This window comes from Micromonospora sp. NPDC005203 (assembly GCF_042872705.1).
Taxonomy (GTDB): Bacteria; Actinomycetota; Actinomycetes; order Mycobacteriales; family Micromonosporaceae; genus Micromonospora.
The window spans coordinates 238,496-295,153 of the sequence record NZ_JBIAKV010000007.1; the positions used below are offsets into that span (position 1 = coordinate 238,496).

General features: G+C 70.9%; 52 protein-coding genes, 1 tRNA gene and 1 pseudogene (2 of these 54 only partly in view). 31 read left to right on the top strand and 23 right to left on the bottom strand.

Translation table 11 applies throughout. The features are described from left to right. Both ACFYPM_RS18300 and ACFYPM_RS18305 read left to right on the top strand, forming a co-directional pair. Positions 1–827 carry the final stretch of an FtsK/SpoIIIE domain-containing protein gene (locus ACFYPM_RS18300; RefSeq protein ID WP_387197888.1) on the top strand. 1,867 nt of this gene lie to the left of the window's left edge, so 827 of the gene's 2,694 nt are visible here — the last part of the coding sequence; its start codon lies off the left edge, out of view; its stop codon occupies positions 825–827. After that, positions 824–1,750, top strand: coding sequence for a hypothetical protein (locus tag ACFYPM_RS18305; RefSeq protein ID WP_387197890.1), 927 nt, complete (start codon positions 824–826; stop codon positions 1,748–1,750). Before ACFYPM_RS18300 ends, ACFYPM_RS18305 begins: the two co-directional genes overlap by 4 nt. 80 nt (positions 1,751–1,830) lie before the next feature. Here ACFYPM_RS18305 and ACFYPM_RS18310 read toward each other — a convergent pair whose 3' ends face one another. The 3 genes from ACFYPM_RS18310 to ACFYPM_RS18320 are packed head-to-tail and all read right to left on the bottom strand — an operon-like array spanning position 1,831 to position 3,118. Then, a complete protein-coding gene (locus ACFYPM_RS18310; protein ID WP_387197893.1) occupies positions 1,831–2,340 on the bottom strand; it encodes a hypothetical protein in 510 nt (169 codons plus the stop codon). After that, positions 2,334–2,966, bottom strand: coding sequence for a hypothetical protein (locus tag ACFYPM_RS18315; RefSeq protein WP_387197896.1), 633 nt, complete (start codon positions 2,964–2,966; stop codon positions 2,334–2,336). The genes ACFYPM_RS18310 and ACFYPM_RS18315 overlap by 7 nt, the downstream gene beginning before the upstream one ends. After that, the gene (locus tag ACFYPM_RS18320; protein WP_357374398.1) at positions 2,963–3,118 is read right to left on the bottom strand and encodes a hypothetical protein; all 156 of its coding nucleotides are present in this window, start codon (positions 3,116–3,118) and stop codon (positions 2,963–2,965) included. The genes ACFYPM_RS18315 and ACFYPM_RS18320 overlap by 4 nt, the downstream gene beginning before the upstream one ends. Before the next feature lie 342 nt (positions 3,119–3,460). On the opposite strand from ACFYPM_RS18320, the gene ACFYPM_RS18325 reads away from it, so the two are divergent. The 3 genes from ACFYPM_RS18325 to ACFYPM_RS18335 all read left to right on the top strand — a co-directional run bounded on the left by ACFYPM_RS18325 (position 3,461) and on the right by ACFYPM_RS18335 (position 4,899). Beyond that, a complete protein-coding gene (locus tag ACFYPM_RS18325; protein ID WP_387197899.1) occupies positions 3,461–3,679 on the top strand; it encodes a winged helix-turn-helix domain-containing protein in 219 nt (72 codons plus the stop codon). A gap of 146 nt (positions 3,680–3,825) precedes the next feature. Continuing rightward, the gene (locus ACFYPM_RS18330) at positions 3,826–4,113 is read left to right on the top strand and encodes a DUF6244 family protein (RefSeq protein ID WP_387198061.1); all 288 of its coding nucleotides are present in this window, start codon (positions 3,826–3,828) and stop codon (positions 4,111–4,113) included. A gap of 324 nt (positions 4,114–4,437) precedes the next feature. Beyond that, positions 4,438–4,899 carry a hypothetical protein gene (locus ACFYPM_RS18335; protein WP_387197902.1) on the top strand — a complete coding sequence of 154 codons (462 nt, stop codon included), beginning with the start codon at positions 4,438–4,440 and terminating at the stop codon, positions 4,897–4,899. A gap of 476 nt (positions 4,900–5,375) precedes the next feature. Here ACFYPM_RS18335 and ACFYPM_RS18340 read toward each other — a convergent pair whose 3' ends face one another. Both ACFYPM_RS18340 and ACFYPM_RS18345 read right to left on the bottom strand, forming a co-directional pair. Further along, entirely contained in the window at positions 5,376–5,831 is a 456-nt protein-coding gene (locus ACFYPM_RS18340) for a Fic/DOC family protein (RefSeq protein WP_387197904.1), read from the bottom strand. Between the two features lie 118 nt (positions 5,832–5,949). Continuing rightward, entirely contained in the window at positions 5,950–6,540 is a 591-nt protein-coding gene (locus ACFYPM_RS18345; protein ID WP_387197907.1) for a type II toxin-antitoxin system antitoxin SocA domain-containing protein, read from the bottom strand. A 241-nt stretch (positions 6,541–6,781) separates the two neighbouring features. On the opposite strand from ACFYPM_RS18345, the gene ACFYPM_RS18350 reads away from it, so the two are divergent. Further along, a complete protein-coding gene (locus ACFYPM_RS18350) occupies positions 6,782–8,182 on the top strand; it encodes a DUF4145 domain-containing protein (RefSeq protein WP_387197910.1) in 1,401 nt (466 codons plus the stop codon). Between the two features lie 9 nt (positions 8,183–8,191). On the opposite strand, the gene ACFYPM_RS18355 is transcribed toward ACFYPM_RS18350, so the two are convergent. Next, positions 8,192–8,638, bottom strand: a complete 447-nt coding sequence (locus tag ACFYPM_RS18355; RefSeq protein WP_387197913.1) for a nitroreductase family deazaflavin-dependent oxidoreductase — start codon at positions 8,636–8,638, stop codon at positions 8,192–8,194. A 58-nt stretch (positions 8,639–8,696) separates the two neighbouring features. Continuing rightward, positions 8,697–9,518, bottom strand: a complete 822-nt coding sequence (gene map / locus ACFYPM_RS18360) for a type I methionyl aminopeptidase (protein WP_387197916.1) — start codon at positions 9,516–9,518, stop codon at positions 8,697–8,699. Between the two features lie 100 nt (positions 9,519–9,618). Between map and ACFYPM_RS18365 the strand changes: the two genes are divergently transcribed. Then, entirely contained in the window at positions 9,619–9,885 is a 267-nt protein-coding gene (locus tag ACFYPM_RS18365) for a helix-turn-helix transcriptional regulator (RefSeq protein ID WP_357374410.1), read from the top strand. Positions 9,886–9,943: 58 nt separating this feature from the next. Here the strand turns inward: ACFYPM_RS18365 and ACFYPM_RS18370 are convergent, their stop codons facing one another. Next, on the bottom strand, positions 9,944–10,930 hold the full coding sequence (locus tag ACFYPM_RS18370; protein ID WP_387197919.1) for an SEC-C domain-containing protein: 987 nt from the start codon (positions 10,928–10,930) through the stop codon (positions 9,944–9,946). Between the two features lie 198 nt (positions 10,931–11,128). Beyond that, positions 11,129–12,595: an MFS transporter gene (locus ACFYPM_RS18375; protein WP_387197922.1), complete on the bottom strand. Its 1,467-nt coding sequence runs from the start codon at positions 12,593–12,595 to the stop codon at positions 11,129–11,131. Between the two features lie 208 nt (positions 12,596–12,803). Here ACFYPM_RS18375 and ACFYPM_RS18380 point away from each other — a divergent pair, with 208 nt between their 5' ends. Further along, positions 12,804–13,379 carry a TetR/AcrR family transcriptional regulator gene (locus ACFYPM_RS18380; RefSeq protein ID WP_387197925.1) on the top strand — a complete coding sequence of 192 codons (576 nt, stop codon included), beginning with the start codon at positions 12,804–12,806 and terminating at the stop codon, positions 13,377–13,379. Between the two features lie 7 nt (positions 13,380–13,386). Here the strand turns inward: ACFYPM_RS18380 and ACFYPM_RS18385 are convergent, their stop codons facing one another. Beyond that, positions 13,387–14,745 carry a pentapeptide repeat-containing protein gene (locus ACFYPM_RS18385; RefSeq protein WP_387197928.1) on the bottom strand — a complete coding sequence of 453 codons (1,359 nt, stop codon included), beginning with the start codon at positions 14,743–14,745 and terminating at the stop codon, positions 13,387–13,389. A 161-nt stretch (positions 14,746–14,906) separates the two neighbouring features. Between ACFYPM_RS18385 and ACFYPM_RS18390 the strand changes: the two genes are divergently transcribed. Then, on the top strand, positions 14,907–17,114 hold the full coding sequence (locus tag ACFYPM_RS18390; protein WP_387197931.1) for a M48 family metalloprotease: 2,208 nt from the start codon (positions 14,907–14,909) through the stop codon (positions 17,112–17,114). A gap of 12 nt (positions 17,115–17,126) precedes the next feature. Next, on the top strand, positions 17,127–17,519 hold the full coding sequence (locus ACFYPM_RS18395) for a hypothetical protein (protein ID WP_387197934.1): 393 nt from the start codon (positions 17,127–17,129) through the stop codon (positions 17,517–17,519). Between the two features lie 25 nt (positions 17,520–17,544). Here ACFYPM_RS18395 and ACFYPM_RS18400 read toward each other — a convergent pair whose 3' ends face one another. Beyond that, positions 17,545–18,417 (bottom strand): aldo/keto reductase, encoded by an 873-nt coding sequence (locus tag ACFYPM_RS18400; RefSeq protein ID WP_387197937.1) that lies wholly within the window; start codon positions 18,415–18,417, stop codon positions 17,545–17,547. Between the two features lie 176 nt (positions 18,418–18,593). Here ACFYPM_RS18400 and ACFYPM_RS18405 point away from each other — a divergent pair, with 176 nt between their 5' ends. From ACFYPM_RS18405 to ACFYPM_RS18420, 4 genes are all read left to right on the top strand, one after another. Then, positions 18,594–18,959 carry a YciI family protein gene (locus ACFYPM_RS18405; protein ID WP_088949307.1) on the top strand — a complete coding sequence of 122 codons (366 nt, stop codon included), beginning with the start codon at positions 18,594–18,596 and terminating at the stop codon, positions 18,957–18,959. Between the two features lie 133 nt (positions 18,960–19,092). After that, positions 19,093–20,469 (top strand): FAD-binding oxidoreductase, encoded by a 1,377-nt coding sequence (locus tag ACFYPM_RS18410; RefSeq protein ID WP_387197940.1) that lies wholly within the window; start codon positions 19,093–19,095, stop codon positions 20,467–20,469. Positions 20,470–20,674: 205 nt separating this feature from the next. After that, positions 20,675–22,123, top strand: a complete 1,449-nt coding sequence (gene pyk, locus ACFYPM_RS18415; RefSeq protein ID WP_387197943.1) for a pyruvate kinase — start codon at positions 20,675–20,677, stop codon at positions 22,121–22,123. Beyond that, on the top strand, positions 22,120–23,004 hold the full coding sequence (locus ACFYPM_RS18420; RefSeq protein WP_387197946.1) for an acyl-CoA thioesterase: 885 nt from the start codon (positions 22,120–22,122) through the stop codon (positions 23,002–23,004). The genes pyk and ACFYPM_RS18420 overlap by 4 nt, the downstream gene beginning before the upstream one ends. Positions 23,005–23,051: 47 nt before the next feature. Here the strand turns inward: ACFYPM_RS18420 and ACFYPM_RS18425 are convergent, their stop codons facing one another. Beyond that, entirely contained in the window at positions 23,052–23,720 is a 669-nt protein-coding gene (locus ACFYPM_RS18425; protein ID WP_357374430.1) for a YceI family protein, read from the bottom strand. Between the two features lie 256 nt (positions 23,721–23,976). On the opposite strand from ACFYPM_RS18425, the gene ACFYPM_RS18430 reads away from it, so the two are divergent. After that, positions 23,977–24,441, top strand: coding sequence for an Rrf2 family transcriptional regulator (locus tag ACFYPM_RS18430; RefSeq protein ID WP_357410768.1), 465 nt, complete (start codon positions 23,977–23,979; stop codon positions 24,439–24,441). A 375-nt stretch (positions 24,442–24,816) separates the two neighbouring features. Further along, positions 24,817–25,839 (top strand): sulfite exporter TauE/SafE family protein, encoded by a 1,023-nt coding sequence (locus ACFYPM_RS18435; protein WP_387197950.1) that lies wholly within the window; start codon positions 24,817–24,819, stop codon positions 25,837–25,839. A 297-nt stretch (positions 25,840–26,136) separates the two neighbouring features. On the opposite strand, the gene ACFYPM_RS18440 is transcribed toward ACFYPM_RS18435, so the two are convergent. Continuing rightward, a complete protein-coding gene (locus ACFYPM_RS18440; RefSeq protein WP_387197953.1) occupies positions 26,137–27,576 on the bottom strand; it encodes a pyridoxal-dependent decarboxylase in 1,440 nt (479 codons plus the stop codon). Between the two features lie 252 nt (positions 27,577–27,828). On the opposite strand from ACFYPM_RS18440, the gene ACFYPM_RS18445 reads away from it, so the two are divergent. Then, positions 27,829–30,129 (top strand): cellulose binding domain-containing protein, encoded by a 2,301-nt coding sequence (locus ACFYPM_RS18445; protein ID WP_387197956.1) that lies wholly within the window; start codon positions 27,829–27,831, stop codon positions 30,127–30,129. A gap of 200 nt (positions 30,130–30,329) precedes the next feature. Here the strand turns inward: ACFYPM_RS18445 and ACFYPM_RS18450 are convergent, their stop codons facing one another. Next, entirely contained in the window at positions 30,330–31,352 is a 1,023-nt protein-coding gene (locus tag ACFYPM_RS18450) for an LLM class flavin-dependent oxidoreductase (RefSeq protein ID WP_357251254.1), read from the bottom strand. A 60-nt stretch (positions 31,353–31,412) separates the two neighbouring features. Further along, positions 31,413–31,892, bottom strand: a complete 480-nt coding sequence (locus ACFYPM_RS18455) for an Lrp/AsnC family transcriptional regulator (protein ID WP_124815755.1) — start codon at positions 31,890–31,892, stop codon at positions 31,413–31,415. 102 nt (positions 31,893–31,994) lie between these two features. On the opposite strand from ACFYPM_RS18455, the gene ACFYPM_RS18460 reads away from it, so the two are divergent. Beyond that, positions 31,995–33,155 carry a trans-sulfuration enzyme family protein gene (locus tag ACFYPM_RS18460; protein WP_387197960.1) on the top strand — a complete coding sequence of 387 codons (1,161 nt, stop codon included), beginning with the start codon at positions 31,995–31,997 and terminating at the stop codon, positions 33,153–33,155. An 11-nt stretch (positions 33,156–33,166) separates the two neighbouring features. Here ACFYPM_RS18460 and ACFYPM_RS18465 read toward each other — a convergent pair whose 3' ends face one another. From ACFYPM_RS18465 to ACFYPM_RS18475, 3 genes are all read right to left on the bottom strand, one after another. Further along, entirely contained in the window at positions 33,167–33,817 is a 651-nt protein-coding gene (locus tag ACFYPM_RS18465; protein WP_387197963.1) for an NAD-dependent epimerase/dehydratase family protein, read from the bottom strand. A gap of 81 nt (positions 33,818–33,898) precedes the next feature. After that, positions 33,899–34,564 carry a transcriptional regulator gene (locus ACFYPM_RS18470; protein WP_387197966.1) on the bottom strand — a complete coding sequence of 222 codons (666 nt, stop codon included), beginning with the start codon at positions 34,562–34,564 and terminating at the stop codon, positions 33,899–33,901. A 116-nt stretch (positions 34,565–34,680) separates the two neighbouring features. Next, positions 34,681–34,763: transfer RNA gene (locus tag ACFYPM_RS18475), tRNA-Leu, on the bottom strand. 83 nt (positions 34,764–34,846) lie between these two features. On the opposite strand from ACFYPM_RS18475, the gene ACFYPM_RS18480 reads away from it, so the two are divergent. The 8 genes from ACFYPM_RS18480 (at position 34,847) to polA (ending at position 44,779) form a co-directional block, all read left to right on the top strand. Next, positions 34,847–35,470: an ANTAR domain-containing response regulator gene (locus ACFYPM_RS18480; protein ID WP_088991522.1), complete on the top strand. Its 624-nt coding sequence runs from the start codon at positions 34,847–34,849 to the stop codon at positions 35,468–35,470. A 50-nt stretch (positions 35,471–35,520) separates the two neighbouring features. After that, a complete protein-coding gene (locus ACFYPM_RS18485; protein WP_387197969.1) occupies positions 35,521–36,714 on the top strand; it encodes a hypothetical protein in 1,194 nt (397 codons plus the stop codon). Positions 36,715–36,922: 208 nt separating this feature from the next. Next, on the top strand, positions 36,923–38,089 hold the full coding sequence (locus ACFYPM_RS18490; protein ID WP_387197972.1) for a branched-chain amino acid ABC transporter substrate-binding protein: 1,167 nt from the start codon (positions 36,923–36,925) through the stop codon (positions 38,087–38,089). 110 nt (positions 38,090–38,199) lie between these two features. Beyond that, positions 38,200–39,150 carry a branched-chain amino acid ABC transporter permease gene (locus ACFYPM_RS18495; protein ID WP_357251269.1) on the top strand — a complete coding sequence of 317 codons (951 nt, stop codon included), beginning with the start codon at positions 38,200–38,202 and terminating at the stop codon, positions 39,148–39,150. Then, entirely contained in the window at positions 39,147–40,337 is a 1,191-nt protein-coding gene (locus tag ACFYPM_RS18500) for a branched-chain amino acid ABC transporter permease (protein ID WP_357374450.1), read from the top strand. Before ACFYPM_RS18495 ends, ACFYPM_RS18500 begins: the two co-directional genes overlap by 4 nt. Before the next feature lie 7 nt (positions 40,338–40,344). Then, positions 40,345–41,247 (top strand): ABC transporter ATP-binding protein, encoded by a 903-nt coding sequence (locus tag ACFYPM_RS18505; RefSeq protein WP_387197975.1) that lies wholly within the window; start codon positions 40,345–40,347, stop codon positions 41,245–41,247. Continuing rightward, positions 41,237–41,947 (top strand): ABC transporter ATP-binding protein, encoded by a 711-nt coding sequence (locus ACFYPM_RS18510; protein WP_357251275.1) that lies wholly within the window; start codon positions 41,237–41,239, stop codon positions 41,945–41,947. The genes ACFYPM_RS18505 and ACFYPM_RS18510 overlap by 11 nt, the downstream gene beginning before the upstream one ends. Positions 41,948–42,079: 132 nt before the next feature. After that, entirely contained in the window at positions 42,080–44,779 is a 2,700-nt protein-coding gene (gene polA, locus ACFYPM_RS18515; protein ID WP_387197978.1) for a DNA polymerase I, read from the top strand. A gap of 164 nt (positions 44,780–44,943) precedes the next feature. Here polA and ACFYPM_RS18520 read toward each other — a convergent pair. The 4 genes and pseudogenes from ACFYPM_RS18520 to ACFYPM_RS18535 all read right to left on the bottom strand — a co-directional run. Next, positions 44,944–45,291: pseudogene (locus ACFYPM_RS18520) on the bottom strand (DUF3140 domain-containing protein); the annotation flags it as partial. Further along, the gene (locus tag ACFYPM_RS18525) at positions 45,284–45,496 is read right to left on the bottom strand and encodes a DUF2945 domain-containing protein (RefSeq protein WP_387197981.1); all 213 of its coding nucleotides are present in this window, start codon (positions 45,494–45,496) and stop codon (positions 45,284–45,286) included. The pseudogene ACFYPM_RS18520 and the gene ACFYPM_RS18525, both read right to left, overlap by 8 nt. A gap of 52 nt (positions 45,497–45,548) precedes the next feature. Next, complete coding sequence (locus ACFYPM_RS18530; RefSeq protein ID WP_387197984.1) at positions 45,549–46,151, bottom strand: Uma2 family endonuclease; 603 nt, start codon at positions 46,149–46,151, stop codon at positions 45,549–45,551. A 56-nt stretch (positions 46,152–46,207) separates the two neighbouring features. Next, positions 46,208–47,014 (bottom strand): class I SAM-dependent methyltransferase, encoded by an 807-nt coding sequence (locus ACFYPM_RS18535; RefSeq protein ID WP_387197986.1) that lies wholly within the window; start codon positions 47,012–47,014, stop codon positions 46,208–46,210. Positions 47,015–47,492: 478 nt separating this feature from the next. Between ACFYPM_RS18535 and rpsA the strand changes: the two genes are divergently transcribed. Together rpsA and coaE are read left to right on the top strand one after the other, a co-directional pair. Then, positions 47,493–49,004, top strand: a complete 1,512-nt coding sequence (gene rpsA, locus ACFYPM_RS18540) for a 30S ribosomal protein S1 (protein ID WP_387197988.1) — start codon at positions 47,493–47,495, stop codon at positions 49,002–49,004. Between the two features lie 330 nt (positions 49,005–49,334). Then, positions 49,335–50,516 carry a dephospho-CoA kinase gene (gene coaE / locus ACFYPM_RS18545; RefSeq protein ID WP_387198064.1) on the top strand — a complete coding sequence of 394 codons (1,182 nt, stop codon included), beginning with the start codon at positions 49,335–49,337 and terminating at the stop codon, positions 50,514–50,516. Positions 50,517–50,518: 2 nt separating this feature from the next. On the opposite strand, the gene ACFYPM_RS18550 is transcribed toward coaE, so the two are convergent. Further along, a complete protein-coding gene (locus ACFYPM_RS18550) occupies positions 50,519–52,708 on the bottom strand; it encodes a hypothetical protein (protein WP_387197991.1) in 2,190 nt (729 codons plus the stop codon). A gap of 299 nt (positions 52,709–53,007) precedes the next feature. Between ACFYPM_RS18550 and uvrB the strand changes: the two genes are divergently transcribed. From uvrB to ACFYPM_RS18565, 3 genes are all read left to right on the top strand, one after another. Then, positions 53,008–55,116 (top strand): excinuclease ABC subunit UvrB, encoded by a 2,109-nt coding sequence (gene uvrB, locus ACFYPM_RS18555; RefSeq protein ID WP_387197993.1) that lies wholly within the window; start codon positions 53,008–53,010, stop codon positions 55,114–55,116. 75 nt (positions 55,117–55,191) lie between these two features. After that, positions 55,192–56,145: a helix-turn-helix domain-containing protein gene (locus ACFYPM_RS18560; protein ID WP_387197996.1), complete on the top strand. Its 954-nt coding sequence runs from the start codon at positions 55,192–55,194 to the stop codon at positions 56,143–56,145. A gap of 453 nt (positions 56,146–56,598) precedes the next feature. Then, positions 56,599–56,658: the 5' portion of a VOC family protein gene (locus ACFYPM_RS18565; protein WP_387197999.1), read on the top strand. Its footprint extends 309 nt past the window's final position; 60 of the gene's 369 nt are visible here — the first part of the coding sequence; its start codon is at positions 56,599–56,601; its stop codon lies off the right edge, out of view.

A 56,658-nucleotide genomic window follows, 5' to 3' on the forward strand; every position in this document is an offset into this window, starting at 1 on the left:
GCACCACCGCGCTGTTCCTGATGGACGCCACCCCCGGCCGGCACCTCGCCGTGGTGGGCACCGCACCGGCCGGCGCGGACGTGCTGCGCGCCGCGACACTCAGCCTGGCCCGCCAGCACAACCCCGGCGACGTCCGGTTCCAGGTGGCCTCGCTGGTCAGCTCCGCCGCCGGACTCGCCGACGACACCGAAACCGCCCTCCGGGCCGCCGGCCACGCGGTGCGGCGGCTCGACGCGGCCGGGCTGCGCGACCGGATCGCCACGCTGGCCGCCGAGCCAGCCGGCCGGGAGTACCTGGTGGTGTTCGGGATGGACGCCGCCGCGCCGATCCTCGGGGCCACCGACCCGGGCACCTTCCGCTCCGGCCTGGACGACCTGCGTACCCTCCTGCGCCAGGGCCCCGGGCAGGGGGTGCACCTGCTCGGTTGGTGGCGTGGGCTGCGCCGGCTCGCCGACGACCTCGGCGGCACCCAGAACCGCGACGACGTCGCCTGCCTGGTGGCGCTCAACGTGCCCGGGAGCGAGTTGGCCCTGCACCTCGGGACACACGACCTGGCCTACACACCCCGCGCCGACCGGGCGCTGCTGATCGACCGGCACGACCAGCGCACCCGGCTGATCGTCCCGTTCGCCGGCGGGGCAGACGAGCCGGACTTCGCCGGCGGGGCGGACGGGCCGGACTTCGCCGGCGGGGCGGACGAGCCGGACTTCGCCGGCGGGGCGGACGGGCCGGACTTCGCCGGCGGGGCGGACGGGCCGGACTTCGCCGGCGGGGCGGACGGGCCGGACTTCGCCGGCCAGGCGGACGGGCCGGACGGAGAGCGGTGACAGTGTCCTTCGAGGAGTACGCGGCGCTGGCCCGACAGCTCGCCGAGCAGCACCGAGCCGGGGAGCAGCACGCCGCCGCCGAGTCCGCGCGCCGCCGTGACCTGCACGCCGCCGTCGACTACCTGCACCAGCGGCTGACCGCCCAAGGGCAGCGCCTCGACCAGCTCGGCCAGGCGATCGGCGTCGACCAGCCACCCGCCGGCCCGGCGCCGGGTCCGGCTCCGGGTCGTCCGAGCGAGACCGCCGGCTGGCCCGGCCCGCCGTCCAGCTCCGACCCCGCTGCCGGGTTCGGCCCTGGCTCCGCTGCCGGGTCCGGCCTGACGGCCGGCTCCGGCACCTTCACCGCGGCCGGAACCGGGGACGGGGCATCCGACGGCGCAGCCGGCGCGCCGGGGCGGGCGGGTGTCGGGGCGTACCCCCAGGTGCCGGCGGGGGAGGCGCGGCTGGCGCTGCCGACGGCGGCGAGCCCGACGGGCGCCGGGGTGCCGGCGCAGCGGGCGGCGGCCGTCGACCCGGTGGTGGAGCTGGAGTTGGCCCGGCGGATGGCCGACGAGGCCGACCGGCACGGGCAGCAGGCGGAGTTGCTGGCCCAGCGGCCGGCGCTGCTGCCGACGTGGTCGCCGCTGGCGCGGGCGGTCGCCGTCTACGTCGGGTGCGCGGCCGTCGCCGGGGTGGTCATGCTGGCCCTGGTGTTGGCCTCCGGGGTCGGGATGGTCGACGGGTTCACCCTCGGCGCGTGGACCTGTGCGGGGTTGCCGGCGGTGGCGTTCTTCGGGGGGTACCTGGTGCTGGGCCGGTGGGGGCGGCCCGCCATGGTCGCCGGCACCCCGCCGAGATATCTGCCGCTCGGGTTCCTGATCTGTTTCCTGCTGGTGCCGATGGCCTACTGCGCCTACCTGCTGCTGGTCCGTGGCCTGCGCTGAGCCCGGCCGGGCTCGTTCCGGTAATGATCCACTCGGTATGCCTGAAGTCGGGGTGTCCGTGCCAGCGGAATACCCCGACTTCAGCTATCCCGTGTCGATCTTTCGCCCGGATGCGCTCCCTGTTGGTCGCACTCGACTGGCGCGCCTACCCGTTGGCGATCCGCGTCCTGCGTCGACTCGTCCGCCGCGTGTGCGGCGGCCACGAGAATCCCGTCGAGGTCGCGGTCGGTGAGACCCTCGTCTTCGAGCAGCCCGAGCAGCAGCACCGTCCGCGCGACGATCGCCGCCGCGTCGTGGGGCACCGGCGGACGCTCACCGAGCGCCGCCCACACCAGCGCCTCGGCCAGCACCGGGTCGACGTCGCGCCCGGTCGCGTCGTAGCGTTCCCGGGCGGACGCCACGAACCGGATCACCGGCGCGCGATCCTGCCCCGCGACGAACCGCCGCCGTACCGCCACCAACAGCGCACCGGCGAGCAGGTCCGCGTACCGCCGCCAGTCCGACTCGGCGAACCGGCCGAGCCTGCGTTCGTGGCCGCGCAGCCGCCCACTCAGCAGGCCGCGTAGCGCCGCGTGCGAGTCGGTCACCATCGTCGCTCCCTGATCATCGTGAGTGCGCTCCGGGGTGGGCTTGGTCTGGTCAGGCGATGTCGCCTGGTCACCAGCGCGCTCGCCGCCCGGCAACCGCGGGCGATCACGGCGGCGCTGTCGGCGTCGCCGGCCCGGTCGGTGTCGTCGTGGTTCTTGGGCGGGGTGGGAGGTGCCGCCGGCTCTCCGGTCAGCGCCGCCACCGAACGCCCGATCCGGCAACTGCCGACCGCGAGCCGAGCAACGACCAGGTCCAACCGGGTGATCGCCGCCGCGAGGTGCCGGGCCGCGACCACGTCCGCCACGTCCCGGGTACGCCGCAGCCGGTCCTCGGTCGCACCCAACCGCCAGCGGACACGCGCGGCCAGCGCGGCGGCCCGGTCCGCGTCGACCCGAGCGGTGTGCAGACCCGCGAGCAGGTCCCCGACCGAGCCTCCCGGTGACTCCCGGTCGGCGGCCAAGCCGGCGTAGACCAGGCTCAGCGCCCGCCAGCACTCCGTCACTGCGTCCTGCCAGGGCAGTCGCCGGCCGGGCGGCCCCGCCCCGTGCAACTGCGCGCCGGCCCGGTCGGCGGCGGAGATGGCGGCCAGCCAGGCGGCACGTAGGTCGTCCAGAGTGTCCGCGCTCATTCGCCCGCCTCGGCACTGGACTTGACCAGCAGGGCGAAGCGCACATCGGTACAGGGGTAGTCGACACCGCACTCGCAGAGCCAGCGACGCACCACCCGGGGCGGGTGAGCGAAGAGGACGTCGTCGGCGTCCTCGACGTCCTGATCGGACACGAGCCGTGGGGGTTTCGCGGGCGGGGCTGGGGCTGGTGGGTCGGTGGGGGATTCGTCGGGTCGATCGGGCATCGGGGCTCCCGTCGGGTGGTCTCCTAGGTTGCTATGGCTTCCGCGTCGGGGCGGCGTGCGGGCACGCCCCGGGACGCCCGGCCGAACGGGGGGACCGACCGACCGGGCGCTTCCTGCGCGGTGGGAACGACCAGCTCCGGGTTTGCAGACCAGGGAGCCGGTTGAGGCCAACTTTGTCACACTAGTCTGTACAAGTCAACGACAGGCTAGTCCGTTCTTGTACTGACTAGTTGGGTGTGATCAAATGGCGGTGCAGACCAGGGAGACGACATGCCCGCCAAGCCCAAATGGGCGCAGCTCGCGGACCATATCCGAGAGCAAATCGCGTCCGGTGAACTCGCCCCAGGTGACAAGCTGCCATCCACCTCCCAGCTCCGTGTTGAGCACGGCGTATCGGCTGGTGTCGTGCGGCAGGCGATGCTCGTCCTACAAACCCAAGGCCTCGTCGAAGGCGTTCACGGGCTGGGTGTCTTCGTCGCTGACAACTGAGCTCTGAGCAGTTGCGGTCTCCAACGTCACTTGAGTTTGAGGGATCTGGCGCTTTCGTCGTGACGAGAGAGCGATCAGGCGGTCGCGCTAAGTGCGCGGATCTCGTACGCTCCCATGTGGTCTCCGCCGGTGCGGTGGTGGAGGCGATGGTCGAGCAGGGGGAGGTGCGCGTGAGCGCAGCACAGATCATCGCGAGGTTGGCGGCGGCGTCGCAGAAGCTGGACGAGGCGAAGGCCAAGACCGCAGCGGCAGCACAGGACGCAGCCGAGGCGCGGGCGCTCGTCGCCGGTGCGCTGGAGGGCGTGGCTGCTGGTCCGCTGGTCGGGATGATCGACTCGTACCGTCAGGCGCTCGCGCAGGCATCTCAGGGTGGCGATCCTGCCAAGCAGCACGTGCAGGAGACGATTGCCAAGGTCCGAGCGCTGGGAAATTGACCACGGGTGGTGGCAGCGCAGTCCGCCAACCACCCGCGACAACCAGCGTCACCTTGCGGCCTGCGATCCCACGGTCAGGGTCGGCGCTGCCGGACCGCGACGGACGACGTGAGGCGCGGAGCCGAGAGAGTCGGGAGGCGCCGCAGCCCACAAGACGCAAGAGTGTCGGCCCAGAAGCAATTGCTGTTGGCGGGTCAGCGGCGGCGACAGCATGGGCGACGGTTTCAGAGTTCTTGCCGGCCCTGCCGAAGGCGGTAGCCGGCGTCGTCCTCGGGGCCGTGGCAACCTGGGGATCCCTCAAGGCTTACAAAGCGAGATCGCAGGATGGCGGAGGTTCCGTTGAAGATCGATGAGCGAGTTGAGCAACTCGTCCGTGACACGTTGCACTGGGCCGTCAAGCGGCAGCCGGTTGAGTTCGACGAAGCGCTCAAGGCGTTTTCTGACGGATCCACACGGCAGTCCGCCCTAGAGTTGTTGGCTGCCATCGCGGCCTTAGTCAGCGCTGACATTTGCCAAGGCAGGCCGACTCCCGAACAGGTTAGGCAGTTGGCAGAGGAGGTTGCCGAGGCGGAAGCCTGGAGCTCGGCTACCTCGCCCGAGGTCGAAGTCTTCCTCAAGTCTGTGGTGACCGGTCGACCGTTGTCGGATGTGCTGCCAGCCGGCAGCGCAGTCGTCCTCGCCTTCGTTGTGACCGCAAGTCTCCTGTCTCTACGCCCAAAAAGTGAGGGGGAGTGGTGGTTCAACTACCTGGACAACTTGGAGGCAGCCATCGAGGCGGCGGGTTGACCGGCGTGCCTGAGACGGTCGTCCCGCGACGGTGGCGAAGTGGACGGCCTCCGCATCGGCTTTCTGCCGCCGGACGTCGGTGACCTGGTCTCGGACTTCGCCCCTGAGTGGGAGGACGTCACTCTCGCCACCCGGATCCGGGAGCGTCGAGTCGAGGACGGCCACCCTGTGGACCTGCGGGTGCACGTGCTCCGGAGCGATCGGCTGGGCACCCTCGCCGAGCTACGCGAGTTCTTGGCCGAATATTACGAGCGCGATCCCGCTGACTGTGCCCTGAGCGAGTTCGAGCACGTTGAGGGCTTCGGAATGATCGGTGCCTTCGAGGCGTTCAGGCTGGCCGCACCCGGTGTGGCCCGTGATCGTGTTGACGGACCCGGAGGGCTTGCCGCAGGAAACCTGCGGGCAGTCGCGCAAGAAATCACTGCAACTGCACTGGCACGAGAGTGCGAAGAACGCCTTCCACCACCGGCGGGGCGTCAGCTTAAGCGGCGGACGACCGGACGCAGGACCGTGACAAGCAAGCTCGTGTCGGTGCTGGTCAAGTGGTCGCGGCACGCGGCGATGTTGTCAGCCTCGCTGAGCTCCGACCAATCGAGCAGAAAGCCTGCGGCGGCACCGAGTTGTCGGAGGAAGGATCGGATCGCTCGGCCGTTGCCCTCACGGAAGGGGTGACAGACGTTCAACTCGCCGTAGTAGTGGGCAAGGGTCTCGACGAACGCTTCGTGCTTCAGTCCGAGAAGAAAGCCGTCCTTGCTGAGTCCGCTGAGGATCGTGCTCACTTGGTCGTCGATGTATCGCCAGTGGCAGAAGCGTGCGCCTGGCTTACTGATGTCGACGGTCCTGGTCTGCCCAGCCCAGTCGTAGAGATCGCCGAACAACCTGCGATGGAACGCCTGTAGGTGATCAAGGCCGTAGCTGCCTGGGATCATCATTCGGGATGCTTGAACCTCCCGAATCGAAGTCAAGCGAAACTCCGCCTCCCGAAGGATGACGGGATCCGTGATTCCTAACTTGTTCTTGAGGCAGGCGGTCCCTGGCCAGCAGTACGGATCATCCACCCTTGAGGCGAGCAATCTCTTGAGCGACCAACTCGTCCGCGCTGATCACACCTGATGCCACATCGCGGAGCTTGTCCTGCCAATCCTGGTCGAACTCTTCGCCTTCCAGGGCGGCGTTCGCAGTGGCCAGACCGACAGCGGTCTCCGTATTGGCGATCTGCCGCGCATAGTACGTCCGCATGAGGTCGGTGCTTATCCTCGCCGACGAACTAGCCGACTCGGGTAGCGCACCCCGGGCGGCCCTCCAGGGCAGCTCGTTGTGCGTCATGAGGGACAGTTGGCTCGCCGAGAACGTGCCGTACTCATCAGTGACCCACTGGACGGTCCTGTGTTGGTCCGGCGTCAGGTGCGCGGCATCCCCGTGTGGCCACTCCGACACGGTGAGCTGCCTACGGTGGTGTCGGTAGAGCGGTGGGACGACAGGGCCCTCCCGCCAAGCTTCGATCGGCTCGGCGAACAACAAGGCTCCCTCGCGTGCCAGGTGCCACCCCTGGCAGTAGTACACGAGTTTTTCCAGCTTCATCGCGGTGACGCTGCCGAGTTTGCTGAGCACTGCCGCGGCGACATCGTGAGCGGTAGCCATCTGGTACACCCCCTACCCCGGCCTGGTTTCGAGACTAACGATCGGTCGGAGACTTCGCTGACTCTGGGCTGGTGTCGAGTCGACTTCGATCCTATCGGCCCACGTGGGCCAGGTGATAGAACACTTGTTCGAACTGGCTGACCGCTGTCGGAAAGCCGTCACCGCGCGTGGTGCGGGCTGTGCAGAGCGGTGATCGTCCCTATCCTGACGTGTTCACCGCAGGCTAGCCACGTGGAGTGTCGTGGATCCTCGACAGGTACGACGTCTGGCAGAGCAGTCCGCCAACTTCGGGTTCCTCAAGGAACACCCGCTACTGGTCTGGTACGGCGCGGGCGCTGAGTCGCTCGTCTATGTCGATGCCCAGTCGGCGATGTTCAAGATCCGTGCGTTTGGCGACGAGATGGCCAAGGATCTGGTCCGCCGCACCGGTGTGAGGCCGCAGCAGAACAACTTCTACCGCCGGGTTGAGGCGCTCTACGCCGACGGCACCCTCGTTCCGGAGATCTACCAGGCTTTCGACCGCCTCCGCGACCAGGGCAACAAGGCCGTACACGATCACCTGGGCGAGGTACGCGCGGCGCTGGACATGCTGCGTACCGGGTTTGAGCTGGGGGTCTGGTTTCATCGTGCCTTGACCGGCGACAGGACTCCGCTCGGTTTCGTGCCGCCCACCCCGCCGTCCCGGCACGTGTCGCAGAGCATCGCCGACGGTCTCCAGGCGGAAATCCAGCGCTACAAGGTCGAGCTGGCCCAGACCAAGCTCCTGCTGGAGGGCAAGCCGTCGCTGGCGCAGGCTCAGGCGGACGCAACGATCGCCGCTGAACGGGCAGTCCGCGAAGCCGACGCCCGTCGGGATGAGGCCGCCGAGCTGGTGGCGAGCCTGGAGTCCGCGGCCGAGGCGGAGCAGGCGGCGCTGGACAGCAAGGCGACGGCCAAGGTCTCGGCCGCCCGGCGCGAGGAGTTCATCGCCCGCGCCCGTCGTGCGTCGCACGAACCGCTCAACGAGATGCAGACCCGGGTCGAGATCGACCGGCAGTTGGGCGCGGCCGGCTGGATCGTCCAGGACGAGAGCCAGATCAACCTGTACGCGGGCATTGGTGTCGCCGTCCGCGAGGTGACCCTGGCGGTGGGCCGGGCCGACTACCTCCTCTACGTCAACCAGCGGCTGGTCGGCGTGGTCGAAGCCAAGCGGGAGGGGACCGCGCCGCGCGGTGTCGAGGCGCAGCTTGACCGCTATCTCAACGGGCTCACCGCTGCGCAGAAGCTCGCCGCGTGGCACCGGGACGATCCGCTGCCCTTCGGCTACGTCGCCACGGGCACCGAGACCGCCTTCGTCAACCGGCTCGACCCGTTCCCGCGTACCCGCGAGGTCTTTGCCTTTCACCGGCCGGAGACGTTCGCGCGGTGGATGCGGGAGGCCGACGACGACCCGGCGGCACCGACGTTGCGTGCCCGGCTGCGGCGGATGCCCGTGTTGGACCGGCTCGGCCTGCGGCCCGCCCAGGTGGACGCGATCGACGGGCTGGAACGCTCCCTCGCCGAGGACCATCCGCGTGCGCTGGTCCAGATGGCCACCGGGACCAGCGAGGTCAAGGCGTACGGCGACGGCGGTGACCTGCCGGTCATCCGCCTTGCTGGCTAGAGCGCCCGGCTAGGGCGCCCGCTCGATCACGACGACGGGGATCTCGCGGTCGGTGCCCTTCTGGTAGCGGACGTACGTCGGGAAGACCTTCGTCATGACGGGCCACAACCGAGCCCGCTCCTCGCCCGTCGCCGTCCGCGCCCGCCCGGCGAACCGTTCCGCGCCGACCTGCACCTCGACCGTCGGGTCGGCGCTCAGGTTCAGATACCAGGCCGGGTGCGTGCTGGCGCCTCCGTTGGACGCCACCAGCAGGTGGTTGTCGCCGTCGCGGCCGTACATCAGTGCGGTGCGGCGGAGTTTGCCCGTTCGGCGTCCGCGCGTGGTGAGCAGCAGCGACGGTACGCCGTAGAAGGTGTCGCCGTCGGCGCCGTCGGTCTTCACGTAGCGCCGGATGTGCTCGGCGACCCAGCCGACCGGGCTGTCCTCGATCGTCTCGTGCTGCTCCTGTGCCGTCACGGCATCGTCTCCTTCGGGGGGCCGGTTCGGGGATGAGGCCGGCTCGGGGGTGGGCTGGTCAGGACGTCGCGGTGGACTGTCCACTGCGGCCGGTCGGCCGGGTGCCGACGTGGCCGGGGCGGGTGGTCAGCACCTGGGGGCCGGCCTCGGTGATCGCGACGGTGTGCTCGGAGTGGGCGGTGCGGGAGCCGTCCGCGGACCGGATCGTCCACCCGTCCTCATCAAATCTGATCTTGTCGGTGCTGCGGCAGAACCACGGCTCGATCGCGATCGTCAGACCGGGCTTGAGCGTCATGCCCCGGCCGGGGCGGCCCTTGTTGGCGACGTGCGGGGCCTCGTGCATGGTACGGCCGATGCCGTGCCCGCCGAACTCGTTGTTGACCTGGTAGCCGTAGCGGTGGGCGACCTCGCCGATGGCGGCGGAGACGTCACCGAGTTGGTGGCCCGGCTGTGCGGCGTCGATCGCGGCGGCCAGCGCGACCTCGGTGGCCTCGATCAGCTTGAGGTCCTCCGGGGTGGGGGTGCCGACGATGACGGACAGCGCGGAGTCGGCGACCCAGCCGTCGATCCCGACCGCCATGTCGATGCTCAGCAGGTCACCGTCGCGCAGGACGTAGTCGTGCGGCAGGCCGTGCAGCACGGCGTCGTTGACCGAGAGGCACAGGACGTTGCGGAACGGGCCGCGGCCGAACGACGGCGCGTAGTCCCAGTAGCACGACTCGGCGCCCCGCTCCTTGATCCGACGGCGGGCGTGGCGCTCGAGGTCCATCAGGTTGACCCCGACGTCGGCGACCTCCCGCAGCTCCGCCAGCAACTCGCCGACGAACTGGCCGGTCACGGCCATCCGTTGGATTTCCTCGGGGGACTTAAGCTCGATCACGACCAACCCTCCCTGTCCGTAGCGGTATATTTATACCACGCCGCGGCGCGTCCACCCGGATGGCGTTGCTGGTCCGCGACGGCAGATCTATCCTGCTCACATGGTTCGCCCACCGCTCACCCCCGCGCAGATCGCCGCGGGTCAACGTCTCGGTGCGGCGCTTCGGGTCGCGCGAGGTGGCCGTCCCCTCGTCGAGGTGGCCCTGGCGGCCGGCATCTCGCCGGAGACGCTTCGCAAGATCGAGGTGGGTCGGCTCCCGGCACCCGCGTTCGGCACGGTTGTCTGCCTCAGTGAGGTCCTCGGCGTCCAGCTCAGTGACCTGGCCGAGGTGTGGCTGGCCGACCTGCGCGTGCGCGAAGCGTCCTGAGGGCCGGCCGCGCGAGCACGACAGGCACCGGCCGACCACGCGAGCGGCAGGCACACCGTCAGCCGCGCGAGCGCGGCAGGCAGCACTTCTTGTACTTGGTGCCCGATCCGCACCAGCACGCGTCGTTGCGGCCGGGCGGCCAGGCCCGCAGGTCGGAACCGGTGAGCGAGTCGGCGTACTCGTCCTGGGTTTCCTCGTCGGTGGGGTCGCTGCCCTCGCTGTCCGCGAAGGCCGCCAGGTCGGCGACCGTGCCGACGGCCACACCCAGGTCCGCGCCGCCCATCCTGGACGCGTCGACGAGGGCGCGTTCGATCTGGGCGCGGTGCTCGTCCCAGGTGGCGGGGTAGCTGTCTGCGAGCGTCGGCCAGCGCAGCAGCAGCGCGGTGAACTCCGTCTGCGGCCAGAACAGCAGCGTCGCCGGGCCGTCGTCGAGGGCGTCGAGGGCGTGGTCGCTCGCGGCGCGCAGGCGGTCGGCGAGGTTGTCGTACTCGTCGTGCGGTAGGCCCATCTCCTCGCGCAGGTTGTGCCGCCGCTGGGCCAGGCCGTAGATCATGGCGGCGGCCTCGTCCTGGGCGTCCTCGGATTCGTGCTGCTGGTTGCGGGTGCGTGCCAGGATCGCGTCCAGCGCCTCGGTCAGCCACCCCATCGCCAGCTCGGCGTGGCCGGCGTCGGCCAGCTCGTCGACCAGGTAGGTGGCGTTGGGGTTGGTCTCCAACAGGGGGCGCAGGGCGGTCAGCTCGGCCATGCCCTCGTCGGAGCGGCCGAGGCGTAGCAGCAGACCGCCGCGCACCGACCGGGCGTACGCGTCCTCGTCGGGCTGTTCGGCGATGGCGCGGGTGGCCAGCGTGAGCGCGTCGGCCAGGTCGCCCGCCTGCTCGAGGATGTCCGCGGCGACCAGCAGGGCGTACCCGGTGTCCGCGGGGTCGGCGACGCGCCCCTCGTCGACGGCACCTACCAGTTCGGCGATCAGCGGCGCCGGATCCGGGCTGTTGACGCCCAGCGAGCCGATCTCTTCGATCCGGTCGGCGGTCAGCAGTTCGGGCATGGCGGCATCCTGAAGCAGGGGACGGTGGGTGGGGGAGCGGCCAGCGTACTCCCGCAGGCCCTGGATGCTCGTGAGCCCGGGGCGCAACGCGCCCCGGGCTCGTCGCGGCACTTTCCCAAAGTGCTGCCTGCCCGCGCGTCGAGGCAGCAACGTCAGTGACGTTGCTGCCTCGATCGTGACCGCCGCCGCCGGATGGGGTCAGCGGGTCGCGGGCATGGTGGCGAACTCGCCGGCTAGCTCCGACTCGACGATCGTCGTGGCGGACGGCCGGCGACCGGCCGACGCCCGCCGGGCGGACGGGACGGCGAGGGCCGCGAGCGCGGCGGCCAGGGCGATGGCCGTGAGGACGAGAAACCCGGTCGTGAAGCCGGCCTCCCGGGGCAGGCCGTTGGCCTGCGGGTGCGCGGTGATCACGCCGCTGACCACGGCGGCGCCGATCGCGCCTCCGATGGTGCGGATGTTGGCGTTCATGCCGGTTGCCACGCCGGTCTGGCTGGCCGGCACACTGCCGACGATCAGGTTGGCCATCGACGCGAAGGCCAGACCGATGCCGAGGCCGACCAGGCCGCCGGCGACGGCGACCTCCCAGCGGGTGTCGTGCGCGGCGGCGAGCATCGCCGAGGCGGCCACGTTGAACGCGGCACCGGTGGCGAGCTGCGCCTTGGCGCTGAAGACGGCCTGGAGTCGGCCGGCGACGAGGCCGGCGACGAACATCGCGACGAGCATCGGCAGCATGAGCAGACCGGCCTGGCTGATGCTCGCCCCGAAGCCGTAACCGGCGGCGGTGGGGGTCTGCACGAACTGCGGCAGGAACGCGTAGACGGAGAACATCGACGCGCCGTAGAGCAGGGCGACCAGGTTGGTGGTCCAGACTCCGGGCAGACGCATCATCCGCATGTCGATCAGCGGGCTCTTCGAGCGCAGTTCGACGACCAGCCAGCCGACCAGCAGCACCACGGCGAGCGCCAGCAGACCGAGCACCCGGGTGGAGGTCCAGCCCCAGGTCGCGCCCTGGCTGATCGGCAGCAGCAGTGCCACCAGCCAGCCGGAGAGCAGCAGGGTGGCGCGCCAGTCGATACGCCCGGGGGTCCGGACCGGCGACTCGGGGACGAACAGGTAGGCGGCCACGGCGGTCAGCCCGACGACGACCATCGGGATCCAGAACAGCCAGCGGTAGTCCAGCGTGGTGACGATCGGGCCGGCCAGCACGATGCCCAGGCCACCGCCGACGGCGACGATCGCCGAGATGGAGGCCACGGCCGTGGAGACCCGGGCGGCCGGGAACTCGTCGCGGATGATGCCGAACGACAGCGGGAAGACCGCTCCGCCGATGCCCTGCACGACCCGGGCGAGGATGAGCACGCCGATATTCGGCGCGATGGCGGCCAGGAGGCAGCCGAGCGCGAGCGCGGCGAGCGAGACGACGAGCATCCGCTCCTTGCCGACCATGTCGCCGACCCGTCCGAGGATCGGCGTGAAGATCGACGCGGAGAGCAGGTAGGCGGTCAGGACCCAGGTCACGGTGTTCTGGGAGGTGTGCAGATCCTGCTGGATGGTCGGTAGCACCGGGGTGATCAGCGACTGGAGCATCGCGAAGAACCCGGTACCGGCCGCGAGCACGGTGAAAGTGAGCCGGCGCGAGTTGCGCCGGGAGGTTGCTGCCACGAGAGAAAACTCCCTGAGTACGTACTGAGGCCCGTCATCTGCGACGGGCAGGGCTGTCGGGTCCGGGCGATCGGGTGGCCAGGCGGCGATCGGGCGGACCCCGAGGTAAGCTAACCGGAGGCAGGCCTCCGGGGTTTCCGGAGGGGTGCCTCCACTAAGTTAGCGGAGGGTTGCCTCCGGATGCAACCAGGGTGAGGTGACGCACGTCATGACCAGCGCGGGGCAGGCGCCCGAGGTCTTCGCCCAGCGGCCCAAGCGGGCCGATGCGCGGCGTAACTACGACGCCCTGATCGTGGCGGCGCGCGAGGCGTTCGCCGAGCACGGCGCTGCCGCCTCCCTGGAGGACGTGGCCCGGCGGGCCGGGGTGGGCATCGGCACGCTCTACCGCAACTTCCCCAGCCGACGGCACCTCTTCGAGGCCGTCTACGTCGAGGAGGTCCGGGCGCTGAGCCGCTCGGCCGAGGACCTCGGCGAGCTGCCCCCGTGGGACGCGCTCGTCGCCTGGCTGCACCGGTTCGTCGCGTACGTCGCCACCAAGCGGGCGCTCGCCGAACAGCTGTTGCACGACTCGGAGATCTTCACCAGCTGCCGGACGGAGATCTACGCCGCCGGTGAGCCGCTGATGCGCCGCGCCCAGGATGCCGGCGTGGTCCGTGCCGACGTCGGCTTCGATGACGTGGTGCGCCTGATCAGCGGCCTCACCATGGCCCAGTTCCCGTCACCCGAGCAGCGCGACCGGGTGCTCGGCGTGGCCCTGGACGGGCTGCGCGCCACCGTGCGCTGACCCGACGTCAGCGGTCGACCAGCAGCAGCCACTCGTCGTCGAGGCGTTCCACCACCGTGCCCGCCGGCCAGCGGTGACCCGGGTCGACAACCGCCCTGGCCTGGTCGACCTGCGGGGGCCGGCTGAACTCCGCGTCGCGGAAGCTGGTCATGCGGTGGAACCGGGACCGGCCGAAGTTCGCGGCGTCGGTGAAGCGGGCCCGGTCGAACAACGCCTCCGCGCCGAACAGCGTCCAGCGGAACAACGCCATGCCCCGGAAGCGGACGGAGTGGAAGGTGGCCGACCGGCCGAACTCGGTGTGCTCCATCGACAGGGCAGCGTCGAAGACGGCCTCCTGAAACGTGGCGGCGTCCTCGAAACGGGTCGCGTCGAAGCTGGTCGGCTGACCGAAGGTCGTCCGGCGGAATGAGGTCAGGTCGGCGAAGGTGGACCGCCGACAGGACAGGCCACCGGTGAACGCGGCCCCGTCGAAGCTGGCCACACCGCCGACGCGCGCGCCGTCCAGCAGGACCTCACCGTCGGCCGCGAGCCCGTCGAAGGTCACGTCAGCGAAGGTCGTCGCCCCGAGCAGGAGACGCCCGCGGGCCGTCGCGCCCGCGAAGGTGGTCGTGCCGGTGAACGCCGCCGCCGTGAAGGTCGCGTCGGCGAGCGTGCAGCCCGTCGCGTCGAAGTCGACGAGCGCGGCGCCGGTCAGGTCCAGCACCACCTCCGGCCAGTGGGCCGCGTCGTCCGCGCGCAGGTGCCGGGTGAGCACGCTCTGCGCGGTGCGCCGGACCTCCGACTCGCGCGGCTCGCCGTGCGGCGCCGGCATCCGCAGGTACGCGCAGAGCACCGCCGTGATCGTCGGGCGTTGCCCCGGATTGTCCTGACCGAGGCGCTCCAGCGCGTGCAGGCCGCCGAGGCGTACCGCCGCGCTGTCGTTGCCGAGCAGCTCGACGGCCCGCGTGTAGAGCTCGGTCAGCCGGCGCTCGGCCGCGTCGTGCTCGGCCGCACCGGAGTGCCGGTCCTGCTGGCGTTGCGCCGCCTCGGCCACCGCCTCGGCGTGCGCCTGCACCCGGTCCCGGTGTGCCTGGTCGCGGGCGGCGACGCTCTCCTGGTGCCGTTGCGCGCGTTCGGCGATCCACTGGCGACGGGCGGCCAGCAGCAGGGCCAACCCTCCGCCGGTGCCGGCGACCACGGTCAGGCCGGTGCGGATCGCGTCGATGCGCAGCGTGGCGCGGGTGTCCGGCTGGCCGGCCCGGTCGGCCTCGGTGAGCAGCAGGTCGAGCACCAGCCAGCCCAGGGCGGCGGCGACCAGCAGACCGACCAACACGAGCCACCACGGCATCACCCGTAACTGGCGCTCGGGAGGTTCGTCGGCGACCACGGCCACAGCATGCCATTCGCGCTCACCACCCGGGGTGCGCGACGGTGGATGTCGGGTGGGCGACGATCCTGGGAAAGGGGGTGCCGCAGATCAGAGGTGCTCGATAGCCTGCTGCCGCTGTCCAGTTGGGACAGACGCGACGTCCCAGAGGAGCAGCGCGCATGACCGAGCCGCACACCGTGCCGCCGGAGGGCACCCCGCCGACCGTGCCGCAGCTCGACGTCCGGGCGGCCGAGCCACCGACCGCCGCCGCCCCACCACCCACCGGTGGGTTCGCCGACCGGCCACCCGGCTATCCGAGTGCGCTGGTCTGGCTGCGCGCCGGGATCCTGCGGGACTGGCGGGGCGTGCTCGGCGCGTTCGTCGCCACCTGGTTCTACCTACCGCTCGCGCTGCTCCTGGCGTTCTGGGGCGGCCTCACCTTCGCCGTCACCGGGCTCTTCGTCGGCGGGTTGGGCGCCGATGACCAGGTGCCCCAGGTGCTGCGCGACGCCCCGCTGATCGGCCCCCTGCTGGAGGCGTTCCTGACCCGCTCCGGCGGGGTGCTCGGCGGCGTGACCGGCTTCGTCGCCGGGTTCCTGATCGGCTTCCTCGCCGTGCTCGTGGCGCCCTGGCTGGGTGCCGAAGACGGGGCGCTCACGGTGGTCACCGGTCTGGTCGGCACGGTGGCCGCGGCGGCGCTGATCGGGGTGCTCTACACGCTCTACCGGGTGCTGCTGGAACCGCGTCTGCTGGTGGTCTCCGGCGCCCGCCAGCCCAGCCGCCGGGAGTACGCGCGGCTGAGCCCCGTGCTGGACGAGTGCGCCCGGCGGCTCGGCCTGGACAGCGTGCCCCGGCTACTGATGGAGGACGACCCGGTCCTGAGCAACGCCCGTACGTACGCGCGGCACGTGGTGATCACCACCGCGGTGCTGACCGAGCCGGACGAGGAGGTCGCCGCGCTGTTCAGCCACGAGTTGGTGCACTGGCGCACCGGCGACGAGATCACCAGCGCCTTCGTCCGCGGTGTCGGCCTGCCGCTGACCCTCGCGCACGCCCTGCCGACCTGGCTGATGCGGACGTTCCCGCACCCGGGCACCAACTTTGTGGTCTTCCTGTTCTTCTGGCCGGTGCTGCTCACCATGCGCTACGTGGTGCTGCCGCTGCACGCCCGCGACGTGCGGGCGGCCGAGTACCGGGCCGACCTCGGCACCGTGCTCACCGGGCACGTCGACGGGCTGCGGCGCGTCCTGGAGCGACGGCTGTCCTTCGAGACCGGCCGCAGCGGCTGGGACGAGGCGGTCTGCGCCACCCACCCGCCGCACGAGCTCCGGCTCGACGCGCTGGAGCGGGCGTCGGCGCCCGGGGTGTCCGCCGTGGCGGATGAGCCCGTCACCGTCGAGCGGCTGTTCGGCCACTCCGGCCCGGTGGGCACCCGCCGTACCTGGCTGTTGGTCGCCGCCCTGGTGCTGGCGGCCTGCGTCGGCACCGGCGGGCTCGGCGTGGTGCAGTGGGTGTTCTTCCGGCCGCAGGCGACTGTCGACGGATACTTCGCCGCGCTCGCCGACCGGGACAGCGACGCCGCGCTCGGCTTACTCAGCGACCACAGTGGTGTCACCGACCGCAAGCTGCTCGCCCAACTGCTGCGAGGCAAGGGCTACCAACCACCGACCGACGTCGAGATCACCAAGGTGGACCGGGACGGCGACAGCGCCACCGCCACCGTGGCGTACCGGTTGGCCGGCGAGCGGCGCACCACCGAGGTCGCCCTGCGCCGCGACGACGAGGCCACCCTCGGGCTCTTTCACGGTTGGCAGGTGAGCGGTGGGCTGACCCCACTCGACACCCCGATCGCCGGCCCCGGGGTGCAGCTCAACGGGGTGGCGCTGCCGGAGGCCGCCGAGGGTCCCGCACTGGTGCTGCTGCCGGGTGAGTACACCGCGACCGGCCCGGCCAGCGCGATCAGTGAGACGCCGAGCGAGACCGTGGCGGTCGCCCCGGGGCAGAGCGCGGCGGCCCTCCAACTGACCCCGGTGCTCAAGCCGGCGGCCGGCGAGGCCGTCGAGGCCCAGGTACGCGCCTGGTTGGACGAGTGCGCCACGCAGACGGTCAGCGCGCCCCCGGGCTGCCCGTTCAGCTACTACGGCGGCTCCGCGCAGAAGGTCACCTGGAAGATCCTGGAGTACCCGAAGATCGCCGTCGAACTGACCGGCCCGGCCAGCGCACAGGTCACCACTCCGACCGAGACCCGGGGCAGGGTGCAGGCCAGCGGCACCAGCACCTCGTACCTCGGCACCAACACACCGTTCACGGACGAGGACACGTTCACGGTCACGGGCGTCGCCACCGCCGACGGGGACACCATCGCCTTCCGCCCCGCCACCAACTGACCGGGAGAGACCGTGACCGACAGCGACACCGCCGCGCGACAACCCGTCCGGTTGACCATCAGTGCGCGGCACCGGCAGCCGCCGCCGGTCGCCCTGCTCGACTGGATCCAACGCAACCCGCGGTACCGGCCGGTGGTCCGCCAGGCCGGCGGCGGCGGAGGACGGCCGGGCTTCACCGACGCGGTGATCATCGCGGTGCTGGCGCAGGGGCTGCTCCCGGGCCTGTTCAACCTGTTGCAGTCCTGGGTCGACCAGCAGCGCACCGAGGCCAGCGTCCGGATCCAGGCCGGGGACACCGAGGTGGAACTACAGGTGAGTGGGCGCACCGATTCGGCTCGCCTGCTGGCCCAGGCGACCGAGGCGCTGCGGGCTGCCCGGGAGCCCGGTCCGGACGCCGCCGACTGACACCGGCGGCGTCCGCACCAGCGGGTCAGCTCGCCTTGGCCAACGACTCGAACTCGTCGTCGGTGAGCCGTACGTCGGCCGCGCCCACGTTCTCCTCCAGGTGCGCCACCGAGGACGTACCGGGGATCGGCAGCATCACCGGTGAGCGGCGCAGCAGCCAGGCCAGCGCGAGCTGTGCGGGCGACGCGCCGTGCGCGGTGGAGATGGCGTCCAGCGGGCCGCCGGGGCGGGCCAGCTCACCGGTGGCGATCGGGAACCACGGGATGAACGCGAGGTCGTTGCGTTCGCAGTACTCGAGCACGTCCTCGGCGCTGCGGTTGGCGAGGTTGTACAGGTTCTGCACAGAGGTGATCGTGGTGATCGCGCGTGACTGCTCGATCTGCGCCACGCTCACCTCGGACAGTCCGATGTGTCGGATCTTGCCCTCCTGCTGCAACAGCGCCAGTTCGCCCAATTGATCGGCGAGCGGCACCTTCGGGTCGATCCGGTGCAACTGGTAGAGCGGGATCGTGTCCAGGCCGAGGTGGCGCAGGCTCAGCTCACACTGCTGGCGCAGATACTCCGGGCGGCCCACCGGACGCCAGTCGCCCGGGCCGGCGCGCGTCAAGCCCGCCTTGGTCGCGATGACCAGGTCGTCGGCGTACGGGTGCAGAGCCTCGCGGATCAGCATCTCCGAGACGAACGGCCCGTACGAGTCGGCGGTGTCGATGAACGTCACGCCCAACTCGACGGCCCGGCGCAGGACCCGGCCCGCCTCCGCCGGGTCCTTCGGGTCACCCCAGACACCCGGGCCGGTGATCTGCATCGCCCCGTAACCGAGCCGGTTGACGGTGACGTCTCCGCCGATCCGGTACGTGCCGGACGCCTTAGCGGGCTGCGTACTGATGTTTGTCGCCATGGGTAGATCATCCCCCGCACGTCGACAGGCATGCCGCCCGTTGGCCGACTGTGTGCGTGGACACGCCGGGTGTGCGGGTCGAGGGGGATTGCCGGCAAGCGCCCGGTACGACCGGGGCGTCCATGCGACGCTGGCGGGGCCCGTGCCGTTCGGCGCGGCGGCGGAGGGGAGCACCCATGGCGGGAGTGCCGCAGGTCAACTTCGCGCTCGACACCTACGAGTGCATCGTGATCTATCCCGGCGCGGCCGGACGGGTCCTGCCCGCCGAGACCGTGCAGCGGTTGCAGGCCGAGCACGCCGAGCACATGCAGGCGCTACAGCGAAGCGGCATCATCCTGGTCGCCGGTTCGGTGGACGGGCCGGCCCGCGAGCCGGAGCCACCGATCGGCTTCGGTCTGGCCCGCACCGGCAGCGTCGACGACGTCCGCAGCGTGCTGGAGGCCGACCCGGCGGTGCAGGCCGGGCTCTACCGGGTGGACGTGCTGACCTTCCTCTGCCCGGCCGGTTCACTGGAGTTTCCGCTGGTCAAGACGGAAAGCTGACTGGTCGGTCAATCGGTGGCTGTCGTGATGGCGACGGCGCCCGGCGGCCTGCCGGTGTTACGGTCGCGCCCAGCGAGGGCTGCCGCCGGGGCGCACCCGGAAGCCATGGGTCGGCCCCGGTCGAGGAGTCGCCATGATCTCCGCCGCCACCCCCGATGTCGCGAGGGCCACCACCCGGCTGCGCGCCCTGCTCGGCGACCGGCTGTACGAGCCGGCTGATCCCGCGTACGCCACCACCACGACGCTCTGGAACGGCGCGGTCCAGCGCACACCCGCCCTGGTCGCGCACTGCCAGAACGCCGACGAGGTGGCCCACGCGGTCCGTATCGCCGCCCGCTGCCACCTGCCCCTGTCGGTCCGCTCCGGCGGGCACGACTGGGCCGGTCGGGCGCTGCGCGACGGTGGCCTGGTGCTCGACCTGACCGGTCTGCGTGCCGTCCAGGTCGACCCGGACGCCGCCACGGTGACCGTCGGCGGCGGCGTCACGGCCGCCGAGTTGCTCGCCGCCACCCGTCCGTACGACCTGGTGGTGCCCACCGGCACCGTCCGCGACGTCGGGATGGCCGGGCTCAGCCTCGCCGGCGGGTACGGCCCGCTGTGCGGCCGGTTCGGGCTGACCCTGGACAGCCTGCTCGGCGCGGAGGTGGTCCTCGCCGACGGGCGCCGGGCCACCGCCGACCCCCGACACGACGCCGAGCTGTACTGGGCGCTGCGCGGCGGCGGTGGAAACGTCGGCGTGGTCACCGAGCTGCGTTTCCGCGCGCACCGGCTGCCCGGCGTGCTGGCCGGCATGATCATGTTCCCGCTGGCCGAGGCGACAGCCGTGCTGCACGGTTACGGCGCGCTCGTCGCCGAGGCCCCGGACGAGCTGACCGTGATGACCGGCTTCCTGCCCGGCCCGGCCGGCGAGCCGGTGATCTTCGTCTGCCCGTTCTACAGCGGCCCGGACTCCGACGCCGGGCTGCCGTGGATGGACCGGCTGCGCGCCCTGGGCACCCCACTCGTCGACCAGATCGCCCCGATGCCGTACGCGGACGCGCTGCGGATGTTCGACGGCGGCATGGTCGACGGCAACCACTACCTGCTGCGTACCCGCTGGCTGCCCGCACTCACCGACAGCGCGGTGGACGTGCTCGTCGACGCGGCCCGGCAGGTCAGCTCGCCGTTCTCCGCGCTGGCCGTGCATCACTTCCACGGCGCGGCCTCCCGGGTCCGGCTCGCCGACACGGCGTTCGGCCTGCGCGGCGACCACCTGCTGACCGAGATCATCGCGGTCTGGCCGCCCGGCGAGCAGGCCGGGCCGCACCGCGAGTGGGCCGAGCGCACCTCGGCGGCGCTCGCCCCGCACGCCCTGCCCGGTGGTTACCCCAACCTGCTCGCCCCGGAGGAGACCGACCGGGTCCGGCTCGCCTATGGCGCGAACTGGGCGCGGCTGCGCCGGGCCAAGCGCCGCTACGACCCGCGTGAGCTGCTCACCGCGGTGCCCACTTTGCCCCCGTTGGGGAACTGATGACGGGCCGTCGCCGGGAGCACCCCGACAGCGCACGGCACCGGAGGCGTACGATTCCCGGCGCGCGGTCGCCGTTGCCCGTCGCCACAACGTTCCCGGTGCGGTTCCGCCCGCCGGCCCGACGCGCACCGCGCGTCGTTGGACACATGTTCCGCTGCCTGCAAGGGGTCGGCCCCGAGTCCGACCTGAAGGAGAGACTAGCCTGATGGGCGTGACACGCCGCGTAAAGATCGTCTGCACTCTTGGGCCCGCCACCTCGTCCCCGGAGCGCATCCGGGGTCTCGTCGAGGCCGGCATGAACGTGGCGAGGCTCAACTTCAGCCACGGCAGCCACGCCGACCACGAGGCGGTCTACCACCTGGTCCGGGAGGCGTCCAAGGCGGCAGGGAAGCCGGTGGCTGTCCTCGCCGACCTGCAGGGGCCCAAGATCCGGCTCGGTCGGTTCGCCGACGGCCCGCACGAGTGGCGCACCGGCGACTCGGTCGTGATCACCGGTGACGAGATCCTCGGCAGCAAGGAGCGGGTCTCCTGCACCTACCAGAAGCTGCCGCACGAGGTGAAGCCCGGTGACCGCCTGCTGATCGACGACGGCCGCGTCGCCGTCGAGGTCACCGACGTCACCGGCAACGACATCCGCTGCCTGGTCACCGAGGGCGGCCCGGTCTCCAACAACAAGGGCGTCTCGCTGCCCAACGTGGCGGTCAGCGTGCCCGCCATGTCGGAGAAGGACGCCGAGGATCTGCGCTTCTCCCTGGGCCTGGGCGTCGACCTGGTCGCGCTGTCCTTCGTCCGCTCGGCCGAGGACATCAAGCTCGTCCACAACATCATGGCCGAGCAGGGCGTGTACCGCCCGGTGCTGGCCAAGGTCGAGAAGCCGGAGGCGGTGGAACACCTCGAGGCCATCGTGCTGGCCTTCGACGGCGTGATGGTCGCCCGCGGTGACCTCGGCGTCGAGATGCCGCTGGACGAGGTCCCGCTGGTGCAGAAGCGCGCCGTGCAGCTGTGCCGCGAGAACGCCAAGCCGGTCATCGTGGCCACCCAGATGCTCGACTCCATGATCGAGAATTCCCGCCCCACCCGGGCGGAGGCCTCCGACGTCGCCAACGCGGTGCTCGACGGCGCGGACGCGGTCATGCTCTCCGGTGAGACCAGCGTCGGCAAGTACCCGGTGCTGACCGTCAGCACCATGGCCAAGATCGTGACGACCACCGAGGCCGGCTCGATCGGCGTGCCCCGGCTGCAGCACGACCCGCGTACCCACGGTGGCGCGCTCACCGTCGCCGCCTCGTCGATCGCCCGCGCCATCAACGCCAAGGCCCTGGTCGCCTTCTCGCAGACCGGTGACACCGTCCGACGGCTGTCCCGCCTGCACTGCGACCTGCCGCTGCTGGCGTTCACGCCGGTCCCCGAGGTGCGCGACCAGCTCGCCCTCACCTGGGGCGTGGAGACGTTCCTGATGCCGTTCGTGCAGCACACCGACGACATGTTCCGCCAGGTCGACCAGGCGCTGCTCGGCCTCGACCGGGCCAACCCCGGCGACTACGTGGTCATCGTGGCGGGCAGCCCGCCCGGCACTCCCGGCTCGACCAACACGCTGCGCGTGCACCAGCTCGGCTCGCTGGTCGACGCGGCGTCGGCGCGGGCGCTGCAGTGAGCGACGGTCGGGTCGCGGTCGGCCAGGCAGCGGTCGACCAGCTGCTGGAAGTGCTGGACCTCGACCCGACCGGCGACATGGCCTTCCGGGGGATGAGCCCCCCGGTCGGCCCACAGCGGGTGTACGGCGGCCAGGTCGCCGGTCAGGCCCTGGTCGCCGCCGGCCGCACCGTCGACCCGGAGCGGTTCGTGCACTCGCTGCACGGCTACTTCGTCCGCCCCGGCGACCCGGCCGAGCCGATCACATACCAGGTGGAGAACATCCGCGACGGCCGGTCCTTCTCGGTCCGCCGCGCGGTCGCGCTGCAGCACGACAAGCCGATCTTCTTCATGTCGGCGTCGTTCCAGCGGGCCGAGGAGGGCCTGGACCACCAGGTCACGGCCCCGCTGGACGTCCCGCCGCCGCAGGACGTGCCGACGATGTCCGACCGGCTCTCCCGCTACCCGGAGCGGCTGGGCATGTGGGGTCAGATCCCGCGACCGATCGACGTGCGTTATGTCGGCGAGCCCGGTTGGGTCCGTCCCGGTGACCGGCCCGCCGACCCGCACCAGCGCGTCTGGATGCGCATCGACGGCAAGCTGCCCGACGACCCGCTGCTGCACGCCTGCGCGCTCACCTACGCCTCGGACCTCACCCTGCTGGACTCGGTGCTCTCCGCGCACGGTGAGGTGTGGGGGCCGGGCGGGCTGGTCGGCGCGAGCCTGGACCACGCGCTCTGGTTCCACCGGCCGTTCCGCGCCGACGAGTGGTTCCTCTACGACTGTCTGAGCCCGTCGGCGTCCGGCGCGCGGGGGCTGGCCACCGGGCGGATGTTCACCACGGACGGCCAGCAGATCGCCAGCGCCGTCCAGGAGGGCCTGCTGCGCCGCGTGGGCGCCTGACACCGTCGGTGGCGTCCCCGGCAGACCCCGGGGGGCGCTGACGCCCGTCAGGCCTGGTGGATGGCCTCGCCGGCGATCTCGATCTGCACCGTCTTGCCGACCAGGACCCCGCCGCTCTCCAGCAGGACGTTCCAGAGCAGGCCGTAGTCCTCGCGGTTGATCTCAGCCGTCGCGCTGAATCCGAAGATGTTCTGCCCGTACGGATCCTGACGGGCACCGCCGAAATTCACCTCCAGGTCCACAGCCCGGGTGATTCCCTTCACGGTCAACTCACCGGTCAGCACGAATCGCCCGGGAGTGCCCTCGGACTGCGGCGGGACAATTGGACTCCGCCCCCGTCCACCGAGCCGGTGGCTACGCAGGCGGGCCCATTGGAAGATGGGATCCTCCTGGCCCTGCCATTTGATGCCGGTGCTTCGATATTCGAGGGTGGGATAGCGCTCCACGTCGAGGAAGTCGGCACTCTTCAGATGTGTGTCCCGGTCGACACTTCCGGTGGTGATGCTGGCCGACATGATGGTCGCCGTCACCGAGGAGAGCAGCGGGTCCTCCGCCACGAAGATCTGTGCGGTGGCCTCGGCGAACTCGCCGCGCACCGGGCTCACCATCATGTGCCGGGACAGGAAACCGATCCGCTTGTGCGCCTGATCGAGAAGATAGGTGCCGGCGACCGGGATCGTCATGCCATCCCAGGTGCGTGTGGCGATATCGGTCATCGTGTTGCCTTCCCCCCGATGTTTATCAATGTGCTTCCCGGCGCCGTTGCAACCGTTTGGCGGTCGCGCCCCCGCCCAGCATAAGGACGCGCCAGACCGGCATTCCGGCCCCCACCTCACGGTGGATCATGGCGCACTTTGAGCGGTCCTCGTCGACCGCCGGAACCGGCGTGAATTGCACGGGTCCCATCGATGCCTATCCGTTCGGCCGAGGGTCGCCCGCCCGGCCGGCTGACCGGGGGCTAACCTTGCCGACATGCGCCTCTCCGCCCGGGTCGACTACGCCCTCCGCGCGGCCGCCGAGCTTGCCGCGACGGCCAGTGGTCCTGGGCGCGGCCGGCCCGTCACGGCCGACCAGATCGCCCGTGCCCAGGAGATCCCGCCGAAGTTCCTGGAGAGCATCCTGCTGCAACTGCGCCGGGGTGGCATCGTGCACGCCCAGCGCGGCCCGGAGGGTGGCTACTGGCTGGCCCGCCCGGCCGAGGAGATCTCGCTCGCCGAGGTGATCCGGGTGATCGACGGCCCGCTAGCCCACGTCCGCGGGCAGCGCCCCGAGCAACTCGGCTACCACGGCCCGGCCCGCGCGCTCCAGGAGGTCTGGATCGCTCTCCGGGCCAGCGAACGGGAGATCCTGGAGTTGGTCAGCGTCGCCGACGTGGCCGCAGGCACCCTGCCCGCGCGGATCACCGAACTGGTCGCCGACCCGCGCGCCTGGATCTGAGCACCGACCTACCGCGCTGGCCCGGCTCGCCGCCCCCACGCTGGTCCGGCTCGGTGGCCTACCGCGCTGGCCTGGCTCGCCGGCTACCGCGCTGCTCCGGCTCGCTGCCCCCGCACTGGCCCGGTTCGGCGGCTACCGCACTGGCCCGGTTCGCCGGCGTCGCACTTGTCGCCCGCACCGTGCCGTCGCGTATGCGGCAGTGGCCGCGTCACGCCGCGGTGTGGCGCGGCGGTGTCTGCCGCGGCGCGAAACGCATCGACCATGGTGCGTCGCGCGGTGGGCGTCCCATTCACCGATCAGAGGCTTGACCGCGGCCGCCCCGTGCCGCATTGTCGACCAAATCGATAGGAGATACCGAAAAGTCAGGGGGCGCTCGTGCGCAAGCTGCTGGTTCTCGCTCTGGTCGGGCTCGTCGCGCAGCTGATCGACGGCTCGCTCGGCATGGCGTACGGGCTGACCTCGTCCACTCTGCTGCTGGTCGCCGGGGTCGCCCCGGCCGCCGCCTCGGCCTCGGTGCACCTGGCCGAGATCGGCACCACGCTCGCCGCCGGGTTCGCGCACTGGCGCTTCGGAAACGTCGACTGGCGGGTGGTCACCCGCATCGCCCTGCCCGGCGCCATCGGTGCCTTCGCCGGTGCCACAGTGCTCAGCTCGATCTCCACCCAGACCGCCGCGCCGTGGATGGCTGGCATCCTCTTCACACTCGGTGCGTACCTGCTGGTCCGCTTCGCCCGACCGCTACGCACCGACCGCGTCGGCAGCCGGCTACGCGGACGTTTCCTCGGACCCCTGGGCCTGGTCGCCGGCTTCGTCGACGCGACCGGCGGCGGTGGGTGGGGTCCGGTGGCCACCCCGGCGCTGCTCGTCTCCGGGCGTATGGAGCCTCGCAAGGTGATCGGCTCGGTGGACACCGCCGAGTTCGTCGTGGCCGGTGCGGCAAGCGTTGGCTTCCTGATCGGGCTGGGCTCCGAGGGGTTCCTGCTCCCGACCGTCGCCGCGTTGCTGATCGGCGGGCTCATCGCCGCTCCGCTGGCCGCCTGGCTGGTGCGCATCGTGCCCGCCCAACTGCTCGGCGCGGCGGTCGGCGGCGTGATCGTGCTGACCAACGCCCGCACGCTGATTCGCTCCGCCGAACTCGACGGCCCGATCCGCCCTGTCACGTACGCCCTGTTGGCCGCCGGCTGGCTGGCCGCCCTGGTGCTGGCCGTGCGCGCCCTTCGCCGCACCCGCCGGGCCCGCGCCGAAGCCGCCGAGGCCGCAGGCGCTTCCCCCGCAGCGGCCGTGCCCGCAGCGGCCGTGCCCGCAGCGGCCGTGCCCGCCGCGGCCGTGCCCGCCGTTGCTCCCGCCGGCGCGGTCGCGGCCGATCTCGCCGCCACGGGTACGCCCACCACTCGCTGAACCCATCTGGGGGAGCGGGATGAAGCGACGCCCGGTCAGATGTCGCGAATGCCACGGTCGAGTCACGAAGATCGTGGATGTCAACGCCCTCCCCTGCGGCGGAATGACTGTTCGTCAACCGAGCCTGCATCGCGATCTTGCACTTTCTGCCCCGACATTACGGTGCATTCCCGCTTAAATCAGCGACAGAAAGTGCAAGATCGGCGCGATTCTCCTGCTCGACGCGTCTTGATCTGCAAGTCCCGACAGTGCGGGGTGCGGGGTGCGCGGGGCCACGCGACGACGGCATGACCGGGGTTAGGGGGTGGGCAGGCTGTCGGCCGCCTCGGCGAGCAGTGTCCAGGCCTCGTCGACGTGTGCCTCGGTGCTCTGCGGCGAGCCGACCGCCAGTCGCAGCGTGTAGCGGCCGGTGATGCGGGTGTGTGTCAGGTACACGCGTCCGGTGGCGTTCACCGCGGCCAGTAGCGCGGCGTTGACGTCGTCGTCGGCGCGCAGCCGGAAGCAGACGAGCGAGAAGGGGTGCGCTGTCGTCAGTTCGAACCGGTCGTCGGCACGCACCCGTTGGGCGAACCGCTCGGCCAGCGCCACCCCGGAGCGGATGTGCGCCCGCAGCCCCTCGGCGCCGTACCAGCGCACCACGAACCACAGCTTCAGGGCGCGGAACCGTCGGCCCAGCGGCACCTGCCAGTCCCGGTAGTCGATCACCGCGCCGGATTCGGTTGCCGCGTTGCGCAGATACTCCGGCAGCACGGTCAGCGCGTCGATCAACTCGGCGCGGTCGGCCACCCAGAACGCGTTGCAGTCGAATCCGGTGAGCAGCCACTTGTGCGGGTCGAAGCAGTACGAATCGGCGTACTCCACGCCGGCGTGGGACCACCGCAGTTCGGGGCAGACGGCAGCCGAGCCGGCGTACGCGGCGTCCACGTGCAGCCAGATCCCGTACTCGGCGCAGATGGCTCCGATCTCGGGCAGCGGGTCGATGGCGGTGGTGGAGGTGGAGCCGATGGTCGCCACCACGATGGCGGGTACGTCTCCGGCGGCCAGGTCGGCCTCGATCGCCGCGCGGAGCGCGGCCGGCAGCAGTGCCTGGCTGTCCGGGTCCACCGCGATCGGACGGACGCCGTCGCTGCCCAGGCCGGCGATCCGCGCGGCCTTCTCGATGGAGGAGTGACCGTGCACGGAGGTGTAGGCGCGGTAGCGCCGGTCGAGGCCGGTGTCGCGCCAGCGGCCAGCGCTGGCCCGGTGCAGCGCGGCCAGGGTGGCCACCAGCGTCGCCGAGGACGCCGAGTCCTGGATGACCCCACCGCCGGTGTCGGTGGAGCGGAACCGCTGCGGCAGGTCCAGCAGTTGGGCCAGCCAGTCCATCAGCACCGTCTCCAGTTCGGTGCAGGCGGGGCTGGTGGCCCAGAGCATGCCCTGGACGCCGAGCCCGGAGCTGACCAGGTCACCGAGCACGCTCGGGCCCGAGGTGTTGGCGGGGAAGTAGCCGAAGAAGCCGGGGTGCTGCCAGTGGGTCAGTCCGGGTAGGACGATCGAGTCCAGGTCGGCGAGGACCGCCTCGACCCGTTCGCCGCCGACGGTGGGAGGTGCGGTCGGCAGAGCGGCGGCCACCGTGCCGGAGGGATCGGCGGGGGTGACCGGTCGTTGCGCGAGCGTCGTCCAGTAGTCGGCGATCCAGTCGACGACGGCGTGGCCGGCGCGCCGGAACTCGGCGGGGTCCATGTGGGGAGCACTCATCCGAAGGAGTTGATCAGGCATCGATCGTCGGGGCAAGGGGAGGCCGGCGCGGCATCGAACAACGGTCATCGATGTTGCGGTACGGAAAGCGCTTGCCCTACGATGCGCGGTGAGTCGGATCCGCGAGTTCCAGGGCGTTTCACCCCCGATCAGATCGCCGTCCGCCGCCGTAGCGGCGCGACGGGTCCACTGTGCGTTCCGGGCAGGGCCGGTGGGCCGCCGCGATCACCCGCGGATCCTCGGAGGCAGTCCATGCACCCGTCCAGACATCGGCTGATCCTGCTCGCCGGCACGACGGCCGCCGCCGTCGTGGCCGGCACCCTCGGCACGGTGGTCGCCTCGGCCGCCGCTGTCGGCTGCCGGGTCGACTACCAGATCACCAACCAGTGGCAGGGTGGCTTCGGCGCCAACGTCACCGTCACCAACCTCGGCGATCCGGTCGACGGGTGGGCTCTCACCTGGTCGTACCCCGCCGGGCAACAGGTCGCCCAGGCGTGGAGCGCCGCCGTCACCCAGTCCGGCGCTCAGGTCACCGCACGTAACGTCGACTACAACGCCGCCATCGCCACCAACGGCAGCGCCGGGTTCGGCTTCAACGGTTCGTGGACCGGCGGCAATCCGGTGCCGACCACCTTCGCGCTCAATGGCGCCACCTGCACCGGCACCCCGGCCACCGACGGACCGACCACCCCACCGCCGACGACTCCGCCCCCGACCACGCCACCGCCGACGACTCCGCCCCCGACCACGCCACCGCCGACGACTCCGCCCCCGACCACACCGCCCCCGACCACACCTCCGGCCGGGGCGAAACAGATGGAGAACCTGGACCGAGGGTTGGTCAGCGTCCGCTCCGGTGGTGGCAACCTGGTGTCCTGGCGGCTGCTCGGCACCGAGACCTCCGGGGTGGCGTTCAACCTCTACCGGGGGTCGACCAGGGTCAACGCCAGCCCGATCACCGGCGCCACCACCTACCTCGACAGCGGCGCGGCGGCCGGCTCGGCGTACACCGTGCGGGCCGTGGTCGGCGGCGCCGAGCAGGCGGCGTCGGCACCGGCGCTGCAGTTCGGCAACGGCTACCTGGACGTGCCGTTGCAGGTCCCGGCCGGGGGCACCACCCCCAGCGGGGAGAGCTACACCTACAGCGCCAACGACGCCTCGGTCGGGGACCTCAACGGCGACGGCAGCTACGAGATCGTGCTCAAGTGGGACCCGTCGAACGCCAAGGACAACTCGCAGTCCGGCTACACCGGAAACGTCTACGTCGACGCGTACACCCTGACCGGCACCCGGCTGTGGCGGATCGACCTGGGCCGCAACATCCGGGCCGGCGCCCACTACACCCAATTCCAGGTGTACGACTACGACGGCGACGGCCGCGCCGAGGTGGCTATGAAGACCGCCGACGGCACTCGTTCCGGCACCGGCCAGCTCATCGGTTCGTCGTCGGCGGACCACCGTAACTCCGGCGGCTACGTGCTGGCCGGTCCGGAGTACCTGACCATGTTCAACGGCCAGACCGGCGCGGTGCTCTCCACCGTCAGCTACGACCCGCCGCGCGGCACGGTGTCGTCCTGGGGCGACTCGTACGGCAACCGGGTGGACCGGTTCCTCGCCGGCACCGCGTACCTGGACGGGCAGCGCCCCTCGCTGATCATGGCCCGGGGCTACTACACCCGCGCGGTGATCGCGGCGTGGGACTTCCGCAACGGCACGCTGACCAAGCGCTGGACGTTCGACTCGAACTCCTCCGGCAACGGCGCCGCTGCCGGCCAGGGCAACCACCAGCTCTCGGTGGCCGACGTCGACGCCGACGGCCGCCAGGAGATCGTCTACGGCGCCGCCACCATCGACGACAACGGTCGGTTGCTCTACTCGACGGGCAACGGGCACGGCGACGCGATGCACGTCGGTGACCTCGACCCGGGCCGCGCCGGCCTGGAGGTGTTCAAGGTCGACGAGGACGCCAGCAAGCCCAGCTCCTGGTTCGCCGACGCCCGTACCGGTCAGATCCTGTGGTCCACGCCGGCCTCCGGCGACAACGGTCGGGGTGTCTCGGCGGACATCTGGGCCGGCAGCCCCGGCGCGGAGTCGTGGTCGTCGGCGGTCGGCGGGCTGGCCAACACCAGAGGTCAGAACATCGGGCGCAAGCCGTCGTCGGCGAACTTCCTCGCCTGGTGGGACGGCGACCCGGTCCGCGAGCTGCTGGACGGCACGAAGATCGACAAGTACGGCACCGGCGGCGAGACCCGGCTGCTCACCGGCGACCAGGTGGCGTCCAACAACGGCACCAAGTCCACTCCGGCGCTCTCCGGCGACATCCTGGGTGACTGGCGGGAGGAGGTGATCTGGCGAACCAGCGACAGTCGGGCCCTGCGCATCTACAGCACACCCACGCCGACCAGCACCCGGATCCACACCCTGATGCACGACCCGCAGTACCGGGTGGCGATCGCGTGGCAGAACACGGCCTACAACCAGCCGCCACACCCGGGGTTCTTCATCGGCGACGGAATGGCCAGCCCACCCACCCCGAATATCTACCTACGTTGATCTGACCCCTGGCGGACCCGAGCGGGGTCGCCTAGGGTGGCAGGCACCGGGCCGCAGCCGCGGAATCCGCTCAGCTCCGGCCCGGTGCGCCACACCGCGGCATTCCCGACCCGTCCCGACCGGGTATGCCGTACCACCACCGGCACCAACATTAGGCAGCATCGGGGTCGGCAGGGTGACGCTGACGTGAAGATCGTGTTTCATGCCCCCCGGTGCAGGCCGCCCGCCACCTGCTCGGCAATCAACTCGTACGACCGCACCCGGTCGGCGACGTCGTACACCAGCGTGGTCAGCATCAGCTCGTCCGCGCCGGTGCGTTCCACCAGTTCGGTGAGCTGCCGGCGCACCGTCTCCGGCGAGCCCATCGCCTGACCGTCGCGGCGTTGCAGGACGAACTCCCGCTCGATCTCGGAGTACGGGTACGCCGCCGCCTCGTCGGGCGTCGACAGCGGTTCCGGCCGGCCGGAACGCAACTTCAAGAACGACAACGCGCTCGGCCCCGCCAGCCACTCGGCCCGCTCGTCGGTCTCCGCGCACACCGCGTTGACCGCCACCATCGCGTACGGCTTGTCCAGCCACTGCGACGGTCGGAAGTTCTGCCGGTAGAGGGCCAGCGCCGGCAGGGTGTTCGCCGAGCTGAAGTGGTGCGCGAAGGAGAACGGCAGACCGAGCAGGCCGGCGAGCTGGGCGCTGAAACCGCTGGAGCCCAACAGCCACACAGCCGGCTGCTCACCGTGGCCCGGGGTGGCGATGATCTGCCCCGGCTTCTCCCCACTGAAGTAGTTCATCAGGTCGGCCAGCTCGCGCGGGAAACCCTCCGCGGACAGGCCCTCCATGGTGCGCCGCAACGCCAGCGCGGTCACCTGGTCGGTGCCCGGCGCCCGGCCGATGCCCAGGTCGATCCGGCCCGGGTGCAGCGCCTCCAGGGTGCCGAACTGCTCCGCCACCACCAACGGCGCGTGGTTGGGCAGCATCACCCCACCCGAGCCGAGACGGATCGTCGACGTGTTCGCCGCCAGGTGCGCCAGCAGCACGGCGGGGGCGGAGCTGGCGATCGCCGGCATGTTGTGGTGCTCGGCCACCCAGAACCGGTGGTAGCCCAACTCCTCGGTGCGGCGGGCCAACTCGGTGGTGGCCTCCAGGGCCGCGCCGACGGTGGTGCTCTTGGCGACCGGGGCAAGATCAAGAACAGACAACGGTACGGTGATCACACGGTCAGCCAACCCGTCTCCGGCCGGCTTTGTTCCGGCAAACGGGTTTTCGTCGGCCAGCTCACCCGCCGCTCAGCCCATCCCGCGCGCCTGCTCGAAGATCAGACTGGTCTGGGTGTGCTGCACCACCGGATCGACCGCGAGGTGGTCCAGCACGAAGTCGCGCAGCGCGTCACCGGACGCCGCCCGCACGTGCAGCACGTAGTCCTCCGCACCGGCCACGTGGAACACCGAGACCACTCCGGGCAGCCGCACCGACCGGGCCCGGAAGGCATCCACCGCCGCCCGCTCGTGCGCGGTCAGCCGTACCGACACCAGCGCCTGCAACGGCAGCCCGAGCGCGGCCGGGTCCACCTCGGCGTGGAAGCCGCGGATCGCGCCCCGCTCGCGCAGCGCCCGGGTACGGGTCAGACACGTCGACGGCGCCACCCCGACCCGCTCGGCGAGAGCGTTGTTCGGCAGCCGGCCATCCGCCGCCAGCTCGGTCAGAATCGCGCGGTCCACCTCGTCCAGGGCCGGATACGGCCGCACATCGTTCGGCTCAGGAGACATCCGGCCATCCTCGCCCGAATCCTCCGCCGAAACCAATGCCCTGGACAGAATCATCTGCCGAACCATTGCTTCCCAGGTAGAAGATGTTCGACGCTACCCGGCATGGCAGCGATGGACACCCGGGCCGTACACGCCGGTCGCGACGACCTCCGCACCCTCGGCGTGCACGTGCCACCCATCGACCTGTCCACCACCAACCCACTGCCCTCGGTCGACGACGGCGGCGCCGCGTACGAACAACTCGCCACCGGCGGCACCCTCCCCAGCGCCGGCGGCGCCGTCTACCAGCGGCTCTGGAACCCCACCGTCGCCCGCTTCGAGACGGCCCTCGCCGAGTTGGAAGGCACCCCGCAGGCCGTCGCCTTCGCCAGCGGCATGGCGGCCCTCACCGCCACCCTGCTCGCCGCCGCCCGCGACGACCGCCGGCACGTCGTCGCCGTCCGGCCCCTCTACGGCGGAACGGACCACGTCCTCGCCACCGGCCTGCTCGGCACCACCGTCACCTGGGCCCACCCCGACGAGGTCACCGCCGCCATCCGCCCCGACACCGCGCTGGTCATCGCCGAGACGCCCGCCAACCCCACCCTCGACTTGGTCGACATCGCCGCCGTCGCCGCCGCGGCCGGCGACGTCCCGCTGCTCGTCGACAACACCGTCGCCACCCCCGTCCTGCAACAACCCGCCCGGCACGGCGCCACCCTCGTCCTGCACAGCGCCACCAAGAGCATCGGTGGACACGGCGACGTCCTCGCCGGCATCGTCGCCTGCGACGCCGACTGGGCCGCGCGACTACGTCAGGTCCGCGCGCTCACCGGCGCGATCCTGCACCCGCTCGGCGGCTACCTGCTGCACCGCGGCCTGCAGACCCTGCCGCTGCGCGTGCGCGCCCAGCAGGCCACCGCCGAGAAGCTCGCCGGTTGGCTCGCCGGCCACCCCGCCGTACACCGGGTGCACCACCCCTCGGCGCACGACCCGGCGGCGCTGGTCGGTCGCCAGATGGCCGGACCCGGCAGCCTGCTCGCCTTCGAGGTTCGCGGCGGCGCACCCGCCGCGGCCGCCGTCGCCGTCGCCTGCCACCTCATCACGCACGCGGTGTCCCTCGGCGGCGTCGACACCCTCATCCAGCACCCCGCCTCGCTCACCCACCGCCCGGTGGACGGCGACGCGAAACCCGCGGCCGGCCTCCTGCGTCTCTCGGTCGGCCTGGAAGACGCCGAAGACCTCCGCGCCGACCTTGCCCAGGCCCTCGCCGGGATCGGCTGACCGGCGCCCGGTCACCTCAGCTCGCGGTTGCCCAACACCCGGGTCGGCGAGCCCAGCCGGGCCACCCGCAACATGGCGCGACCGATCCCGTCGGTGGTGGTGACCTGGTTCGGGAACAGTCGACGCAGCACCGGGAAGAGCGGTTGCGTGACGGCGTACCCGAGCCGGTACCACCGCGTCTTCGACACCGCCCCGTACGTCGGCTGGATGAAACCCGGCCGCGCCGCGTAGCCGTTGGGCAGCAGATCCATGATCGCGTTCTCGGCACGCCCCTTGACCCGCGCCCACATCACCCGACCCCGACCCGACGAGTCGGTCCCCTGACCCGAGACGTAGACGAACGTGGCCTGCGGGCTCACCTCCGCCAACAGCCGCGCCGCCGCGAGTGGGTAGTCGTAGCTGACCCGCGTGTACGCCGCCTCGTCGAGGCCCAGCGAGGACACCCCCAGGCAGTAGAAGCAGGCATCCACGCCGGTCAACTCGGCGCGCACCGCGTCCAACTCGCCCACGTCGGCGACCGTCAGCTCCCGCAGCTTCCGATCCTGCCGACCGGTCGGCCGCCGGCCGACGGTCAGCACCTCCCGCACGTCGTCGGCGAGCAGACACTCGCGCAACACGCCCTGACCGACCATCCCGGTCGCACCGAAGACAACCACCCGCATCAGATCCACCCCTGTCGCCGCCTGCGTCTCGCCCTGATCGTCAGCCAGGCTCCACGGTAGGCGTGATCCGCGCGGTAACGGTCAGGACTTCGGGCCGACGTGCCGGTCCAGGGTGGCGACGGCGTCGCGCCGCGCCACCGACAGCGAGTTGCGCCGGTTCATCCGCCAGGCGACGCCGAGCAGGTCGAGGCTCCACTGGCAGAGCCCCATGATGTCGACCGACTCGTTGACGAACATGTAGCGCGGGTAGATGTAGTGCCGGCCTCGCGTCGTGACCCGGTTGGCTGTTCGGCAGCCGTCGGAGTGGAAGAGCCCGCGCAGGAAGTCGCCGGGGTGAACCTCCAGAATCGGCCGTTGCCAGTCGGTCAGGACGATCGGTCGCTCGTGCTTCTTGCCTGGGCCGTGCTGTGGCAGCAGGCACGGCCAGTGGCTGCCGTAACTCTGCACGCCGACGCAACCCTGTTTCTGGACCCGCTGCACCTTCGACGCCAGAACGGCTCGCATGGCCAGGTCGCACGCCTCAATCAACCCTGGCCACCCATTGGAACAGTAGATGCGCAACACGGGGACGCGTGCCGCTGTCACCAGGTGGCCGTCGCCCAGGTAGAGACCGAGCAGGTAGGCGTAGGCGGCGGGGTCGGTCGGATTCTGGACATCCGGTCGGCACCGGAAGCACCGTAGCTCCGTGCCGCGCTTCACCGGCTCGGGTCGATCGACGCACCAGTGCCAGACGGTTGCGTACGGCAACGAGAGCTTCCGAGCTACGGATTGAATGCTGTGTCCGCGAACGCGGAGTGCGCGGGCCTGTGCCCGCATCTGCGGTGGATGCACTTCCACATCATCGAACAGGTGTATGACAAGAGTGCCGGGAGCGGGATTCGAACCCGCAAGCCCTTTCGGGCAGAAGTGTTTGAGACTTCCGTGTATGCCGTTCCACCATCCCGGCGGGTGGCGCCTACTGTACCCGACTACTCTCATGCGGGAGCATGGGTGGTAGCCGTGCAGTGATCGATGGTGGGGGTTGGGCTGGTGGCTGAGATGCCGACGGATGCCGAGCGCAGGCGCGTGTTGATCGCCGAGGACGAGGCGCTGATCCGGCTGGACCTCGCCGAGATGCTCGTCGAAGAGGGTTACGAGGTGGTGGGGGAGGCCGGGGACGGTGAGACAGCCGTCCGCCTCGCCGAGGAGCTGAAGCCGGATCTGGTCATCCTCGACATCAAAATGCCGATCATGGATGGGCTGGCCGCCGCCGAGCGGATCGCCGGCGCCCGGATCGCCCCGGTGATCATCCTGACCGCGTTCAGCCAGCGTGACCTGGTCGAGCGGGCGCGGGCGGCGGGCGCGATGGCGTACCTCGTGAAGCCCTTCCAGAAGAGCGACCTGGTCCCGGCGGTGGAGATCGCGCTGTCGCGCTACTCCGAGGTCGCGGCCCTGGAGGCGGAGGTCGCGAGCCTGACCGACCGCCTGGAGATCCGCAAGGCGGTGGAGCGCGCCAAGGGCGCGTTGATGACCACGTACGGGATGACCGAGCCGCAGGCGTTCAAGTGGATCCAGCGCACGGCGATGGACCACCGAATGACCATGAAAGAGGTCGCCGAGCGGATCCTCGCGGAGACCGCCGGCGGCGAGGTGTCGCAGCAGCCGACCGTCTGATCGTTGTCAGGGGCTCGGCGGCGGGCGATCGGATCGATAGCATCACCTGCGTGTCGGTCCGGCGTGCGATCGCGATGTTCGTGGTTGCCGTCGCGCTGCTCGCCGGCTGCCGGGCCACCGAGGACGAGCGCCCACCCGAACCAGCCCGCCCACGGTGGGAGAAGGCGGACCTGCCGGTGCCCCCGGGCTCCCCGGGTCGGCTCATCGTGCGCGATGTGACCGCCTGCGCTGGTCAGTGGTACGCGGTCGGCGCGGTGGGTGCCGCGGACGGCGGAACCCGGCCGGCGGCCTGGCGCAGCGCGGACGGCCGAGGTTGGGCGCCGCTGCCGTCGCGACCGATCAGTTACTACGGCGAGCGCGCGATCCTCTATGCCGTCGGCTGCCACCAGGGCCGGATCGCCGTCGTCGGCGCCCGCTCGGGTGGTGCGCACGGCAATCCACGGGTGCGGACGTGGCGGCAGGACACCGACGGCGGTCTGACCGAGGTGCCGGCGGAGTTCGAGTTGTACGGCGGACCGGACGCGGTCAGCGTGAGCCGCATCGCGGGTGGTGCCGGCGGATGGCTGATCGCGGGTGCCCGGACGGGCGGCGCGGCGGTGTGGCGTTCCCCGGACGCGGCCGGCTTCGCCTTGGTCGACGACGCTCCCGGGCTGGCAAGTGATTCGAGGCTGACGACGATCGCCACGGATGCGCTCGCGGTACCCGACGGCTGGTTGGTCGGTGGCGCCGGCCGGCCGGTGGACCGGGCCGACCGCGATCCGTTCGTCTGGTCGGGGGAGGGCCGGACGTGGACGCGGCTGGCGTTGCCGGCGACGAACGCGGACGAGATCGTGCAGCGTCTCGTCCGGGTCGGTGCCGTCGTGCACGCCCTGGGGGTGCGGGGCAGCGGGTTCCAGGCGTGGGCGTTCGTGCCCGGCGCCGGGTCGCCGGGGACGGCGACGGGTGCGGGCGAGTGGCGGGCGGTCGCCGGGTTCGGGGCGACGGGCACCGGGGCGGTGGCGGGGGTGGAGGCGGCCGCCGGCGGTGGTGACGTGTTGCTGGCGATGACGGTGGCGGCCGACGGACATCGGCTGTGGCGGTCGGCCGCGGATGGCGCGTCCTGGGTGCCGGTGGCGCTGCCGGTGGAGGTCTCCGCTGGTGGGGACACGTCGGCGGCGGTTGCGACGCAGGACGGTCGGATGGTGGTCACCGTCGATGACGGGGTGGCGGCGAAGGTGTGGTTCGCGCCTTCCGGGCATGTCTGACGGGTTGTCGACATCCGCCGATGTGACATCTAAACGCGAGGTTCCCCCTCTCTGGTAACGGTTGAGTCAATGCCGCCTACGACACCTTACGGTGAGTAGTGCTTGTGGGATAACGTCCCGCCCCAGACCGGGTGAACGGTCCGGTCCGTTGTCGCCTTGGCGTTCTGCCAGGTGCCGGCGGGCTTCTGGACGGAGGAGGGTTCCAGCCTTGAGGCAAAACTTCGTGCGCGTCCTCGGCAGCGTCGCCATCTTGGCGCTTGTTGCCGGCGGCGCCAGCGCATGTAAGAAGGACGAGGGCACGTCGGAAGGTTCCGCCAACAAGGCGTGCGACCTCAAGATCGGTTTCTTCGGCGCGCTCTCCGGCGCCGACGCCGGCCTGGTCACCCCGATGAAGCAGGGTGCCGACCTGGCCGTGGAGAAGTACAACGCGGCGAACGCGGACTGCAAGGTCACCGTTCAGGCGTTCGACTCGCAGGGCAAGGCCGACCTGGCCGGTGGCCTCGCGACCAGCGCGGCGGCCGACACGAAGATCGTGGCGATGGTCGGACCGGCGTTCTCCGGTGAGAGCGAGGTCGCGCTGCCGATCTTCGACACCGCGGGTCTCGCCGTCATCAGCCCGTCGGCCACGCGGCCGAGCCTGTCGGAGAAGGGCTGGAAGGTCTTCCACCGCGGTGTGGGTAACGACTTCTCCCAGGGCCCGGCGATCGCCAGCTACATCAAGAACGTGCTGAAGGCCCAGAAGGCCTTCGTCATCGACGACCAGTCGGCGTACGGCGCGGGTCTGGCCGACGAGGCCAAGAAGGGCCTCGGTTCGCTGATCATCGGCACCGACAAGGTCGTCGACAACGCGCAGGAGTTCGGTGCGCAGATCTCCAAGGTGAAGACCAGCGGCGCGACGGTGCTGTTCTACGCGGGTTACACCGAGGAGGCGGCGCCGTTCCTGAAGCAGCTGCGGGCTGCGGGCTGGACCGGCACGTTCATCGGCGGCGACGGCATCAACGACGCCAACATGCTGTCGGTGACCGGGCAGAAGGACGTCGAGGGCACCATCGCGACCTGCCCGTGTGGCCCGGCCACCGCGGCCAAGGGCACCTTCGTGACCGACTTCAAGGCCAAGTACAACGTGGACCCGGGTGTGTACGCGGACGTGTCGTTCGACCTGGCCAACATCTACCTTGAGGCGATCAAGGGCGGCAAGACCAGCCGCGCCGACATCCAGGCCTTCCTCTCCACCTACAACAAGGCCGGTTCCGCCTCGGGCGTGACCTACAAGTGGGAGGCCAGCGGCGAGCTGGACCCGGCCCAGGTCAAGGTGTGGGCCTTCAAGGCGGCCGCCGGTGCGTGGGTTCCTGACGTGGAGATCCCGAAGGCCTGATCCCGTCGAGGGTCACAGGTTGAGGGCGTGACGAACAGAGTTGGTTTCGAGGCGGCCGGGGTGCGTAACCCCGGCCGCGTCGACTCAGCGCAACACCCTTCGGAGCATCGGTGGACTTTGCAGAACTCGTCCGGGGCTTCCCGGAACTGACCACAACCGGGTTGGTGCAAGGAGCGATCTACGCGCTCATCGCCCTTGGCTACACCCTCGTCTACGGCGTACTTCGCCTGATCAACTTCGCGCACTCCGAGGTCTTCATGATCGGCACGTTCGGTGCCATCTGGACCTGGGCGGCCTTCGGGCTCGATAGCAACAGCGGCGCTCCGTCGGTGGGTAAGGCGCTGCTCCTCATCGCACTCGCGATCGTGGCGGCGGCGTTGCTGTCCGGCAGCGTCGCGCTACTGATCGAGGTTACCGCATACCGTCCGCTACGGCGGCGTAACGCGCCGCCACTGGCCTTCCTGATCACGGCCATCGGCGCGTCGTACGCGCTGATGGAGTTGATGGGCACGCTGACCCAGCGCCGCCAGGTCGGCTCGCCGGCTCTGCTGCCCTCCGACACGCTGTTCAGCATCGGTGGCTGGAGCGTCACGCCGGTGCAGATGCTGACGCTGAGCGTGGCCATCCTGATGATGGTCGGGCTGGACTGGTTCGTTAACCGCACCCGTTTCGGCAAGGGCATCCGCGCGGTCGCGCAGGACGCGAACACTGCCGCGCTGATGGGTGTCAACAAGAGCCGCGTGATCGCGCTGGTCTTCGTGCTGGGTGGTCTGATGGCCGGTGTGGCCGCTGTCTTCAGTGACATGAAGAGCGGAAACACCCGGTACAACATCGGCTTCCTGCTCGGCCTCAAGGCGTTCTCCGCCGCGGTGCTGGGCGGTATCGGCAACCTGCGGGGCGCGGCGATCGGCGGCATTCTGCTGGGTCTGGTCGAGAACTACGGGTCGGCGCTGTTCGGCTCGCAGTGGCGGGATCTCATCGCGTTCGTGGTGTTGATCGTCCTGCTCATGTTCCGGCCGACCGGTCTGCTGGGCGAGTCGTTGGGGAGGGCGCGGGCATGACCGCTCTGCGAGAGCGTTGGCACTCCGCATCGAGTGCCTTCGGTCGGCGGGTCGACGGCCTGCCGAAGTCCGCCCGGATCACCGGGTTGCTGGCCTTCGTCGCCTTCCTCTACGTCCTGCCGAACAAGTGGTTCTACGAGTACCTGAACATTCCGGGTCTGTGGATCCCGCTGTACACGACGCGCAACGACATGGCGGCGGTGCTGTTCTACTGCGCGTGGATCGTGCTGCTGTCGCTCGGTCTCAACGTGGTGGTCGGGTACGCGGGCCTGTTGGACCTGGGCTTCTTCGGCTTCTTCGCCGTCGGTGCGTACACGGTGGCGTTGCTGACGTCGCCGGAGAGCAAGCTGATCACCGAGTACAACTGGCTGGAGAGCCCGTGGCCCTGGCTGGTCACGGTGCCGATCGCGGTCTCCCTGGCGTTCCTGTCCGGTGTGCTGTTGGGCGCTCCGACGCTGCGGCTGCGTGGTGACTACCTGGCGATCGTGACGCTCGGTTTCGCGGAGATGATCCGGATCATCGCCAAGAACCAGGACTGGATCTTCAACGGTGACCGGGGCATCCCGCAGGTGGCCCACCCGCCGGGCAAGAACCCGGACGGTACCGCCATCTTCCAGTTCGAGTTCAAGCCGTACTACTGGCTGCTGCTCACCGTGATCATCGGTGTCGTCTTCCTGATCCGTAACCTGGCCAACAGTCGGGTGGGTCGGGCCTGGGTCGCGATCCGTGAGGACGAGGACGCGGCCGAGCTGATGGGCGTGCCGACCTTCCGGTTCAAACTGTGGGCGTTCGCCATCGGCGCGGCGGTCGGCGGGTTGTCCGGCACGCTGTGGGCCGGTCAGGCCAACTTCGTCAACTCCTCGACGTTCTCCTTGGAGAACTCGATTCTGGTGTTGGCGGCGGTGCTGCTCGGTGGCGCGGGCAGCATCGGCGGTGCGATCCTCGGTGGCTTCCTGGTCATCTACATTCCGGAGTGGCTGCGGTCGGTGGGTGATGTCTTCGGCCTGCCGGAGACGGCTACCGTCTTCGGCAACGACTTCGACGTGAGCCCGACGTCGTTGCGCTACTTCATCTTCGGGATCCTGCTGATCATCGTGATGATCTTCCGACCGCAGGGTCTCTGGCCGAACCGGCGGCGCGCCGCCGAGCTCAAGGACCGGCAGAAGGAGGTGGCTGTCGTTGAGTGAGCCACGGATGGGTAGCGAGCGCGACGCCACCAGCGAGCGGGACATGGCGATCGACGCCCGGACGACGGTGGGTACCCCGCCGGAGACCTCGTCCACACCGGACGAGGTGGTCAGCGAGCCGACCCCGACCAATGGTCGTAAGCCGCTGCTGGAGGTCGACCACGTCACGCTGCGGTTCGGCGGCGTGGTGGCCCTCAACGACGTCAACTTCACCCTCTACGAGGGGGAGATCCTCGGGCTGATCGGCCCGAACGGCGCGGGCAAGACCACCTGCTTCAACGCGATGACGGGCGTCTACGCCCCGACGACCGGGCAGATCCGGTTCCGGGGCGAGAAGGTCAGCGGCCGTAAGCGGTTCCAGATCACCAAGATGGGCATCGCACGTACCTTCCAGAACATCCGGCTCTTCCCGGAGATGACGGCACTGGAAAATGTGCAGGTCGGCGCGGACGCCAACCACAAGACCAGCGTCCCGAGCGCCCTGCTGCGGTTGCCGCGGCACTGGCGGGAGGAGCGACAGGGCAAGGCGAAGGCCCGCGAGCTGCTGGAGTTCGTCGGCATCCAGGGCCGCGCCGGCGACCTGGCCCGCAACCTGTCGTACGGCGACCAGCGCCGTCTGGAGATCGCTCGGGCCCTGGCCACCGATCCCACCCTGCTCTGCCTCGACGAGCCGGCCGCCGGCTTCAACCCCGCCGAGAAGGTGGCCCTGCTGCAGCTGATCCGCAAGATCCGCGACTCGGGGGTCACCGTCCTGCTGATCGAGCACGACATGCGCCTGGTCATGGGCGTGGTGGACCGGTTGGTGGTGCTGGAGTTCGGGCAGAAGATCGCCGAGGGGTCGCCGGCCGAGGTGCGCGACGATCCCAAGGTGATCGCGGCCTACCTGGGAGGTGTCGAGGATGCTGCTTGAGATCGACAACCTGAAGCTGCTCTACGGTCGGATCGAGGCGCTGCACGGCATCAGCCTGCACGTGGACCAGGGCGAGATCGTGGCGCTCATCGGCGCGAACGGCGCCGGCAAGACCACGACCATGAAGGCGATCTCGGGGCTGCACGCCATCTCCGGCGGCAGCATCAAGTTCGAGGGCAACGATGTCAGCCGGCTCCGCGCCGACCTCCGGGTGATCCGGGGCATCGGGCAGTCACCGGAGGGACGTGGGGTGTTCCCCGGCATGACCGTGCTGGAGAACCTGGAGATGGGGGCCTACACCCGTCGGGACAAGGCCGAGATCACCAAGGACCTCTCCATGGTCTTCGACCTGTTCCCCCGGCTGCACGAGCGCCGGAAGCAGGCCGGTGGCACGCTCTCCGGCGGTGAGCAGCAGATGCTGGCGGTGGGTCGGGCACTGATGACCCGTCCGAAGCTGCTGCTGCTGGACGAGCCGTCGATGGGGCTGGCGCCCAAGTTGATCCAGCAGATCTTCGAGATCATCACGCGGATCAACGAGCAGGGCACCACCATCCTGCTGGTCGAGCAGAACGCCCAGCAGGCGCTCTCCCGGGCTCACCGGGGGTACGTGCTGGAGACCGGTCGGATCGTCAAGGAGGGCACCGGCGAGCAACTCCTGCACGACCCGGCGGTCAAGGAGGCGTACCTCGGCGTTGCCTGAGTGACATGTGTGGCGGCCGGTCATCCCGTGGGGAGGGCCGGCCGTCGCCGTCGCGCGGGCTGGCCGTTTCGACGTCGGCGCGCGTGGTGCCGCCGCCCAGGGTTGTCGGTGCGACGGACTAGAGTCGCTGCCGTGACAGCTACGACACCGCGCCTGCTTCTCGTCGACGGACATTCCATGGCATACCGGGCGTTCTTCGCTCTGCCTGTGGAAAACTTCTCCACCACGACGGGTCAGCCGACCAACGCGGTGTACGGCTTCACCTCGATGCTGATCAACGTGCTGCGCGACGAGCAGCCCAGCCACATCGTGGTGGCCTTCGACGTCTCCCGCCACTCCTTCCGCACCGACAGGTACGCGGAGTACAAGGCCGGCCGCAGCGAGACCCCGACCGACTTCAAGGGCCAGGTCAGCCTGGTCAAGGAAGTCCTGGCCGCGCTCCAGATCCCGGTGGTGGAGAAGGAGGGCTTCGAGGCCGACGACGTCATCGCCACCCTGGCCTGCCAGGCGCGTGACCAGGGCATGACGGTGCTGATCAGCAGCGGCGACCGCGACGCGTTCCAGCTGGTCGACGACCAGATCACCGTCCTCTACCCGCGTAAGGGCGTCTCCGACCTGGCCCGGATGGACCCGGCGGCGATCGAGGCGAAGTACGGCGTTGCGCCGCAGCAGTACCGGGACCTCGCCGCGCTGGTCGGCGAGACCAGCGACAACCTGCCCGGCATCCCGGGTGTCGGCCCGAAGACCGCCGCCAAGTGGATCACCACGTACGGCGGCGTGGAGGGCGTCATCGCCCGCGCCGACGAGATCAAGGGCAAGGCCGGCGACAGCCTGCGGGAGCGGCTCGCCGACGTGATCCGCAACTACGAGATCAACCGCCTGGTGTCCGACCTGGAGCTGCCGCTGCGCCCGGAGGACGCCAGGTGGACCGGTTGGGACCGGGAGGCGGTGCACCAGGTCTTCGACACGCTGGAGTTCCGCATCCTGCGTGACCGCCTCTACCAGTACCTGGAGGCGGTCGAGCCGGAGGCCGAGTCGGGCTTCGACCTCACCGGCGAGGTGCTCACCGAGCCCGGCGCGCTGGCCGGCTGGCTGAGCACGCACGCGCCGACCGGCACCCCGGTCGGGTTGGCGGTCAAGCTCGACAGCGGCCCCAACCGCCGGCACACCGCCTCGATCACCGGTCTCGCGTTGGCCACCGCCGGCGGCGCGGCGGCCTGGGTCGATCCCAGCGGCCTCGACGCCACCGACGAGGGCGCCCTGGCCGGCTGGGTGGCCGACGCGCAACGGCCCAAGGTGCTGCACGACAGCAAGCCGGCAGTGCTGGCCTGCGCCGCGCACGGCTGGCAGCTCGCCGGCATCGTCCGCGACACCCAGATCGCCGCGTACCTGGCCCGCCCCGACCAGCGGTCCTACGACCTGACCGACCTGGCGCTGCGCTACCTGCACCGCGAGCTGCGGGTGGACGTCCCGGAGTCCGGTCAGCTCACCCTCGACGGGCTCGGCGACGAAGGCGTGGCCGAGCAGAACCTGATGCTCCAGGCCCGCGCCACCCTCGACCTGGCCGACGCGATCGACGCCGAGTTGTCCCGCGACGGCGAGCAGTCGGCCCGGCTGATGGCCGGGGTGGAGCTGCCGCTGATGCGGGTCCTGGCCACCATGGAGAGCACCGGCATCGCCGCCGACAACGACTATCTCCACGAGTTGGAGGCGCACTTCGCCGGTGAGGTCAAGACCGCCGCGCAGGGCGCGTACGAGGCGGTGGGTCGGGAGTTCAACCTCGGCTCACCCAAGCAGTTGCAGGAGATCCTCTTCACCGAGCTGGGCCTGCCGAAGACCAAGAAGATCAAGACGGGCTACACCACCGACGCCGACGCACTGCAGTGGCTCTACGCGCAGCAGCCGCACCCGGTGCTGGCCCACCTGCTGCGCCACCGGGACGTGGCCAAGCTGAAGTCGACAGTCGACGGACTGCTCAAGTCGGTCTCCGACGACGGCCGGATCCACACCACCTTCAACCAGACGGTCGCGGCCACCGGTCGGCTCTCCTCCACCGAGCCCAACCTGCAGAACATCCCGATCCGCACCGAGGAGGGCCGGCGCATCCGTCGGGCCTTCGTGGTGGGGGAGGGCTACGAGAGCCTGCTCACGGCCGACTACAGCCAGATCGAGATGCGCATCATGGCGCACCTCAGCTCGGACGACGCGTTGATCGAGGCGTTCAACTCCGGCGCCGACTTCCACGCCGCCACCGCCTCGTCGGTCTTCGGGGTGCCGCTCGACGAGGTCACCCCCGACCAGCGTCGCAAGATCAAGGCCATGAACTACGGCCTGGCGTACGGGTTGAGCGCCTTCGGTCTGTCCCAGCAGCTCGGGATCAACACCGAGGAGGCACGTGGGCTGATGGAAAACTACTTCGCCGGCTTCGGCGGGGTGCGCGACTACCTGCACCAGGTGGTCGCCCGGGCCCGCCAGGACGGCTACACCTCCACCATCCTCGGTCGCCGTCGCTACCTCCCCGACCTGGTCAGCGACAACCGGCAGCGCCGTGACATCGCCGAGCGGATGGCGCTCAACGCCCCGATCCAGGGTTCCGCGGCCGACATCATCAAGGTGGCGATGCTGCACGTCGACACCGCGCTCGGCGAGGCAGGGCTGCGCTCGCGGATGCTGTTGCAGGTGCACGACGAATTGGTCTTCGAGGTCGCCCCCGGCGAGCGGGAGGCGTTGAAGGCACTGGTCCGGCACGAGATGGGCGGGGCGTACCCGCTGTCGGTGCCGTTGGAGGTGTCGGTCGGCGAGGGGCGCGACTGGAACAGCGCTGATCACTGATTGTGTGGTTGCGGTGAGGGGTTCCGGGGCAGCCCGACCCGCTCCGGGCGGTCGGGCTTGATCCCTGCGCGGGTCGGGCTGCCCCGGAACCCTGACTGGGTCACCCGTGGTCGCGACCGTCGCCCGGAGGCTGTGATCTTGGATCGTGCTGGAGTGGTGGGTCACTTCGTCGGGTCGTGGCCCCAGTTCATCAGGGACCAGCGCCATTTGGTGTCGCGGACGTTGCCGGAGGGGCGCTGCGCCATGTGTCGGCGTACGTAGCCGACCACCTTGCGCATGTGCTTGTAGTCGCCCTCGGACAGGTCGCCTCGTTTGCGGCGGAGCAGGTTGATGATCTTCCGGCCGGATTCGTGCCCGACGGACTCGCCGCCGCCGGAGCGGCCGCCCTTGTGCCAGCCCACCTGCTTGGACTCGTCGGTCTCCAGCCACGTGGACAGCTCACGGGGCTTCATGTTCACCGCCTCGGTGAACTCCCGATAGGTGTCCCGGCCCTGGTCGTCAGCTTTACTCATGACGCAGCGCCTCGGGTCGGTGGGCCACGTCGCGGCCCGTGCCGTCGCTGCGGACCCGGTACTGCGGGTCGTCGGGGGCCGCGTTCACCGCCCGCCCACTGATCCGCGTCCGGTCGGTGATCCTCTCCTGCACCACGCCGTACGCCCGGCTGCCGTGGGCTGACCAGGAAACCTGGTCGCCCTTGCGGAATCGCTGTTCGGCCATGCTCGTCGGCTACCCGCCACCGGGACGGCGAAACGGCCGTTCCAGCGACGCGCTACGGGGTGATCTCGGCGATCGGCAGCTTGATGTCGAACGGCTCGGCCAGCTCGATCACGTCGGCGCCGTCGGCGACCAGCTCGTACTGCCGCTCACCGCCGGGACCCACCCGGTCGCCGATCCGGTACGCGTAGACGTGCACCGGATCCTGCTCGATGCGCCAGTAGAACGGAATGCCGGCGGCTGCGTACTCGCCGGGCTTCGCGAATCGGTCGATCCGTCGCGTACCGGGCGAGACGATCTCCACGGCGAGGACCACGTCCGCCGGACGCAGCAACGATCGGTCGGACGGCACCTCGGCCCGGCACAGCAGGACGTCTGGTTGTCGGCTGGTGTTGAAGCTGAGCCCGACTCCGAGGGCCTGGGCGACCCGAAGGTTGCCCGGGGCGTGCCGGAGCAGCCAGCCGGCGAGTAGGAGGGAGATGGTTTGGTGGCCCAGGGTGGGGGAGGGTGTCACCTGGATTAGTCCGTCGACGAGTTCGACGCGGGGGGCGTCGTCCGGCAGGGTGAGCAGATCCTCCAGCGTGTAGTCGGCACGCTGCTGCCGCATCGGGTCCGGACACCAGGGGCCAGGTGGTGTCGGGATGGGCGCGGCGCTCATGGGACGAGCCTATCGGCGGTCGATGCGACGCAGGGCGGACTCCGGGTGCGACGCGCTCACTCCGCCGGCTTCTCGGTGACGAAGATGGCAGTGCCGGGGAAGAGCCGACCGCGCAGCGGGCTCCACTGCCCCCAGCGGTCCTCGTGCCCCGCCGGCCATTCCGGCTCCACCAGGTCCAGCAGCCGGAAGCCGGCACCGACCAGCTCCCGGATCCGGTCGCCGAGGGTGCGGTGCTGCTCCACGTAGGTGGCGACGCCGGACTCGTCCTGCTCGACGTAGGGGGAGCGGTCGAAGTACGAGTGCACGGCGGTCAGCCCGCCCTCGCCCGGGTCGTCGAGAAAGATCCACCGCATCGGGTGGGTCACCGAGAACACCCACCGCCCGCCGGGGCGCAGCACCCGGTGCACCTCGGCGTGCAGGGCCGCCGAGTCGTCCACGAACGGGATGGCGCCGAAGGCGGTGCAGGCGAGGTCGAACGACCGGTCGGCGAACGGCAGGGCGAGCGCGTCGGCCTGCACCAGCGGTACGCGTACCCCGGTGCGGTCGGCGGCCTCGGCCGCGTGCCGCAACATGCCGGCGGACAGGTCGAAGGCGACCGGCCGGGCACCCTGGGTGGCCAGCCAGCGGGCGGCGGCGGCCGCACCGCAGCCGACCTCCAGCACCCGTCGGCCGGGCAGGTCCCCGAGCAGCCGGGCGTCGGCCTCGCGCAGGCCCTCCGGGCACCAGACGAAGTCCACGTCGCCGAGGAACGCGCCGTGCTCAGCCTGGTAGTCGTCGGCGTCGGTGTCCCACCAGCCGCGGTTGGCCCGCCGGGCCTCGGCGTCACCCACCCGGCGCCGGGTGACCCGGCTGTCGTCATCCACGCGCTCACGCTAGGCCCCACCCACCCGTTGGGCGCGGCGGCGCGTCCAAGATCTGCGCTACTCCTCGCGCGGTGCCGCTTGATCGCCTCGGATTCCGTGCGCTCGCGGTGTCCGGGCCGTTGGGACGCGCCGGTTCTCACGAGGTCGAGTTGATCAAGCGCGGGCCGAGGCGACTCCTGAGGCTGCTGTGACGCACGAGACAGCAGGGGTCTTTTCCGGGCGATTGTTCGTCTTTCGCAGGTCACCGCACGGAGAGAAGCCGGGAGGGCTTGCACGCTGTGGTAATGCGCACGGTAGGCTAGACGATGCGCTCGCGGATCGCGTTGCCTCGGCAGGGAGCAGGTGCGCGGTCGTCGGAGCCACATCATGATCTCACTAGGCGATCGTTCGGTGTGCCCGGCGGCGGATCCGCTGGCGCGAACAGGTCACTGCGACACCAGCCTGCTGTGACAACCCACCGACCGGAGCAACCGCCCACATGACGAGCAGCATCGAGGCCCCCTCGAGCGCCACCCGGGTCACCCACGACGATCTCGGTTCCGAGGAGGCATTCCTCGCCGCGATCGACGAGACCATCAAGTACTTCAATGACGGCGACATTGTCGAAGGCACCGTCGTCAAGGTCGATCGGGACGAGGTCCTGCTCGACATCGGCTACAAGACCGAGGGTGTCATCCCCTCTCGGGAGTTGTCGATCAAGCACGACGTGGACCCCGCCGAAGTTGTGACGGTTGGCGACCACATCGAGGCCCTGGTCCTCCAGAAGGAGGACAAGGAGGGTCGTCTGATCCTCTCCAAGAAGCGGGCACAGTACGAGCGGGCCTGGGGCACGATCGAGAAGATCAAGGACGAGGACGGCGTCGTCCGCGGTTCGGTCATCGAGGTGGTCAAGGGCGGCCTCATCCTCGACATCGGGCTGCGGGGCTTCCTGCCCGCGTCCCTGGTCGAGATGCGTCGTGTGCGCGACCTGCAGCCGTACGTCGGGCGTGAGCTCGAGGCCAAGATCATCGAGCTGGACAAGAACCGCAACAACGTGGTCCTGTCCCGCCGGGCCTGGCTGGAGCAGACGCAGTCCGAGGTGCGCACCGAGTTCCTCAACAAGCTGCAGAAGGGCCAGGTCCGCAAGGGCGTCGTGTCCTCGATCGTCAACTTCGGCGCCTTCGTCGACCTTGGCGGCGTCGACGGTCTGGTGCACGTCTCCGAGCTGTCCTGGAAGCACATCGACCACCCGTCCGAGGTTGTCGAGGTCGGCCAGGAGGTCGAGGTCGAGGTCCTGGACGTCGACCTGGACCGCGAGCGCGTCTCGCTGTCACTGAAGGCGACCCAGGAGGACCCGTGGCGGCAGTTCGCCCGCACCCACGCGATCCAGCAGATCGTGCCGGGTAAGGTCACCAAGCTGGTGCCGTTCGGTGCGTTCGTCCGGGTGGACGACGGCATCGAGGGCCTGGTCCACATCTCCGAGCTGGCCGAGCGCCACGTGGAGATCCCGGAGCAGGTCGTCCAGGTCGGCTCCGAGGTCATGGTCAAGGTCATCGACATCGACCTGGAGCGCCGCCGGATCTCGCTGTCGCTCAAGCAGGCCAACGAGGGCTTCGTCGAGGGCGAGGAGCACTTCGACCCGACCCTCTACGGCATGGCCGCGACGTACGACACCGAGGGCAACTACATCTACCCGGACGGCTTCGACCCGGAGACGGGCGAGTGGCTCGAGGGGTACGACAAGCAGCGCGAGACCTGGGAGAACCAGTACGCCGAGGCTCGTCAGCGCTGGGAGGCCCACACCAAGCAGGTGCAGACCTCTCGGGCCGCCGACGCCGAGGCTGCCGCCAACCCGACTCCGGTCGTTCCGGCCGCTGGCGGCACCGGTGGCGGTGGCACCACCTCTTCGTCCAGCCCGGCCCCGAGCCGGCAGGCCGAGGAGCCGGCCGGCACGCTGGCCACCGACGAGGCGCTCGCCGCACTGCGGGAGAAGCTCGCCGGCGGTAAGTGAGCCGCTGAACGACTGAACGACGACGGCCCCGCCCCTAACGATCCACAGATCGTCGGGGGCGGGGCCTTTTCGCGTCCCCCAAGCCCCCCGTCCCACGAGAAGATCGCGGCGATCTTGCAGTTTCTGTCGCCGAGATGGGCTGAAATGCCCCTTTCGTCGGGGCAGAAAGTGCAAGATCGCCGACCGGGGACAGGCCGGGCCTGGCGATCTCGTGGTTCTGGTGCCGGGGCGTGGGGTGGGGTGGGGTGGCCCGAGGTTCGGGTGGGCTGGGAGTTCGCCGAGCCGGCGGTGGGTTTGGCGGCAGGGCTGGTGATCCGGTTGACTGGTCGGGTGCTGAGGGTGGGGTTGACCGGCGGAATCGGGTCGGGCAAGAGCGCGGTGGCGGCGCGACTCGTCGAGCGGGGAGCGGTGCTCATCGACGCCGACCGGGTGGCCCGGGAGGTCGTCGCACCGGGCAGCGAGGGGCTGGCCGAGGTCGTCGCCGCCTTCACCGACGCGGTGCTGGACGCCGATGGCGTGCTGGACCGTGCCGCACTGGGCGCGGTGGTGTTCGCCGACGAGACCGCCCGTCGGCGGTTGGAGTCGATCACCCACCCCCGGGTTCGGGCCCGTACCGCCGAGCTGGCCGCCGCGGCACCCCCCGACGCGATCGTCGTCAACGACGTGCCGCTCCTGGTCGAGGTGGGGCTCGCTCCCACGTACCACCTGGTGGTCGTGGTGCAGACGGCTGTGTCAACCCGACTGGAACGGCTGGTGCGCGACCGGGGGATGGGTCGCGCGGAGGCCGAGCGGCGGATCGCCGCCCAGACCGACGACGCCCGTCGCCGGGCGGCGGCGGACGTCGTGCTCGGCAACGACGGAAGTCTGGCGGCGTTGCACGACGCCGTCGACACGGTCTGGCGGCAACGGCTGCGGCCCTACGAGGACAACCTGCGTCAGCGGCGGGTGGTCCCGCCGGGCGAGGGCGACCCGGCGGGGACCGATGCGAGCTGGCCGGAGCAGTACGGGCGGCTGGCCGCCCGGATTCGGCACGCCCTGGGCTCGGACGCCCTGCGGATCGACCACATCGGCTCGACCGCGGTGCCCGGCCTCGCCGCCCAGGACGTCATCGACGTGCAGGTGGCCGTGTCCAGCCTCGCCGACGCCGACGGAGCGCTGGCCGACCGGCTGGCGAACGCCGGGTTCCCGCGGGTGCCGGGGCAGTGGTGGGACGATCCGCGCCCGGCCGGCAGCGGTCGGTGGGAGAAGCGGCTGCACGGCAGCGCGGACCCGGCTCGTCCGGTTCGCCTGCACGTGCGGCTGGAGGGGTCGCCAGGCTGGCGGTACGCGTTGCTGATGCGCGACCACCTGCGGGCCGACCCGGATCAGCGGGCCGCGTACCTGCAACTCAAGCGGGACCTGGTCGATGCGGCACCCGGACCCGGCGACTCCGGCACGGCCCGGGACCCGTGGTTCGACGAGGAGTACCTGCGGGCGGACCAGTGGGCTGCGCAGACCGGTTGGCGGCCCTGAGCTCAGCGGGTACCGGGCCGGGGTTTCGCAGCCGGGCGGGGCACCGGGGCCAGTCGGGGCACCGCGCCCGGTTGGAGATCCAGTTGGGCCCACGCGTTGCCGCTGGTGTGCAGCTCCAACCGCCGCAGCGACCCGTCACGGTCGACCCAGTAGCGCAGCCGCGCGCCGGCCGGACCCACCTCGACGACGTCCACGGTCCGGCCGGCGGTGACGTCCTCGCGTATCCGCACGGCCGCACCGCGTGGCCCGACCGACCCGGCGGCCACCGCCGCGTCGACGAGCCGGCCCACGTCGTCCCCGACGGATCGGGAGACCCGCCACGCTCCGGCCGGGGGCGCCAGGGGTGGTCGGCCCGGTGCCTCCGCCGTGCCGCCACCACCGGCCGCCGCCGGCAGGTCCGCCCGGGCCAGCCCGGCGGCGTCGCGTCGCAGCAGGGTCCGACGACCCGGCACGCCCAGGTCGGCAACCGCGAGGTACGCGGTCCGCGTGGTCCAGCTCAACCAGCCCGCGCCGCGCAGGTTCGTGGCCGTGCCCGTTGGCGCGGTGAGCGTGACCGCCGCACCGCCCTGGGCGCGTAGCCGGGCCGGCAGCCGGTCCAGTCGACGCTGTTCGGCGTCGCTCAGCGCGCGGGGCAGACCCGGCCGGCCGCCGAGGGCGTCCACCGGGCGGAGGGTCGGCCGGTCCGCCCGGTGCAGGGTCACAGTGACCGGGCCGACGCCGGGCAACCGGGTGACGAGCTTGTGCAGCCGAGCGTCCTGGTCGAGCCAGTACCGGGTCTGCCCGTCCGGCTCGGCGCCCACCGACCCGCTGCCCCGGACCTGTGCCGTGGTGCTGCCTGCGGCGGTGCTGCTTGCCGTGGTGCTGCCTGCGGCGGTGCTGCTTGCCGTGGTGCTGCCTGCGGCGGTGCTGCTTGCCGTGGTGCTGCCTGCGGCGGTGCTGCCCGCCGTGGTGCTGCCTGCGGCGGTGCTGCCCGCCGTGGTGCTGCCTGCGGCTGGTGTCCCGGTGAGCAGCGGCGCTTGGAGGAGGTCCACCGGGCCGCCCGCCATGGTGTCCCGGGCGATCCACCGGGCGGCGTTACCCGCAGCCGCCGGGTCCGCGTCCGGGCGGTCGGCCGCGAGGCCGAGGAGTAGGTCGAGCACCGGCCCCAGGCTCGCCCCGGGCGTCAGGCGGTGCAGCCGCCACCGATCCTCCGGAGGCACCAGCGGGGGTGCGGCTGGGGTGGGCACCGCGGCCGGGTCGGGCCGGATCACCAGCACCGACCCGGCCCTCTGCAACAGCCCGCGCTCGGCACCCGCTCCCGGTCCGCCCACGTCCAGGTAGAGCAGGGACCGCGACCAGTCCACCCAGCCCACGAGTTCGATCCGGGTCGCGTCGACGCCGGCGGTGACGCGGACCCCGGCGCGCAGATCCCGCAGGTTGGTGACCCGCAGAGCGGCCAGCCGCTCGCCCTCGGCGAGGGTCAGCGGTCGGGCCGGCTCGGGTGGGTCGGGCGCCCAGCTCAACAAGCCGAGTACCAACGCCGTCGCGGACGTCACCGCCGTCAGAGCGAGCAGCAACAGCACGGTACGGCGTCGGTGGCTGGCCGCACCCCGACCGGCGGTGTCGGTCGCGTCGGCGGCTGAGTCGGTGGTGTCGTCGGGCCGGGTGGTCGTCGGGGTCCGGTCGGAGTATCGACCGGTGGCGCTTCGGGGGTCGGCGGTGGGTCGGGCCGTGGTGGGCCGAGCGGTGGGTCGGGCCGTGGTGGGCCGGGCCGTGGTGGGCCGGGCCGTGGTGGGCCGGGCCGTGGTGGGCCGGGCCGTGGTGGGCCGGGCCGTGGCGCTTCGGGGGTCGGCGGTGGGTCGGGCCGTGGTGGGTCGGGCGGTGGGTCGGTCAATGTCGGTCGGCCGCTCGGTGACGGGTGGGCTGGCAGTGACCCCGCTGCCGGTAGCCCCGCTGCCGGTAGCCCCGCTGCCGGTAGCCCCGCTGCCGGTAGCCCCGCTCCCGGTCGGCTCGCTCCCGGCCGGCCCGCTCTTGGTGGGCCGGGGGGCAGCGGTGGCGTCAGCCGAGTCGGTGCGGTGGCGCCCGGTGCCGAGCCGTCCGGCGGCCGACGTGCTGGGCTTCCCCGCCGCGGAGGCGTTCCGCCGGCCGGTGCCGTCCGGTCGGGGGGCGGCCGTGGGGCTGGTGTCGGGCGGCGGGGTCGCAGAGGTGTCCACGGATGTGAAACGGGCGGAGTGGCACCGGGGTGACGAGCAGGGGCGCTCGCGGCGGCCGGTCTGCGCCTCGAGCGCGACCACACGGGTGCGCACGCCGGACGAGCCGGGTGCTGCGACCGCAGTGCCGGGGGCGGCCGGCCGTGATGACGGCTTGGCCACCGGCCCGGTCGGCCGCCGCGAGCGGCCTACATGAAGAGGGTAGTCCCAGTGACATGGGCCACACAATGGGAATATTGAAGCTGATCACGTACCTGGCGTGACGGCCGTTCCTGTCGGACCTCCGGCGTACCGTTGATGGCATGGCGCTCGACATTCCCCGGCTGGACAGCCGCTTCCAGGTCGTCAGTGACTTCCAGCCGGCCGGTGACCAACCGGCAGCCATCGATGACCTTGAGCGTCGGGTTCGGCGCGGCGACCGTAACACCGTGCTGCTCGGCGCGACCGGCACCGGCAAGAGCGCCACCACGGCGTGGTTGATCGAGCGGTTGCAGCGCCCGACCCTGGTGCTCGCCCCGAACAAGACGCTCTGCGCGCAGCTGGCCAAGGAGTTCAGCGAGCTGCTGCCGCACAACGCCGTCGAATACTTCGTCTCGTACTACGACTATTACCAGCCCGAGGCATACATCCCCCAGACCGACACCTACATCGAGAAGGATTCCTCGATCAACGAGGAGGTGGAGCGGCTGCGGCACTCGGCGACGATGTCGCTGCTCACCCGCCGCGATGTGATCGTGGTGGCGACCGTCTCGGCGATCTACGGCCTGGGCACTCCAGAGGAATACCTGAACCGGGCGGTGAAGGTGCAGATCGGGCAGGAGCTCGACCGCGACCAGTTGCTGCGGCGGCTGGTCGACATCCAGTACACCCGCAACGACATGGCCTTCCAGCGGGGCACCTTCCGGGTCCGCGGCGACACGCTGGAGATCATCCCGGCGTACGAGGAGCTGGCGATCCGGATCGAGCTGTTCGGTGACGAGGTGGAGAAGCTCTACTACCTCAACCCGTTGACCGGTGACGTGGTCCGCGAGGTCGACCAGCTGGTGATCTTCCCGGCCACCCACTACGCGGCCGGCCCGGAGCGGATGGAACGGGCGATCCGTGACATCGAGGTGGAGTTGGCCGAGCGGCTCGCCGAGCTGGAGCGGCAGGGCAAGCTGCTGGAGGCGCAGCGGCTGCGGATGCGCACCACCTACGACATCGAGATGATGCGGCAGGTGGGCTTCTGCTCCGGCATCGAGAACTACTCGATGCACATGGACGGGCGGCTGCCCGGCAGCCCGCCGCACGCCCTGCTCGACTACTTCCCCGACGACTTCCTCACGGTGGTCGACGAGTCGCACGTGACCATCCCGCAGATCGGCGGCATGTACGAGGGCGACGCGTCCCGCAAGCGGATGCTCATCGACCACGGCTTCCGGTTGCCCAGCGCGGCCGACAACCGGCCGCTGCGCTTCGACGAGTTCCTGGAGCGGGTCGGCCAGATGGTCTACCTCTCCGCGACCCCGGGCACCTGGGAGATGGAGCAGGCCCAGGGCGAGTTCGTCGAGCAGGTCATCCGACCCACCGGTCTGGTCGACCCGCAGGTCGTGATCAAGCCGACCAAGGGCCAGATCGACGACCTGATGCACGAGATCAAGCTACGGACCGACCGCGACGAGCGGGTGCTGGTCACCACCCTGACCAAGAAGATGGCCGAGGACCTGTCCGACTACCTCCTGGAGAACGGCATCCGGGTGCGCTACCTGCACTCGGAGGTCGACACGTTGCGCCGGGTGGAGCTGCTGCGCGAGCTGCGCAAGGGCGACTACGACGTACTGGTCGGCATCAACCTGCTCCGCGAAGGTCTGGACCTGCCCGAGGTGTCGCTGGTGGCGATCCTCGACGCCGACAAGGAGGGCTTCCTGCGCAGTGGTCGGTCGCTGATCCAGACCATCGGGCGGGCCGCCCGTAACGTCTCCGGTCAGGTCCACATGTACGCCGACAAGATCACCCCGTCGATGGCGGCGGCGATCGACGAGACCGACCGGCGTCGGGCCAAGCAGATCGCGCACAACGAGGCGCACGGGATCAGCCCGGAGCCGTTGCGTAAGAAGATCCACGACATCCTGGACGACATCTACCGCGAGGCGGAGGACACCGAAAACTCGCGGGTCGGCGGCGCGGTGCGTCAGCTGTCCCGGGGCAAGGCGCCGGTCAAGGAGACCCGCAGCCGGAGCCGGGGCGCTGCCACGACCACGTCACGGGAGGGGATGGCCCGAGCCGACCTCGCCGAGCTCATCCAGGAACTCAACGACCAGATGCTGGCCGCCGCCCGCGAGCTGCAGTTCGAGCTGGCGGCCCGGATCCGCGACGAGGTCTCCGACCTGAAGAAGGAGCTGCGCGGCATGGACGCCGCCGGCGTGAAGTGACGACCAGCGGCTGAGCGTGAGCGGTGCCCCACCGAGGGGCGCGGCCCGCCAGGGTGGGCGAAGGGTGGGTGGGGGATGACCACGGCGGCACCGGTCGGAGAGATGGTGCTCGGGCTGCCCGAGGTCGGCCTGCGCCCGTTCGTCGACCGGTACGTCGGCTACCGGGAACGGGCGGACGTCCCACTGGTCCGCCGGGAGTCGGCGGGCGTCTTCGTGGTGCTGATCCTGGGTTGGGGCGCTCCGCTGGACGTGCGCGACCCGCGCAGCGCGGAGCGTGGTGCCAGCAGGGTCGACTCGTTCGTGGCCGGCACCTTCGACGGCTGGTGCACCACGCGGACGGTGGGCGTGGGGGAGGGCGTCGAGCTGCTGCTCGCCCCACTGACCGCCCGCCGGCTCCTCGGTCTGCCGCTGAGCGAGCTGACCAATCGGGCCGTGGGTGTCGGGCAGCTCCCGGGCCGGTGGCTGCATCGGCTGCGGAGCCAGCTCGCCGAGACGGCGTCCTGGCCGGAGCGGTTCGCCCTGCTCGACAGGGTGCTCGTCGGCCGCCTGGCGGCGTCGCCGCCCGTGGACGCCCGGCTCGACTGGGCGTGGCGGTGGCTCGTGGCCAGCGGTGGCCAGGAGCGAGTCGGTGTGCTCGCCGACGAGCTGGGCTGGAGCCGACGGCATCTCGCCTCCCGGTTCCGGCAGGAGATCGGGCTGCCACCCAAGATGGTCGCCCGGTTGCTGCGCTTCCAGCAGGCGTGCACGGCGCTGAGCGACGTGAGAGGGACCCCCGCGATCGGGCCGGGTGCCCGCCCGCCGACCGGCGCTGGCCAGTCCGCGGCCGAGGCGGACCCGTCCAGCTTGGGACCATCCAGCCTGGGGCCGTCCGCTGCGGCCTCATTCAGCAGCGGGCCGGCCATCGACTGGGCCGCGGTGGCGGCGCAATGCGGTTACTACGACCAGTCTCACCTGATCCGGGACTTTCACCAGTTCGCGGGGGACACTCCGGCCGCGTTGCTCGCCGCCCGGGCGGCACCGTCCGGCTGACGCACCGACCAGCGGTGGCCTGACCGTCGATCCACTCGGGTTGCTGAAAGTCGCGGTATCCGACAGCCGGGGATAGCCCGACATTGGGAAAGTCGAGAGGATCATGCGGGTCTGCGCCGCTCTGTCGCCGGACCGGGCCGATGCCGGACCGGGCCGATGCCGGACCGGGCCGATGCCGGACCGGGCCGATGCCGGACCGGGCCGATGCCGGACCGGGCCGATGTGGGAGAGGGCGGCCTGCGGACTGGCGCGGCCAGGGCGCGGCACGCCGTACGGTCGTCCGTAGCAGGGCGCCGTGGCTGGGATAGACCAAGGTCGCCTTCGGCGTCAGCGTGCCCCACCCGGGACCTCGCGCCCCACCTGATCGTGCTCGATCCCGGATCAGGCCTGGACCGACCCGCCGAGGTCACATTCGTCCAATCCGGCTCCCGCCGCCGGCGGCACACTGTGGACATGCGAACCGTCTACCCGGTCTTCCGTTATCCCGATCCCCGCGCCGCGATCGACTGGCTC

Bases quoted from the DNA above. Each gene is read 5' to 3' on its own strand.
- ACFYPM_RS18310 (WP_387197893.1), bottom strand. From the start codon at position 2,340: ATGGTGACCGACTCGCACGCGGCGCTACGCGGCCTGCTGAGTGGGCGG.
- ACFYPM_RS18315 (WP_387197896.1), bottom strand. From the start codon at position 2,966: ATGAGCGCGGACACTCTGGACGACCTACGTGCCGCCTGGCTGGCCGCC.
- ACFYPM_RS18325 (WP_387197899.1), top strand. From the start codon at position 3,461: ATGCCCGCCAAGCCCAAATGGGCGCAGCTCGCGGACCATATCCGAGAG.
- ACFYPM_RS18330 (WP_387198061.1), top strand. From the start codon at position 3,826: ATGGTCGAGCAGGGGGAGGTGCGCGTGAGCGCAGCACAGATCATCGCG.
- ACFYPM_RS18335 (WP_387197902.1), top strand. From the start codon at position 4,438: ATGGCGGAGGTTCCGTTGAAGATCGATGAGCGAGTTGAGCAACTCGTC.
- ACFYPM_RS18340 (WP_387197904.1), bottom strand. From the start codon at position 5,831: ATGATGATCCCAGGCAGCTACGGCCTTGATCACCTACAGGCGTTCCAT.
- ACFYPM_RS18345 (WP_387197907.1), bottom strand. From the start codon at position 6,540: ATGGCTACCGCTCACGATGTCGCCGCGGCAGTGCTCAGCAAACTCGGC.
- ACFYPM_RS18365 (WP_357374410.1), top strand. From the start codon at position 9,619: ATGGTTCGCCCACCGCTCACCCCCGCGCAGATCGCCGCGGGTCAACGT.
- ACFYPM_RS18370 (WP_387197919.1), bottom strand. From the start codon at position 10,930: ATGCCCGAACTGCTGACCGCCGACCGGATCGAAGAGATCGGCTCGCTG.
- ACFYPM_RS18380 (WP_387197925.1), top strand. From the start codon at position 12,804: ATGACCAGCGCGGGGCAGGCGCCCGAGGTCTTCGCCCAGCGGCCCAAG.
- ACFYPM_RS18390 (WP_387197931.1), top strand. From the start codon at position 14,907: ATGACCGAGCCGCACACCGTGCCGCCGGAGGGCACCCCGCCGACCGTG.
- ACFYPM_RS18400 (WP_387197937.1), bottom strand. From the start codon at position 18,417: ATGGCGACAAACATCAGTACGCAGCCCGCTAAGGCGTCCGGCACGTAC.
- ACFYPM_RS18405 (WP_088949307.1), top strand. From the start codon at position 18,594: ATGGCGGGAGTGCCGCAGGTCAACTTCGCGCTCGACACCTACGAGTGC.
- ACFYPM_RS18410 (WP_387197940.1), top strand. From the start codon at position 19,093: ATGATCTCCGCCGCCACCCCCGATGTCGCGAGGGCCACCACCCGGCTG.
- pyk (WP_387197943.1), top strand. From the start codon at position 20,675: ATGGGCGTGACACGCCGCGTAAAGATCGTCTGCACTCTTGGGCCCGCC.
- ACFYPM_RS18425 (WP_357374430.1), bottom strand. From the start codon at position 23,720: ATGACCGATATCGCCACACGCACCTGGGATGGCATGACGATCCCGGTC.
- ACFYPM_RS18430 (WP_357410768.1), top strand. From the start codon at position 23,977: ATGCGCCTCTCCGCCCGGGTCGACTACGCCCTCCGCGCGGCCGCCGAG.
- ACFYPM_RS18440 (WP_387197953.1), bottom strand. From the start codon at position 27,576: ATGAGTGCTCCCCACATGGACCCCGCCGAGTTCCGGCGCGCCGGCCAC.
- ACFYPM_RS18445 (WP_387197956.1), top strand. From the start codon at position 27,829: ATGCACCCGTCCAGACATCGGCTGATCCTGCTCGCCGGCACGACGGCC.
- ACFYPM_RS18455 (WP_124815755.1), bottom strand. From the start codon at position 31,892: ATGTCTCCTGAGCCGAACGATGTGCGGCCGTATCCGGCCCTGGACGAG.
- ACFYPM_RS18460 (WP_387197960.1), top strand. From the start codon at position 31,995: ATGGCAGCGATGGACACCCGGGCCGTACACGCCGGTCGCGACGACCTC.
- ACFYPM_RS18465 (WP_387197963.1), bottom strand. From the start codon at position 33,817: ATGCGGGTGGTTGTCTTCGGTGCGACCGGGATGGTCGGTCAGGGCGTG.
- ACFYPM_RS18500 (WP_357374450.1), top strand. From the start codon at position 39,147: ATGACCGCTCTGCGAGAGCGTTGGCACTCCGCATCGAGTGCCTTCGGT.
- ACFYPM_RS18505 (WP_387197975.1), top strand. From the start codon at position 40,345: ATGGGTAGCGAGCGCGACGCCACCAGCGAGCGGGACATGGCGATCGAC.
- ACFYPM_RS18510 (WP_357251275.1), top strand. From the start codon at position 41,237: ATGCTGCTTGAGATCGACAACCTGAAGCTGCTCTACGGTCGGATCGAG.
- ACFYPM_RS18525 (WP_387197981.1), bottom strand. From the start codon at position 45,496: ATGGCCGAACAGCGATTCCGCAAGGGCGACCAGGTTTCCTGGTCAGCC.
- ACFYPM_RS18530 (WP_387197984.1), bottom strand. From the start codon at position 46,151: ATGAGCGCCGCGCCCATCCCGACACCACCTGGCCCCTGGTGTCCGGAC.
- rpsA (WP_387197988.1), top strand. From the start codon at position 47,493: ATGACGAGCAGCATCGAGGCCCCCTCGAGCGCCACCCGGGTCACCCAC.
- uvrB (WP_387197993.1), top strand. From the start codon at position 53,008: ATGGCGCTCGACATTCCCCGGCTGGACAGCCGCTTCCAGGTCGTCAGT.
- ACFYPM_RS18560 (WP_387197996.1), top strand. From the start codon at position 55,192: ATGACCACGGCGGCACCGGTCGGAGAGATGGTGCTCGGGCTGCCCGAG.